The 55,947-nt window shown below is 63.6% G+C and carries 53 protein-coding genes, 1 tRNA gene and 2 pseudogenes (2 of these 56 cut by a window edge); 20 read left to right on the top strand and 36 right to left on the bottom strand.

The genetic code is table 11. From position 1 onward, the window contains the following. Nucleotides 1-145 carry the 5' end (the start) of a hypothetical protein gene (locus Q0C42_RS11895; protein WP_295075784.1) on the bottom strand. It extends 305 nt beyond the left edge of the window, so the window shows 145 of its 450 coding nt (coding positions 1-145); it begins with the start codon at nt 143-145; its stop codon lies off the left edge, out of view. A gap of 80 nt (nt 146-225) precedes the next feature. Then, nucleotides 226-1,077, bottom strand: a complete 852-nt coding sequence (locus tag Q0C42_RS11890; protein WP_295075782.1) for an SH3 domain-containing protein — start codon at nt 1,075-1,077, stop codon at nt 226-228. 405 nt (nt 1,078-1,482) lie between these two features. Between Q0C42_RS11890 and Q0C42_RS11885 the strand changes: the two genes are divergently transcribed. Further along, nucleotides 1,483-2,268: a CPBP family intramembrane glutamic endopeptidase gene (locus Q0C42_RS11885; RefSeq protein WP_295075780.1), complete on the top strand. Its 786-nt coding sequence runs from the start codon at nt 1,483-1,485 to the stop codon at nt 2,266-2,268. A 393-nt stretch (nt 2,269-2,661) separates the two neighbouring features. On the opposite strand, the gene aqpZ is transcribed toward Q0C42_RS11885, so the two are convergent. From aqpZ to Q0C42_RS11865, 4 genes are all read right to left on the bottom strand, one after another. After that, nucleotides 2,662-3,357, bottom strand: coding sequence for an aquaporin Z (gene aqpZ, locus Q0C42_RS11880; protein WP_295076306.1), 696 nt, complete (start codon nt 3,355-3,357; stop codon nt 2,662-2,664). A 77-nt stretch (nt 3,358-3,434) separates the two neighbouring features. Then, nucleotides 3,435-3,971: a hypothetical protein gene (locus Q0C42_RS11875; protein ID WP_295075777.1), complete on the bottom strand. Its 537-nt coding sequence runs from the start codon at nt 3,969-3,971 to the stop codon at nt 3,435-3,437. A 120-nt stretch (nt 3,972-4,091) separates the two neighbouring features. Beyond that, nucleotides 4,092-4,982, bottom strand: coding sequence for an SH3 domain-containing protein (locus Q0C42_RS11870; RefSeq protein ID WP_295075775.1), 891 nt, complete (start codon nt 4,980-4,982; stop codon nt 4,092-4,094). A gap of 106 nt (nt 4,983-5,088) precedes the next feature. Then, nucleotides 5,089-5,409: a hypothetical protein gene (locus tag Q0C42_RS11865; RefSeq protein WP_295075773.1), complete on the bottom strand. Its 321-nt coding sequence runs from the start codon at nt 5,407-5,409 to the stop codon at nt 5,089-5,091. A 465-nt stretch (nt 5,410-5,874) separates the two neighbouring features. On the opposite strand from Q0C42_RS11865, the gene Q0C42_RS11860 reads away from it, so the two are divergent. Then, nucleotides 5,875-6,852: a helix-turn-helix domain-containing protein gene (locus tag Q0C42_RS11860; protein ID WP_295075771.1), complete on the top strand. Its 978-nt coding sequence runs from the start codon at nt 5,875-5,877 to the stop codon at nt 6,850-6,852. Between the two features lie 6 nt (nt 6,853-6,858). On the opposite strand, the gene Q0C42_RS11855 is transcribed toward Q0C42_RS11860, so the two are convergent. Beyond that, the gene (locus Q0C42_RS11855) at nt 6,859-8,535 is read right to left on the bottom strand and encodes an alpha/beta fold hydrolase (RefSeq protein ID WP_295075768.1); all 1,677 of its coding nucleotides are present in this window, start codon (nt 8,533-8,535) and stop codon (nt 6,859-6,861) included. A gap of 406 nt (nt 8,536-8,941) precedes the next feature. Then, entirely contained in the window at nt 8,942-9,445 is a 504-nt protein-coding gene (locus Q0C42_RS11850; RefSeq protein WP_295075766.1) for a hypothetical protein, read from the bottom strand. 282 nt (nt 9,446-9,727) lie between these two features. Between Q0C42_RS11850 and Q0C42_RS11845 the strand changes: the two genes are divergently transcribed. The 5 genes and pseudogenes from Q0C42_RS11845 to Q0C42_RS11825 all read left to right on the top strand — a co-directional run bounded on the left by Q0C42_RS11845 (nt 9,728) and on the right by Q0C42_RS11825 (nt 14,967). Continuing rightward, entirely contained in the window at nt 9,728-10,399 is a 672-nt protein-coding gene (locus tag Q0C42_RS11845) for a hypothetical protein (protein ID WP_295075764.1), read from the top strand. 534 nt (nt 10,400-10,933) lie between these two features. Further along, a complete protein-coding gene (locus Q0C42_RS11840; protein ID WP_295075761.1) occupies nt 10,934-11,158 on the top strand; it encodes a hypothetical protein in 225 nt (74 codons plus the stop codon). Between the two features lie 437 nt (nt 11,159-11,595). Further along, nucleotides 11,596-12,021: pseudogene (locus tag Q0C42_RS11835) on the top strand (type ISP restriction/modification enzyme); the annotation flags it as partial. A 1,212-nt stretch (nt 12,022-13,233) separates the two neighbouring features. Beyond that, nucleotides 13,234-13,455 (top strand): annotated as a pseudogene (locus tag Q0C42_RS11830) (transposase); the annotation flags it as partial. A 1,383-nt stretch (nt 13,456-14,838) separates the two neighbouring features. Continuing rightward, a complete protein-coding gene (locus Q0C42_RS11825) occupies nt 14,839-14,967 on the top strand; it encodes a hypothetical protein (protein WP_295075758.1) in 129 nt (42 codons plus the stop codon). Between the two features lie 206 nt (nt 14,968-15,173). On the opposite strand, the gene Q0C42_RS11820 is transcribed toward Q0C42_RS11825, so the two are convergent. Together Q0C42_RS11820 and Q0C42_RS11815 are read right to left on the bottom strand one after the other, a co-directional pair. Further along, nucleotides 15,174-15,449, bottom strand: coding sequence for a hypothetical protein (locus Q0C42_RS11820; protein ID WP_295075755.1), 276 nt, complete (start codon nt 15,447-15,449; stop codon nt 15,174-15,176). Nucleotides 15,450-15,574: 125 nt separating this feature from the next. Further along, nucleotides 15,575-15,651, bottom strand: a tRNA-Arg gene (locus Q0C42_RS11815). A gap of 236 nt (nt 15,652-15,887) precedes the next feature. On the opposite strand from Q0C42_RS11815, the gene Q0C42_RS11810 reads away from it, so the two are divergent. Further along, nucleotides 15,888-17,987, top strand: coding sequence for a S8 family peptidase (locus Q0C42_RS11810; RefSeq protein WP_295075752.1), 2,100 nt, complete (start codon nt 15,888-15,890; stop codon nt 17,985-17,987). A gap of 36 nt (nt 17,988-18,023) precedes the next feature. Here Q0C42_RS11810 and Q0C42_RS11805 read toward each other — a convergent pair whose 3' ends face one another. The 9 genes from Q0C42_RS11805 to Q0C42_RS11765 are packed head-to-tail and all read right to left on the bottom strand — an operon-like array spanning nt 18,024 to nt 27,139. Further along, nucleotides 18,024-19,244: a cysteine desulfurase gene (locus Q0C42_RS11805; protein WP_295075749.1), complete on the bottom strand. Its 1,221-nt coding sequence runs from the start codon at nt 19,242-19,244 to the stop codon at nt 18,024-18,026. Beyond that, nucleotides 19,237-19,830 carry a YIP1 family protein gene (locus Q0C42_RS11800; protein WP_295075745.1) on the bottom strand — a complete coding sequence of 198 codons (594 nt, stop codon included), beginning with the start codon at nt 19,828-19,830 and terminating at the stop codon, nt 19,237-19,239. Before Q0C42_RS11800 ends, Q0C42_RS11805 begins: the two co-directional genes overlap by 8 nt. Continuing rightward, a complete protein-coding gene (locus Q0C42_RS11795; RefSeq protein ID WP_295075742.1) occupies nt 19,827-20,306 on the bottom strand; it encodes a YIP1 family protein in 480 nt (159 codons plus the stop codon). The genes Q0C42_RS11800 and Q0C42_RS11795 overlap by 4 nt, the downstream gene beginning before the upstream one ends. A 9-nt stretch (nt 20,307-20,315) precedes the next feature. Beyond that, nucleotides 20,316-21,611: a Fe-S cluster assembly protein SufD gene (gene sufD, locus Q0C42_RS11790; RefSeq protein WP_295075739.1), complete on the bottom strand. Its 1,296-nt coding sequence runs from the start codon at nt 21,609-21,611 to the stop codon at nt 20,316-20,318. After that, nucleotides 21,611-22,366 carry a Fe-S cluster assembly ATPase SufC gene (gene sufC, locus Q0C42_RS11785; protein WP_295075736.1) on the bottom strand — a complete coding sequence of 252 codons (756 nt, stop codon included), beginning with the start codon at nt 22,364-22,366 and terminating at the stop codon, nt 21,611-21,613. The genes sufD and sufC overlap by 1 nt, the downstream gene beginning before the upstream one ends. A gap of 18 nt (nt 22,367-22,384) precedes the next feature. Further along, a complete protein-coding gene (locus Q0C42_RS11780; RefSeq protein ID WP_295075733.1) occupies nt 22,385-24,085 on the bottom strand; it encodes a glycosyltransferase family 2 protein in 1,701 nt (566 codons plus the stop codon). Between the two features lie 7 nt (nt 24,086-24,092). Further along, on the bottom strand, nt 24,093-25,613 hold the full coding sequence (sufB, locus tag Q0C42_RS11775; RefSeq protein WP_295075730.1) for a Fe-S cluster assembly protein SufB: 1,521 nt from the start codon (nt 25,611-25,613) through the stop codon (nt 24,093-24,095). A gap of 12 nt (nt 25,614-25,625) precedes the next feature. After that, complete coding sequence (locus Q0C42_RS11770; RefSeq protein ID WP_295075728.1) at nt 25,626-26,669, bottom strand: aminotransferase class V-fold PLP-dependent enzyme; 1,044 nt, start codon at nt 26,667-26,669, stop codon at nt 25,626-25,628. After that, on the bottom strand, nt 26,666-27,139 hold the full coding sequence (locus Q0C42_RS11765) for an Rrf2 family transcriptional regulator (RefSeq protein ID WP_295075726.1): 474 nt from the start codon (nt 27,137-27,139) through the stop codon (nt 26,666-26,668). The genes Q0C42_RS11770 and Q0C42_RS11765 overlap by 4 nt, the downstream gene beginning before the upstream one ends. A 173-nt stretch (nt 27,140-27,312) precedes the next feature. Between Q0C42_RS11765 and Q0C42_RS11760 the strand changes: the two genes are divergently transcribed. From Q0C42_RS11760 to Q0C42_RS11745, 4 genes are all read left to right on the top strand, one after another. After that, nucleotides 27,313-27,972 (top strand): alpha/beta hydrolase, encoded by a 660-nt coding sequence (locus Q0C42_RS11760; protein WP_295075723.1) that lies wholly within the window; start codon nt 27,313-27,315, stop codon nt 27,970-27,972. After that, nucleotides 27,972-28,250, top strand: coding sequence for a hypothetical protein (locus Q0C42_RS11755; protein WP_295075720.1), 279 nt, complete (start codon nt 27,972-27,974; stop codon nt 28,248-28,250). Before Q0C42_RS11760 ends, Q0C42_RS11755 begins: the two co-directional genes overlap by 1 nt. Next, a complete protein-coding gene (locus tag Q0C42_RS11750) occupies nt 28,247-28,831 on the top strand; it encodes an HD family hydrolase (protein ID WP_295075717.1) in 585 nt (194 codons plus the stop codon). The genes Q0C42_RS11755 and Q0C42_RS11750 overlap by 4 nt, the downstream gene beginning before the upstream one ends. A 175-nt stretch (nt 28,832-29,006) precedes the next feature. After that, nucleotides 29,007-30,221, top strand: a complete 1,215-nt coding sequence (locus Q0C42_RS11745) for an NADP-dependent isocitrate dehydrogenase (RefSeq protein ID WP_295075714.1) — start codon at nt 29,007-29,009, stop codon at nt 30,219-30,221. 71 nt (nt 30,222-30,292) lie between these two features. On the opposite strand, the gene Q0C42_RS11740 is transcribed toward Q0C42_RS11745, so the two are convergent. Both Q0C42_RS11740 and Q0C42_RS11735 read right to left on the bottom strand, forming a co-directional pair. Beyond that, complete coding sequence (locus Q0C42_RS11740) at nt 30,293-30,499, bottom strand: dihydrofolate reductase family protein (RefSeq protein ID WP_295075711.1); 207 nt, start codon at nt 30,497-30,499, stop codon at nt 30,293-30,295. A 12-nt stretch (nt 30,500-30,511) separates the two neighbouring features. Next, nucleotides 30,512-30,838 carry a hypothetical protein gene (locus Q0C42_RS11735; protein WP_295075709.1) on the bottom strand — a complete coding sequence of 109 codons (327 nt, stop codon included), beginning with the start codon at nt 30,836-30,838 and terminating at the stop codon, nt 30,512-30,514. Between the two features lie 155 nt (nt 30,839-30,993). Between Q0C42_RS11735 and Q0C42_RS11730 the strand changes: the two genes are divergently transcribed. Both Q0C42_RS11730 and typA read left to right on the top strand, forming a co-directional pair. Next, nucleotides 30,994-31,617, top strand: coding sequence for a YitT family protein (locus Q0C42_RS11730; protein WP_295075706.1), 624 nt, complete (start codon nt 30,994-30,996; stop codon nt 31,615-31,617). Between the two features lie 154 nt (nt 31,618-31,771). Further along, nucleotides 31,772-33,589, top strand: a complete 1,818-nt coding sequence (gene typA, locus Q0C42_RS11725; RefSeq protein WP_295075704.1) for a translational GTPase TypA — start codon at nt 31,772-31,774, stop codon at nt 33,587-33,589. Nucleotides 33,590-33,637: 48 nt separating this feature from the next. On the opposite strand, the gene Q0C42_RS11720 is transcribed toward typA, so the two are convergent. From Q0C42_RS11720 to alaS, 3 genes are all read right to left on the bottom strand, one after another. Continuing rightward, the gene (locus Q0C42_RS11720) at nt 33,638-34,432 is read right to left on the bottom strand and encodes a class II glutamine amidotransferase (protein ID WP_295076303.1); all 795 of its coding nucleotides are present in this window, start codon (nt 34,430-34,432) and stop codon (nt 33,638-33,640) included. A 122-nt stretch (nt 34,433-34,554) separates the two neighbouring features. Then, the gene (locus Q0C42_RS11715) at nt 34,555-34,845 is read right to left on the bottom strand and encodes a DUF1330 domain-containing protein (protein ID WP_295075701.1); all 291 of its coding nucleotides are present in this window, start codon (nt 34,843-34,845) and stop codon (nt 34,555-34,557) included. Nucleotides 34,846-34,848: 3 nt separating this feature from the next. Continuing rightward, nucleotides 34,849-37,503: an alanine--tRNA ligase gene (gene alaS / locus Q0C42_RS11710; protein ID WP_295075698.1), complete on the bottom strand. Its 2,655-nt coding sequence runs from the start codon at nt 37,501-37,503 to the stop codon at nt 34,849-34,851. Between the two features lie 192 nt (nt 37,504-37,695). On the opposite strand from alaS, the gene Q0C42_RS11705 reads away from it, so the two are divergent. Continuing rightward, nucleotides 37,696-38,199: a sulfocyanin-like copper-binding protein gene (locus Q0C42_RS11705; protein WP_295075695.1), complete on the top strand. Its 504-nt coding sequence runs from the start codon at nt 37,696-37,698 to the stop codon at nt 38,197-38,199. A 14-nt stretch (nt 38,200-38,213) separates the two neighbouring features. Here the strand turns inward: Q0C42_RS11705 and Q0C42_RS11700 are convergent, their stop codons facing one another. Together Q0C42_RS11700 and recA are read right to left on the bottom strand one after the other, a co-directional pair. Then, nucleotides 38,214-38,732 (bottom strand): hypothetical protein, encoded by a 519-nt coding sequence (locus Q0C42_RS11700; RefSeq protein ID WP_295076300.1) that lies wholly within the window; start codon nt 38,730-38,732, stop codon nt 38,214-38,216. 26 nt (nt 38,733-38,758) lie between these two features. After that, nucleotides 38,759-39,829 carry a recombinase RecA gene (gene recA / locus Q0C42_RS11695; protein ID WP_295075692.1) on the bottom strand — a complete coding sequence of 357 codons (1,071 nt, stop codon included), beginning with the start codon at nt 39,827-39,829 and terminating at the stop codon, nt 38,759-38,761. Nucleotides 39,830-40,033: 204 nt separating this feature from the next. Here recA and Q0C42_RS11690 point away from each other — a divergent pair, with 204 nt between their 5' ends. Both Q0C42_RS11690 and Q0C42_RS11685 read left to right on the top strand, forming a co-directional pair. After that, entirely contained in the window at nt 40,034-40,624 is a 591-nt protein-coding gene (locus tag Q0C42_RS11690) for a sulfotransferase family 2 domain-containing protein (RefSeq protein WP_295075689.1), read from the top strand. A 131-nt stretch (nt 40,625-40,755) separates the two neighbouring features. After that, nucleotides 40,756-41,304 carry a YSC84-related protein gene (locus Q0C42_RS11685; RefSeq protein ID WP_295076297.1) on the top strand — a complete coding sequence of 183 codons (549 nt, stop codon included), beginning with the start codon at nt 40,756-40,758 and terminating at the stop codon, nt 41,302-41,304. 71 nt (nt 41,305-41,375) lie between these two features. On the opposite strand, the gene Q0C42_RS11680 is transcribed toward Q0C42_RS11685, so the two are convergent. Together Q0C42_RS11680 and Q0C42_RS11675 are read right to left on the bottom strand one after the other, a co-directional pair. Then, nucleotides 41,376-42,038: a TVP38/TMEM64 family protein gene (locus Q0C42_RS11680; protein WP_295075686.1), complete on the bottom strand. Its 663-nt coding sequence runs from the start codon at nt 42,036-42,038 to the stop codon at nt 41,376-41,378. A 3-nt stretch (nt 42,039-42,041) separates the two neighbouring features. Then, nucleotides 42,042-42,773 carry an SDR family NAD(P)-dependent oxidoreductase gene (locus Q0C42_RS11675; RefSeq protein ID WP_295075682.1) on the bottom strand — a complete coding sequence of 244 codons (732 nt, stop codon included), beginning with the start codon at nt 42,771-42,773 and terminating at the stop codon, nt 42,042-42,044. A 54-nt stretch (nt 42,774-42,827) separates the two neighbouring features. On the opposite strand from Q0C42_RS11675, the gene Q0C42_RS11670 reads away from it, so the two are divergent. After that, nucleotides 42,828-43,424, top strand: coding sequence for a Crp/Fnr family transcriptional regulator (locus Q0C42_RS11670; protein ID WP_295075679.1), 597 nt, complete (start codon nt 42,828-42,830; stop codon nt 43,422-43,424). A gap of 17 nt (nt 43,425-43,441) precedes the next feature. Here Q0C42_RS11670 and Q0C42_RS11665 read toward each other — a convergent pair whose 3' ends face one another. Then, nucleotides 43,442-44,305, bottom strand: coding sequence for an NAD(P)-dependent oxidoreductase (locus Q0C42_RS11665; RefSeq protein ID WP_295075676.1), 864 nt, complete (start codon nt 44,303-44,305; stop codon nt 43,442-43,444). Between the two features lie 94 nt (nt 44,306-44,399). On the opposite strand from Q0C42_RS11665, the gene Q0C42_RS11660 reads away from it, so the two are divergent. Together Q0C42_RS11660 and Q0C42_RS11655 are read left to right on the top strand one after the other, a co-directional pair. After that, the gene (locus tag Q0C42_RS11660; RefSeq protein WP_295075672.1) at nt 44,400-46,865 is read left to right on the top strand and encodes a penicillin acylase family protein; all 2,466 of its coding nucleotides are present in this window, start codon (nt 44,400-44,402) and stop codon (nt 46,863-46,865) included. Then, entirely contained in the window at nt 46,862-47,353 is a 492-nt protein-coding gene (locus tag Q0C42_RS11655; protein ID WP_295075670.1) for a GNAT family N-acetyltransferase, read from the top strand. The genes Q0C42_RS11660 and Q0C42_RS11655 overlap by 4 nt, the downstream gene beginning before the upstream one ends. A gap of 37 nt (nt 47,354-47,390) precedes the next feature. Here the strand turns inward: Q0C42_RS11655 and hflX are convergent, their stop codons facing one another. The 7 genes from hflX to Q0C42_RS11620 all read right to left on the bottom strand — a co-directional run. Beyond that, complete coding sequence (gene hflX / locus Q0C42_RS11650) at nt 47,391-48,665, bottom strand: GTPase HflX (RefSeq protein WP_295076294.1); 1,275 nt, start codon at nt 48,663-48,665, stop codon at nt 47,391-47,393. Between the two features lie 56 nt (nt 48,666-48,721). Next, nucleotides 48,722-48,955, bottom strand: coding sequence for an RNA chaperone Hfq (gene hfq / locus Q0C42_RS11645; RefSeq protein ID WP_008028786.1), 234 nt, complete (start codon nt 48,953-48,955; stop codon nt 48,722-48,724). 150 nt (nt 48,956-49,105) lie between these two features. After that, a complete protein-coding gene (locus tag Q0C42_RS11640) occupies nt 49,106-50,617 on the bottom strand; it encodes a TrkH family potassium uptake protein (protein WP_295075666.1) in 1,512 nt (503 codons plus the stop codon). Beyond that, nucleotides 50,617-51,993: a Trk system potassium transporter TrkA gene (gene trkA / locus Q0C42_RS11635; RefSeq protein WP_295075663.1), complete on the bottom strand. Its 1,377-nt coding sequence runs from the start codon at nt 51,991-51,993 to the stop codon at nt 50,617-50,619. The genes Q0C42_RS11640 and trkA overlap by 1 nt, the downstream gene beginning before the upstream one ends. Before the next feature lie 98 nt (nt 51,994-52,091). After that, a complete protein-coding gene (locus Q0C42_RS11630; RefSeq protein ID WP_295075659.1) occupies nt 52,092-53,483 on the bottom strand; it encodes a sigma-54 dependent transcriptional regulator in 1,392 nt (463 codons plus the stop codon). Continuing rightward, on the bottom strand, nt 53,480-55,765 hold the full coding sequence (locus Q0C42_RS11625; protein WP_295076291.1) for a PAS domain-containing sensor histidine kinase: 2,286 nt from the start codon (nt 55,763-55,765) through the stop codon (nt 53,480-53,482). Before Q0C42_RS11625 ends, Q0C42_RS11630 begins: the two co-directional genes overlap by 4 nt. 98 nt (nt 55,766-55,863) lie before the next feature. Continuing rightward, nucleotides 55,864-55,947 carry the 3' end of a response regulator gene (locus tag Q0C42_RS11620; protein ID WP_295075656.1) on the bottom strand. 1,281 nt of this gene lie beyond the right edge of the window, so the window shows 84 of its 1,365 coding nt (coding positions 1,282-1,365); its start codon lies off the right edge, out of view; the stop codon is at nt 55,864-55,866.

Genomic DNA, 55,947 nt, shown 5'->3' with positions numbered 1-55,947 from the left:
CGTCGGTGAAGCGGAAGATCTCGATTTCACCGACAAGGCGGGTGATCGTGGTATCCACATCGGTCGCATAAACAGGCCAAGCCAGTGTTTCGGCTCGGGACGGCAGCCCCGTTGCGATCAGGGCCAGACCCAGACTGGCGGACACTAGCGATCTTGAGTAATTGCGCATGGAGCTGTTACGCCTTTGACTGGGTGGACACTGGTTTGTTCCGCGATACGCAACCCTTAGCCGCCGTTCACCAAAGCCTCGGGGAAAGTGTAGCGTTCTTCTCCGATGCTGATGGTGAACATGTCGCCCGATTTTTCAAAGTTCAGGGGTGCGGCGGCATTGGTCCCGACCGGCGCGCCGCCTTCGAAAAGGATCTGGCGCTCTGCACCATCCCCCAGGGCAATCCAGACGCCCGCATTGCCGGGGCCATCACGGACGACTCCAAATGGGCAACTGCGCATCGCCGTGTCAGCAATCATGGCGCAGTCGACGGTTCCAGTCGCATCGAAAGGCGTGCCGTTGCCGACCGGACCCTCTGCTGGCACCTCTGGCGCGGCAGGGGCGGCGGCTTCGGTAAGGTACTTCCCGGCAGCCCAGCCCTCCACGCCCGATCCGTCGATCCGGATGCTGCACCAGCGCGTTTGGCCAGTCATCCGGCAGCCCTTGTTCTGCATCACCTCGCCGTTGCGCGCCTTGCCGACGACGTCGTATCGCGTGTCGGGACCCAAGCGGATGTTCAGCGCATCCTCGGCCAAACCCGACACCTGCCACCAGTCTGGCCCGCCTGCCAGCCCGTCGGCAAAATCGGCACCAGCAAGGCCGATCCCCAGTGCATAGGTCGAACCTTCATCCCGACGCGCAGCGTTGCGCATCAGGTAGACTTGAACCACGTAGTTGCCTGCTGCAGGCAGCGGAATATCGGCGACAGTGCCGGAGGTAGCGCCGATGAAAAGCGCCTCGGCCGAGCCTTGCGGCAGGATGTTGAAGTAGAGGCTGGCGTTGGCGGCAGACAGATCGACCGAAAGGGTCTGCCCGGCGGCTCCGGCGATCACATACTCCGCTGTCTCGTCACCCTTCAGAGTGCCCATGAGGATTGTGCCAGCTACGGCTTCTGGCTCAGGCACGGTCCGTACTGTCTGGGCAGGGCTGGCCACCGCGAAAGCCACTAAGATTGCCGCAGTGGTGAGAAGCGGGAAAAGCGGGCGCGTAGGACGCATGGGCATCATCTCCTGCGGAATGGCTGGCCCGCTTGCAATGGGTCGGCCTGAACCATCAGTGATACGCCATCGACGGTATCGCGATATCCGAAAGACGAAGTGGGGGACCGAGAGGTCGCGATCCCACCGAGTTGCCTGCAGCGAAAGATGTCCGTTTCGCGTAAAGGATAGTGGGGTGCTGGGCCACGTATACGGTGGAGATATCCGAGAGATCGGACTGGGCCTTCGCAATTGCGGGCCTTGGTATGGCGTTGGCCCTGAACCCAGGATGCAGGAATGAACAAACGGCTTGGAATTGCACTTGTCGCCCTGGTGATCTGGTTGGGGATCACGGTCTTTGCCGGCAAGCTGTTCACTGATGGCGACATATCCTTGCAGGAGGCCGTGTCTCGGGGCATCGGTTGGGCCTGGGTGGCGGCAGCCGGGTTTATTCTAGCGGTCTGTCACTGGCAGGGCTGGAGCGATGTCGGGCTGAACCGGTGGGCCAGCTTTCGTGACTGGCGTCTGGCGTGGCTGCCGATGCTGTACATTCTTGTCGCTCTGGGCTTTGCCTTCGTCTTTGGACTGCCGCCTGCAACGGTGCTCATCTTCATCGCGATCAACTGTTTTTTCGTCGGGTTTTCCGAAGAATTGATGCTGCGCGGTGCCGTTTTTCAAGGGTTTCGCCATACAGTATCGATTTGGCCTGCCGTCTTGCTCACCTCGGTGGTTTTCGGTGCGATGCACAGTCTGAACGTCTTTGTCACGGGCGACCTGAAGCAGGCGCTGATCCAATCGTCGGCAGCGTTCCTGTCCGGGATCCTGTTCATTGCCTTACGCCTGCGCACCGGGTCGCTGTGGGTGCCGATCATCGTGCATGCTTTGTGGGACTTCGCGACCTTTACCGTGGGGGGCGCCACCGGCGGGATGCATCACGGCGACCTGCCGGCCGAAACGCTTACGATGGCTGAGCCAGGCACGCTGACTCAATTCGTACCGGTTCTTCTTGTCCTGCCCAACGCCATCTACGGGTTGTGGCTGATGCGAAACATAAGCGCGACGCACGCGAACCCCGAGACGTGACCTGACCTGAATTCTCTAACTCAAGCTAAGGGAACTTTCTGATCAAGAAGCTTCTTTCTGCGACGATCATGGCAGCAGTGCTGCCAACTGTCTGGATTTGAAGGGTCGTGTGGATATTCCACCGGGCCGGCACTTTGCTACGGAGTTCTCGGCTATAGCACCAACCGGATCTTTTCTGAAGGTTTGGGGCAAGATTCACGTCGACAGGCGGCGGGGTGTTCTATGGCGTTGGGCTTTATTACCGGGTCACTGAAACCGTGTTCGTAGGCGTCGAGTATCGCGGTGAAGTCTTCGGCCAGGGCGACGGATCGGACGAGCAGAATGGCAAGTACGGTCAGAAAACCTCGGGGCCCGATGGCCCGCATGGTTGTGCCTCCGCACATGGGTGTTTTTTCAGTCGTCCGACAACAATGTCCGCCAAATCAGCGCACCGATTGCCGCGCCTATCAGCGGGGCGGCCCAGAACAGCCACACCTGCGCCAGCGCCGGACCATCTGCAAAAAGGGCCACTCCAGTAGACCGCGCTGGGTTGACCGAGGTGTTGGTGACCGGGATCGAGACAAGGTGGATCAGCGTCAGGCAGAGCCCGATGGCGATGGGGGCAAAGCCTGCCGGCACGGTCTTTGACGTAGACCCGAGGATCACAATCAGGAAGAAGGCGGTCAGCACCACTTCGGTCACAAGGGCAGAGGTCAGGCTGAACCCGCCTGGCGACGCGATGCCGTAGCCGTTGGACGCGAACCCACCGCCACCGACAAAATCAGCCTTGCCCGCGACGATGAGGTAAAGCACGGCGGCGGCGGCCACTGCGCCCACCACCTGGGCGACCCAATAGGGGATCAGGCTGCGCATCTCGAACCGGCCGGCCAAAGCCAACCCAAGGCTGACCGCCGGGTTGAAATGCCCGCCAGATATGCCGCCGACCGCATAGGCCATAGTCAACACCGTCAGACCGAAAGCGAGCGAAACGCCCAGAAGGCCGATGCCGACCTCGGGGAACGCTGCGGCCAGGACCGCGCTGCCGCAGCCGCCAAGGACCAGCCAGAAGGTGCCAAACGCCTCAGCGGCAAGTGGACGGATCATTTCAATTTTCCTGAGGTTCTGAAGCTGCGGAGTTTCGAGGAGGTAGGGCGCCGCTGCGGACGCCCTTGGTGGGCATCCAAGGCTTACAGCCGACCGCCACGCGCCGAGATCACCTCGCCAGTATCGCGCATTGTGCAGACCATATGTTCATGCCCGACGGATGCCTCGATCTCCCATTCATGCTTGCTGGGCGACCGGGCCTTGATGATATGGACATGGTGGGAACTGACCGCGAAGTTCGTTGCGAGCAGGGCAGCACATCCCTTAACCGCCATGGGCGGGGCTTTCTGATCAGCGCCCGTGTTCTGGCGATGGGCGACGCTCTTTTCGCGCTCTGCGTTGCCCGCCTGCCAGCCTTCGGCACAGTCGCGAGAGCTTTCGGTGTAGGTGTAACCATGCAGGCCATCACGATAGCAACTTTCGAAATCGGCAGCGCCCTGACCGTTTATCGGCGCATATCCGCCCGTATAATGGTTCTTGTGGTGCAGGAGGGTGGCGATACCGAGAAGTGCAGCTGCAGCTGCCACTTTTTCATCATGGCTCATCTCGGCCATTGCCGGCGCCGCAGAAAGCTGGACACAAAGGGCGGCTGTCCCCAGCCCGACAAATCCAAGTTTCATCTTCGAACTCTCCCATGTTGATTGGTGTGCTCAGTCGCAGATCAGGGTTCGGCCACTTGGCCCAAAGCCTAAATTGGCGGTCGAAAGGTCACTATCCGCTAGGCGAAACGGGCTGCACTCTCAGTCGATCCCAAGCAGCTTGCCCTTTGGACCAAAACGGCAGTTGAATTCGCGGGTGGTGGCTGTGCTTTGGACAAAGACTTCGTACCCGCGTCCGGCGGGCTGCGGCGGATAGGCCGTCAGTGACCGGATGGGCAAGCCATTTGCGACCGCTACGGCGCTGCGGCAAAGCTCTGGCAGCAAAGCCAAAGCGGGCGTGGACCCCGAAGCCGGGGCGCCGGATTCCCGCAGGAACCCGCCCGAGGCCCAGCCTGTGAAGCTGCCGTCAGGCGCTGAAACTTTGCACCAGCGGGCGCGACCTTCACCGACACAGCCGCCATTGCGCAGGATTGTGCCGTTGCCGACACGCGCCATGATGCGGTCCCGCGTCGACGGCCCCTCGCGCACATTCAGCAGATCGCCTGCGCCCACGCCCGCCACGGCCCACCAATCGGGCCCGCTGGCATCGGCATCGCCGCCGCCCGCCGGTGGCTTGGAGGCCGTTGCCCGACCCTCGATGCTGATCGACAGACGGTAGTCCGCCACCTCTCCACGACGCGCGGCATTGCGGGTCAGATAGACCTGAACCACCCAGTCGCCACCTGACGGAAGGGTGACGGTTGTGCTGTTGCCGCTGACCGACCCGATGTAGACCGCCTCATCCGATCCGCTGCGGCGGATGTTGAAATAGGCGCTGGTATTGCTGGTCGCCATGTCCACCGACATGCGCTGACCCTTTGACGCGCCCAGAACGTATTTTACCCCACGTTCGCCCCGGATCGTACCGCTGACGATGGTCCCGGTGGCCCCGGCGGCAAAGGTAACACGCTCGGTCCGATCTTGGGCCGATGCAGCGGTAACGCCGCCCGCACCGACGGCAAGGACCACGGCAAGTATGCGCAAAGTCAGCATTCTGTTCCCCCCAAAGCAGACTAGGTTTCCGAAGGAAGACGCAATGGTCCCTGCCTGTCAGAAAGGTTGCGGGCGGCCTGCTGGGGCCGCCCAAAGCGCGCTGGGATCAGAGGTTGCCTTCGGACCCGCTGTACATGACCTGCAGCACCTTGCCGCTGCTGTTGGTCCGGCAGATCCAGGGCGCTTCCGCACCGGCGACGGTTGCCTGTGCCGTGTTGCCCGCCTCGGATTCGGCCACATCGAAGATTGCAACGTCACCCGCAGAAATGTTTGCCTGCCGAGCGATGGCGGCCTTGCAGTTGGTGGCCGTGGCTCCGGTCAGGTTCCCGCCGGTGTTGCCGACGTCCGTGGCGTCCATCGTGGGTTCAACACAAGCCGAAAGCGCAAGCGCTCCGAAAAGTGCGACAATGGCAAAGGGTGTCTTCATGTTCTGCAGCCTTTTCATGAGGTTTGAGGACAGGCGCTGAGCCCGGGGACAACAGTTAGTAGAACCGGCACTCGTCAATTAGATGTAACGAAAGGAGCGCTCTATTGCAGGGCGATCGCCCAAGATTGCAGCGTTAACTGGGCTGCGGCCACCATTCCCACATGATGAGCTATCCGATTTCCCGGTTGCCTTGACTTGCGGCGCTTTCGACGCAGTTACCATCATAGTTGTTGTAGAAGGTGGGCATCTGACCTCTCGTTTCGGTCTCGTGTAACTTGGGTGACATGGAAAATCGGGCCATGCTATCCGCTTTGCGAAACGCGATTTTGAGCAGCGGTCGATCTGCCGTAGTTCAGATTGCTGCGTTGGAGACTGGTTGGCTATGCAGTGCAGCCATAGTGTTTCGCAGTTGTCACGGTTGTCAGTTGGTGGACGGTTTTCACTACATAGTTGGGGCAATTTGTCGTGTTCGAACCTTCGACGACTTACCGGCGTCAACACTACAGCAATCTCGACGGCAGCAGTTTGCTGCCGTCAATCATGTTCAACGAATGCAAGCGGCTCACGATCAATGGCCAGAATGGCTCGGTCACCACGGAATTGCTGACGATTGGCTCGCAGGGCCCCACAATCGGGCGTGTGGTCTCGACCGGCCATGAGATTGAGTTGCGCGAAACCGATAGCATCACGTTTCTACTGCCTCGGGCCGGACGGCTGGATATTAGCATTGGCTCCCGAAGCTATTGTAATCATACTGGGCAATTGATGGCATTCCGCCCAACCGAACGCCGCACCAGATCCTTGGCTGACCCGATCGCCAGGTTCAGAGCCGCCACCCTTCAAATGCCGATGGCCCAGATGCAGAAGGTGGCTGACGCTGCCGGAGTGACCGTTGACCGAGCGTTTCGGCAAGATGGCGTCACGCTTCAGGGCGATGGTGGACTGTTCCTGACGCGTAGCCTACCGCAGCTGGCCGACGATCTGTTTCTGCGCCCATCACTCGGCTTGCCGCAAAGCGCGGCGCAAGCAATCCGTCAACTGATAAATGACCAGCTATGCGAAATGACTGAAATCGAGGTGGCTCAGGCTTCGTCTCGGCGCATACTCCCGGCCCTCCATCGGGTGCGGCAGGCAGAAGACTTCATGCATCAGCACAGCGATGACCCGGTTTCGATCCTGGAAATTGCACAGGCGTTGGGGGTCAGTGTCCGCAGCCTGCAACTCGCCTTCAACGAGGTTTACGGCGGCCTTAGTCCCCGCGGTTATCTGAACCGGATCCGGCTGGAAAAAGCACGCCATCGGTTGTTGGCGGCCAATGGCGACAGTCAGGTCACCACCGTCGCGCTGGACAGCGGATTTTTCCACCTCAGCCGGTTTGCCCAGGCCTATGCACGCGCCTTTGGAGAACGTCCCAGCGAAACGCTTGCCCGCCGCAGGGCGTGATCGGACTTATCCGGGGGGCAGGACCCACTGTGGTTTCAACGTTTCAATACACCCGGTCGCAAGCTCGACCGTCGGCTGTTCGATGAACGCCAGCCCGATGTCCTTGGCGCATTGCGAAAAGATCAGCGCGCCGTGCCCGGCCTCGGGAAAGCCAAGCACCCGCGCATTGCCCAGGTTGGCCGCCGTATCCTTGGCATCGGCGGAGGAGGTCTGCGTGTCGTTCAACCCATAAAGCACCAGCGCGGGGATATCGCTTTTGACCGGATCATGGTGCCCGTCGCGCGGTACCGGCGTGAAAAGCTTGCAGATATCGAACATCTGCGCCTGTTCTTTGACATCAAGGTTCAGGAACTGAAACTTCAAGGTCGCGCTGAAGGCTTCGAAGCCCTCACGCGAGTTGAACGGGACAGATTCCTGACAGGCGACGACGAAAAGATCGATCGCGCCGACCATGTCGGAAAAGGATGCGCGCGCTTGCCCCGAAACATCGGCATAGAAGGCGGCAACATCGGCGTCGGACATCAGGTCCAGCACCTGCATGATCGCGGGCTGATCTGCCGGGGGCGTATGGGCCGCAACCAGCGTGCGCAGCGCCTCTTTCGACGGCTTTTCGGGCACCAACGCCGCCACGTCGCGCAAAAAGGCAAGCATATCGTCCTTAGACCGTGTGCCGACAACAGATGCCTGCAACATGTCACCAAAGCGGCCCACCAGATCGGTAGCCCCTGTCGCCTTTGTCTTGAGCGATTCTGTCAGTGCCTGAACGGCTGCGTACTGTGACTGATCTTGCGTCGCCTCTGCCGTGGCCATTTCGAACAGCAGTCCGGCAAGCGTGTTCTGGTCCGGCGTCAGCCGCCCCGCATAGGGCTGCAGCCGCTTGGCAGTGCTGGGGTGAGCATTGGTTGCCCCCGAAGATACGAGGTCCCAAGTGGTGGTATCGCCCTTGTCCCATTCGGTCAGAATTTGCGGAATGAAGCGCGTGGCGTTGGGCAAGGCGCCATAGCGGTTGCGCTGTGCAAACAGGTTGATCAGCGTCATGATGTTCACTTCTGGCTTGCCGCGCGCTGCGGGGATCGGCGCCTTCTGCAACTGTTCGGCCACGCGCATCAGGACTGCTTCCAGGTCGGGATAGGCCTTGGCGCAACCGGCGTCGGCGGCACACTGGTCCAGCACCGCCTGGATACTTTCCTCTTCGGGCTTTGCGTTCTCGACATAGACCTTTGCCTGCGGCGGGCTGACACTGTCCAGCACCACCGAGCGCACGCCTTCGGGTGCAGACCGCATGACTTCAAGCCCCAGCGTCGTGCCATATGAAACGCCGTAGATGTTGTATTCGGCATATCCCAGGGCCAGCATCAGCGCCTGCACGTCCAAAGCATTTTGATACGTGTTGTACGCGGACAAATCATTGCCCTTGGCCGTAAGTTCTTCTGAGCAGGTTTTGAAGAACTCAGTCTGCTTTTCGTCGGTGAAGCGGCTTGGAACCAGCAGTTCAAAGATGTCGCCGCCCAGCGTATTGAAGCAGGTCACCATGTCCGATGAGATGCCCGCGGCCCGCTGATCGAAAGTCACCACGTCACGGCGGCTGCGGTACCCGTCGAACAGGGGATGAACGATGCCGGCAAGTGCGTTCACCGCCCCGCCGCCTGGGCCGCCATGCAGATAGATCACCGGGTCCGGCACCGGGCTGAGCGTGTGGGCCTTGAGCACCGCAAAGGCCAGGTCGATCCGCTTGCCATCGGGTTTGCCGTGGTCCTCGGGCACGCTCACCCGCCCGCAGATCGCCGTGCTACCCTCGACTTCGGTCGGCGGCACCGCATTGACGGGGCAAGCCTCTACCGTGACCGGATAGCGCGTATCGGCACCGCCTGAACGGATTGTAGGAAACGCGGCCGGGTCAGGCTCACCGGTCAAGAGCGCGGTCACAACTGCTATGATCTGTTCGGGGGTCATGCGGATGCTTTCTGGTTTGGTGTGGTATCCGGCACAGTGGAGGACAGGGAATAGACCCTGCCCCTGCCAAAGAGGGTAAGGCAGGAACAGGGCCGATCACTCGTCACACAGGCAAAAAGTTCACGCTTCGCAGGTATCAGTTCATCTCAACCCAATCCTCGATCGAGCCCCTGTCAGATACCGTGCAGGCGACGCGACGGTTGTTGTTGGTGTCTTTCATGATGATCTCATGAAATCCTGCCCGTAGCGGGGAGACCTTCTCGATATTTACCGATCCTCCCATCATGTCGGTGCAAGCTCGCTGCGCCGCGCGCGGCGCCGTGGATGCAGCCTCGGTGTGGTGGCCATGATGCCCCTTGACGCTGAGGCCAAGGAAGTTGCGCTTGCCGTCATATTGGCACTCGAACAGCGTCGGGCTGTTGCCCGAGGCCGGATATTGACCATAGACGTGGAACTTACCGCTGGTCCGCTCGGCCGGCAGGGTCAGGACGTCATTCATCATCACCCCAAGCTCGGTCGCGGCGGCTTCGGCACAATGCGAGACCATGGCAGCCTCGGAGACGATCTTGGCAGAAGCTGGAGTGGTGGCAGCGAAAAAAATCGATGCGGGAAGGATCGCGATCAGGCGGATAGGGGTCATTCTGGGCTCCTTGCTTCGGCGTTTCTTCGGGTGCCGGGTCCGGCTCGGCGGCCACCTCACGAAACCGAGGATGGGGGATTCTCGTCGCAGGGACTATCCACTAGGCGCAATGGGTGCATGACTGGCGGAAGCGGCAGGGGGTCGGCCTGAGGTGGCTGAGAACGAAAACTTATCTGTCACAACAAATTTCAACTGCCGACATTTGTCGATACTGGCGCGAAGCATGATGATTGATGCATGGTGCTTGGTCAGTGAGGACAGTGCCCGAGGAGGGTTCACCCGTTGGATTTCATTGCGATCATCCGCTCGCTTGAAGAACTTCTGTATGAAGTCATGTCGTGGCTGATCTTTTACCCGCGCACGCTTTGGCGCACGTTTTGCAATCCCGCCGCTGTGACCGCCTATTCTGACAAAGAGCAGAATGATCTGCCGGACGAACGATACACTGATACGCTCAGCCCACCGCTGCTGCTGATGATCACGATGGTCCTCACCTACGTCCTGTCACACTGGATCGGCAGCGCCGAGCCTATGGCAACGACTGAAGTGGGCAAGGCCGTTACTGACTCTGCCAAGAACCTCTTGTTGATGCGGGCGCTCATCTTCGCAATCGTCCCGCTGGTCATTGCTGCAATAGGCTTGCGTGGCAGCGGCATCCTCATTGATCGAAAGACGCTTCGCCAACCCTTTTACAGCCAGTGCTTCCTCGTCACCCCGTTCGCCTTGTTGCTGCAATCCGCGTTCGCAGTGTACCAGCTGCCCGGATACGGAGGTCTTGCCGGGCTGAACCTAGGCCTTGGTGCATTCCTGTGGTTCGGCTGGGCTCAGACCGGCTGGTTTGCCAGTCGCTTGAAGATATCGCTTAGGGTCGCTGCCATTTGGGCGGTCGCGGCCATCACATCGGCGGTACTTACGGGCGGCGGGATCACCTACCTGGTCGCGAAGTCGCTTTAGTAGGGTTCATCGGTTCGGGCCGACAATTGGCTCAAGGTGATCGTCTTCCTCAGCATGACTATGGATTTAAGTGAAAATTTTCTCATCGGCACGTGCTCAGGGAAGGTTGAACCCCAGTCCCATACCCTCCAGCACGTGCCCCCGCTGGGACGAGGCTGCACTGAGAAATAACAGTTTCCTCAGAAACCCGCCCTTGGCGGCCCCCGTGAGAACGAAATAGTGCAGTTGCTCCGGAGGGAGAACGTCGATCCGGGGTCGACCATGCGGGACCGAGTTTTCACACAGCCTCGGCCGAGAACGGCCGTAGATAGCGGGAGCGGAGGAATCATCCCTCCCCGATCGGCTGGGGCAAATAGCATCCCCATCGAGGTAAGCACGTTCCTTGGCGTCGCTGCTGACCCAGTAGAACGCGCACAGAACGCGGGTGCCAAGGTCGGCGAGTGGGTGCGAAAGGTCTTCAAGATCACCGACACAGAGCTGCAGCCAAACCACGCATGGCGGCTTCGCTTTAAGACGGTGGCGCGAGAGGTTGGCATGGACGGCGAAATCCGCGATGCAATCCAAGGCCATGGGGATGGCAGGGCTGCAAGCGACTACGGCGAAGTGACCATCAAGGCGATGTGGAACGCCTTGCAGGCCCTCCCCGATACGATGTCACCACACACCCCTGAAAAAGCCCATAGAAGGTCACAGAGAGGCAGTAGAAGCGTAGCAGGGGATGGGCATCGCCTCGCCCAGCGCCGCTCTGAAAGCTTTTGATCGCGTCCACAGCGGCCCTGTGCGATCAGCTTGCGAAGCTTGCCAGAAGGAGGTCGCATTAGGTGCCACCATTACAGAGACACGATCTCTGCGGGGCCTCTCTGCGGCGACTGCAAGACCAAGACTTGGACTGCGTCAGCCGGTGCCACCTTTGCTTGACCCATGTGCTTTGGTGGGTAAGGGGGCATCTGCGGATACAGACAAAGATAGATGTTCAGGGTGATAGCTTACGCTACAGTCTGTGCTTGGTGATGTGGGGAAGGTGATAGGTGGGAGTAGCTTAAGTTACTTCGTCCAGCTTCTCCTTCCACCTTGCCCCTCCAATCCAGTCAGCCTAGTGGTCCAAGTCTCACCTCCTGCGTGGGGTAGCGCGAGTTTCACCGTGAGAACAACATCGCCAAGGAGCTGTTCAACCTGGAGGGGGCGACTTCCGCCAGTGGGCCGGGTGGGGCAAGCGGCTGATGGACCTGCACATCGGGTATGAAAGCGTAGACCCCTGGCCCGTCACCCGCACCGACACGCCCGACACTAAGGCCAGCACCGCAGGCGTCTCGCCCAAGGTCATCCTGAAGTCTGACCCTGAGGGTGGCACGATCACCTTGGACAGCGAGACGATCATCACTGGCATCCCGAAGGAAGCGTGGGACTACCGTCTTGGCAACCGCTCCGGTCTTGACTGGATACTGGACCAGCACAAGGAAAAGACCCCGCAAGACCCTACCATTCGCGAGAGGTTCAACACCTACCGCTTCGCTGATCACCGGGAGAAGGTGGCCGACCTCATCGCCCGAGTGACCCGCGTTTTGGTGGAGATGGTGGAGATCGTGGAGGCGATGAAGGGGGCGAAGCGGGACATAACCTGACGTCAGTTGCCATTAGCACAGGTGTCGCGGCATCTTTCGCGGTTGGAGTGAGGGACGCCTTAACGGCCATATATCCCGCCCAATCCTACGGGACGTCGTTGACGCTTAGAACAGGCAGTCCCCACCTGAATGCGCAAGCGGCCCTACTCTTGTATCCGCTCTTCCTCAACCCATCGTGGGGAAGTTGCACTGTTGGATGGCTACGGTGACACGGGTTTGGAACTAGGCCGCCGCTCAACCGCGACGGGACTAGGCTTGGGCGGAACGAAGAAATTCACCGTGGCATTGTGTGGGTCCGGTTTGCCATTGGGAAGCAACCTTTCAAGTTTCCCTTTTAGTTGGTCAGCGTAATCACGAAGCTTTTCGTACTTGGTTCCTCGCGTAATATCCCATAGAATTCTGAGTGCTGAGCAGATGAACATATCGGCAACATCGCCTCTGAACGCTGTCAGTCGCCAGTCAGTGACAATCGGCAGTTCAGGGTGTGGATGTGGTGGTTGCGGGGTACTAGACGGATGCACCGAAGCATCACGCAAGGTGTACATCGCACGAAGAAGGTGTCGTACGTTCTTCATGTCTTGCGCATTGATCCGAAAAGCCGCTCTCAGAGTCTCGGCGATCTGCGTATGCCTAGCGGTCCTTTTCCTCCTCCAACTTTCTTTGGTCGCGTCACCTATCGGAGCATGTGGAGCTACCTGATCGTAAAGCGCATCGATGCAGGTTACGGCCGCAACGACCGCCTGCATAGTAGCGGCAAACTCCTTTTCAAGCGACTTGGCCTTGTCGTCTTCTGACGGCTGGTCCCTCCATATCTTTCTCCTTTCCTCCATGCTGCTGAGTGCAGGTTCTCGGAGGGACAATGCGATCCGCGCCCAAGCAATGCAGGCATCATACGAAACGAATACATCAGGTCCTGTGATCTTAACCTCTCCGTCCTCATCCATACTGATGCTTAGGTTCCGGAGACTGATAGTCATTCCTTCGATGATGAAAACGCCAAGCAATTTCTTTCCCACACTTCAGGACGACGCAGAGAAGCATTGCACTACCCAAGTGCGGAGAAAAGCCCTGTAGGGCCCAAGAACTTGACCCAGTCCCAACGAAGCGCCCGCCCTAGGCACACCGAAGGCTTGATCTGCTCCCCGCAAACTGGACCGTTTAAGGCTGGAGTTTTCGGCTACGCTTTCCTGGCTGGGAGAGGAGCGGAAACGGATGAAGGCGAGCAATTTCTCGGACGCACAGAAGGCGTTCATCATCAAGCAGGGCGAAGACGGAACCCCGGTTGCGGAGATCTGCCGTAAGGCGGGGATCCGCCAGGCGACCTAATTCAACTGGAAGAAGAAGTATGCCGGTCTGCTGCCGACCGAGATGAAGCGGCTCAAGCAGCTCGAAGACGAGAACGCGCGGTTGAAGAAGATCGTGGCAGACCTGACGTTCCTGCGGCTCGACAGCTTCCTTTCACAGATCTTCGACTACGGCAACACGGCCATCTGGGCGCGCAACATCTTCTACCGCCGCCTCATCCTGCTATTGGAGTTCGGGCAGGAGCGGACGGCGCTTAACGTCTGCAAGATTGTCCTGACTCACCAAAAGCTGAAGTCGCAGGGGCAGCAGCGGCTTCAGTTCGGCGGCCATGCCGAGACCCTCAAGCCGCTGACGGCGCCTTGCTAGGCACCCTTCAGGACAAGGAGAAGGAGAAAGCCCTTCTGGCCGAGATTCTGGCGAAGCTGAACTACCTGTTTCAGGGCGACGTGACGGACAGCGACCAACCGAGGTTTGTAGCGACCGTCATCGGTAAGGTGCAGGGGAGCGAGACGCTGGCTCGGCAGCCGACCATATGCACCCAGCGGCAAGGTCGCTGGTCCTACCAAGTGCGTTCGCCCAGTACGCCTCTGACGACCTAGCCGCCGCTCTCTTGTCTTGCTCAGTATTGGCTCATGGACGCGCACCGCCGACGGGCAGAAGGAAAAGCTGCTGATCACCGCGCTGTCCAGCAGAATAGGGTTTGGGGGTCTACTTCCTGTCAGCTTGTCGGAGCGACCATCGAATAGATGTGCCTGTCAAATTCGTACTAGAGCATCCCGAGTTTGAAGCGCGCCATGTGGGGCCGTTTCCTAAAGTGGGCAGCCGAAACATTAACGCGAACCGGCGAAACATGGGGGCTATCGGGCATTGGTTAGAAGGTCAAACCTTACGAAAAATTCCCGAGGTCCCGTCGCAACCTGGAACTCAGGCTGGAGTATCAATGGCACGGGGACAAAAATTCGGTCCTTCGTTATCAGGGTTGTGGTAGGAAACATCCCACCTCCGGTCTTATTGCTATCAATGGGGTTCTTGAGTTCGATGTCGTAGTAAAGACTTAGCCGTTCTGTGGCCTCAGTGAAGATGTAACAGCAAGATCGCGCTCGATGGAATCGATCAACCACTCGTTGGGAATCTCGTCTGTGAGATCGCGATGCAGGTCGGACAAGTGAAGTATTGAATAGCGCATTTTCTGCCCATTTTGAGAGATCGAAGAGACCATGGGAGGTTGAATTCTGCAAGTAGTTCAGCAGGATTGGTCTGCCCGCCCTCCTACCCCACCGATGTTCTACACCGGCCTTGCATTGAGTCCGAAAAAATGTAATATAATCAATGATAAGCCCGACGCGGCGCCGAATTCAATCCTCTCTTGCAGCACTATAATTCCAAGACCTTAGAGCGAATGCTCTGGCTCCGGGATCCCGGCTGGATCCTGCTACCCTTCGGTTAGTCGGTTTCGATGTAGTTGAAGTAGATCGCCGCCGGCACCTTCCTTCATGTGAATGGCGTGGACCGATGGTGGTAGTTAAAGGTAATCCGGCGCCCTATACCGACCCTGACCTGCAAGTCGGCAACAACCCGATGCGCCGCGACAGCTACCTGACGATGTACGACATCTGCAAATCCCCCGCGCGAATTATATGACCTTACCGTGGTCGTTCGAGACCACCGACACGTGAGCCGACGGACCTAGAAGGCAACACGGTTTGCGAATTTGTAGAGGTGTCGTAGCATCAGGCCATCCAAACCATTGGGCGAGCTCCGTCGGATGGCCTTGGTTAACGCCACGGACCACATCCGGGGAAGCAACCTCAAGAAGTATTTCCTGACTGATCTCGGAAAGTCCAAACTCAAGGAATTATTATGAGCATCCAGCTGACGATCGATGAGATGCTGGATATCCTCGAACAAGAGGGATCCCCCAAGTTTCCCCTCTTGAAGCTGCAGGTGGAGTCTCTCGCATAGACTGTGCTCATGTTGTCGAGGAAGTCGAGCCAAGGCTCGTCTAGACCGGCAAAGCCAATCGGGAACCACTGGCCTTTGCAGGCACCTGTGCCCAGTTCTCCCCCCGTGAACCTGGGCCGGTTCCTGCCGTTCTTCTCAACATGGACGTCGAAGTCCAGCAATGGAAGGACATGTGTCTGGAGATGGCGGAGACAGTCCAGCTGTAGGATTCGACAGCGTATCCGCACCATAGCGGAACCGGAAACGGTTCCGCTCTTGCCCACCACCAGCTAAGTTATTGATTTTGTGGTGCACCCAGCACGATTCGAACGTGCGACCTTTGCCTTCGGAGGGCAACGCTCTATCCAGCTGAGCTATGGGTGCCTGACGACGTCCTTACCGGATGGTGGCCGGGGTTTCAATGGCAAACGGCAACGCCACGCGGGCTCCGGCAACACCAGATCGGCGCACAAAAGAGAATCTTTGCTATCCGAGCGGCATCTGCTTGACCGAATCGGGACGTATGCCGGCAGTTATAACAGTCACGATCAAGGAAGGATTAACCCGTGCGCCAATTTCCGCCAAAGCAGCTTAGCCGCAGGTCTTCCCTTTTGCTTTCGATGTCCAGCCTGGCCCTGCTTGCGGCCTGTGGTGGCGAGGATGGCGACGGCTCCTTCACCATTTTTCCCGATCCCGGCGGTCTGGGCGTGTTCGGCAGCTACTACATGCAATCGATTACCGACGAATGGCGCGAGGCTGCTGCAAGCTTCCGCACCAATTCGCCCCGCTTCGAATTGCAGGACGGCACGTTCACGATCAACGGTAACGTCGTCTTCGCCAACCCACTGCATTCGTCGCGCGTGGACTATGCCCATGCCGTCGGCCTCAGCGGCGCAGGTCAGGTCATCGCGGTGGTCGATGACGGCTTCCTGCAGGGCCACGAGGCCTTCGCCGGCAAGAACGTCACAGAGACTGGGAGCCCGATCGTCGAATTCCACGGCACGATGGTGGCATCGGTCGCCGCCGGCAATTCGTCCACCATGGTCGGGGTCGCTCCGGGCGCTGACCTGATCTTCAGCGACTGGGGCAACGTCGTCTTCGACAACCTGCGTCTGGCGGCAATCGAGGCGCGTCGGCGCGGTGCTGTGGCGCAGAACAACTCCTGGGGTTTCACCAGCGCCTTTGCCAATTCCGCGGGCTACACGGCCATCTTCGGCGACTCGGCCGGCCAAGCCTGGCTTTCGGCCCTGACCAACTATGCGCTGCCGAGCGGGTCCTACGAAGGCGGTGTCGTGGTCTTTGCGATATCAAATAATCGCTTTGCCACCCAGTCCGGGATCATGGACGCCTTGCCGGTGCTGAATCCAACACTGGAAACCTCGTGGATCGCGGTTGGCAACGCGATTCCGATCTTCGACGACAACGGCGTTTCGGCCGTGGCTAGCCGCGAATCCTCCGCCTGCCTACAGGCGGCGCGCTGGTGCATGGTGGCCGACGGCACTTGGGTCGGCGCCGCAGAGGACGGCGGCTATGTCCAGGCCAGCGGGTCGTCCTTTGCGGCGCCTCAAGTTTCAGGGGCGCTGGCGCTGCTGGCGCAGGCCTTCCCGAACCTGACACCGTCCGAACTGCGGGCCCGGCTCCTCGCCTCGGCGGACAATGCATTTACGGGCTTCGTTTCAGCCGGGCAGGTCGACCTCGGTGGAGGGTTCCTCCACTCCTACTCGACCGAGTTTGGTCACGGGTTCCTGGACATCAGGGCGGCGCTGCTGCCCATCGGGCCGACGACCCTTGCCATGGGCGACGGGGCAACGGTCAAGACGCAGGACTATGCCTTTGCGACCGGTGGCGCGATGGGGGATGCGGTCACCCGCAGCCTGGAGGGCGTCGACCTTGCGGTCAGTGATGCCCTTGGCGGTGAATTCGACGTGGCCGCGAAAAGTTTCGCCACGGCCGCCACGCCCGGTGATCTTGCACAGACGATGGCTGCGCGGTCCTTTGGCAAGGACTTCCGCCGCGCGCGGACGGCACCGGTCAACCCGCTTGCCGACACCTTCGCGGCCCATCCTGGCCAGTCAATGGACCTGAACGGCCCCGAAGGCACGCGTGCCACGGTGTTGATGGGCGGGGCCGAGGATTATGGCATCGCCCTGTCGCAACGGGTGGCTGAGGGCGGGCTCTCGATCGACCTGGGCCTGAAGCTTGCGCGGGACGGTGGCAGCCTGATGGGCTTTTCCGGCAGCGGCAATTCGGGCGGAGCCTCGATGGCGGCGGTCACGCTGGCCTTGTCCACCGATACGGGCGCGGCAGGCGGCTTCTTCGCGCTGTCGGGGGAAATGGGCGTCGCTGACCTGGGCAGCACGACCGCGATCACCAGCACGGGTCAGGCCCAGTTCAACAGCCTGCGGCTGGACCTTGGCGGACGCGGCGTTCTGGCATCGAACGACCGGCTGACCATCGGCCTGTCGATGCCGATTGCCGTGACCTCCGGTGCCGCCGACATGCGGGTTCCGGTGTCGATGGCCGACGGCGGGGCCGAAGTGCGGTCGGTCGGGATCGAACTGTCGCCGCAGGAGCGGCAGATGGAACTGTCGATCGGCTACCAGGTCCCGATGAGCGATGCCTCGGAGTTCATGATGGAGCTGGTCCGGGCCGAGAACTACGGCAACATCGCCGGCGCGTCGGACAGCGCCGCGGTGTTCGGAGTGAAATGGTCGTTCTAAGCGACGATCCGGCGGCGGGGCCTTCGGGCCCCGCCGTCAGGCGAACAGCTCGTGCGCAAGGTCCAGTGCGCTGACCAGCGCGTCGACTTCCTCGACCGTGTTGTAAAGCCCGAACGAGGCGCGGCACGAGGCGGTGATGCCAAGGTGCTCCATCAGCGGCATGGCGCAATGGGTGCCGGCGCGGACGGCGATGCCGCGTTTGTCGAGTATGGTCGAGATGTCATGCGCATGCGCCGCGCCTTCCAGCGTGAAGGAGAAGATCGCCCCCTTCTCCGCCGAGTTTCCTTGCACATTCAGCCAGTTCAGGCCCGCAAGCCTGTCGCGGGCATAGTCGCGCAGGCTGCGTTCATGGGCGGCCACCTCGGCCATTCCCAGGGACATCATGTAGTCCAGTGCCACGCCAAGGCCGATCTGCTGGACGATGCCGGGGGTCCCGGCCTCGAACTTCATCGGGGGATCGTTCCAGGTGACTGTGTCACGGGTAACCTCGCGGATCATGTCGCCACCGCCGAGGAAGGGGCGCATCTCGGCCTGGCGATCGGCCCGGATGTAGATCCCGCCCGAGCCTGATGGGCCGTAAAGCTTGTGGCCGGTGATGGCGTAGAAGTCGCAGCCAAGCGCTTGGACGTCCACGGCCATATGGACGGCGGCCTGCGAGCCGTCGACCAGCACCGGCACGCCCTTTTCCCGCGCGCCCCGGCAGATCGCGGCCACATCGACCACGGTGCCAAGGACGTTGGACATATGGGTGACGGCGACCAGTTTGGTCTTCGGCCCGATCGCGTCGATCACCGCCTGCGGGTCAAGGTCGCCGTTCGCGTCGATGTCCACCCATTTCAGCACCACGCCCTGCCGTTCGCGCAGGAAGTGCCAGGGGACGATGTTGGCGTGATGCTCCATGATCGACAGGACGATCTCGTCGCCCGGTTGCAGGCGCGGGGCGGCCCAGGCGTAGGAGACAAGGTTGATCGCCTCGGTCGTGCCGGTGGTGAAGACGATCTCGTTTTCCGAGCCTGCGTTCAGGAAGCGGGCGATGATGCCCCGGGTGGATTCGTACTTCTCGGTCGCAAGGTTCGACAGGTAGTGCAGGCCACGGTGGACGTTGGAGTATTCCTCTTCGTAAGCGCGGGTCATCGCGTCGATCACCACCCGCGGTTTCTGCGCCGAGGCACCGTTGTCAAGATAGACCAGCGGCTTGCCGTTCACCTGCCGCGACAGGATCGGGAAGTCGGCGCGGGCTTTTTGGACGTCATACATTTGGCATCAGGGCCTCCGGCCCGAGGAGAAGGATCAGCAGCACCACCAGAAGGAAGCCCGCCGCCACGCCGGTGATCACCATGGCCAGAAAGACCAACCCGCGCGCGACGAAACCGTGCAGCTCTGCAATGAATACGGTCAGAAGCCAGAGATAGATCATGAAACTGACAAGGCCGATCAGTCCGGAAAACGCAGGCGCCAGCGGCATGACGGCCAGCTGCAGCACCTGGAACCCCAGCATGATCACCTGAAGCCAGACGACGATGAGGAGCGCATCGGCAAAACTGCCGGTGCCACCGAACGCCCGGCCGACCCGGTGGATCAGGACGACCGACACCGACAGAAACAGCCACTGGAAGATGGTGGCCCGGATCGGGCTGGCCAGCATGAAGGCACTGAGCGGGTCCAGCGCCTCGCGGCCGGTGATCTGGATGCTGGCCGTGATCGCCGACAGGATCGCGACCAGAAGAAGCCCGGCCGACCTTGCGCGCAGCGGCACGCCCTCGGCCAGCAGGACCCGCGCCGCCTGTTTGGGATCCTGCAGGGTCAGTTGTGCCAGTCCGGCAAGGCGCGCACCCAGGGTCATCCGCGTTCCGCCTCGTGCAGAAGGGTGGCCCAGAGGCCAAGGAACGCCAGCCCGACCAGAAGCGTCACCGCCGAAAGCGCGGGACCCGGACCGATCATCCCGGCCACCAGACCTTGCAGCAGCATCAGGGGACCGATGCAGGCCAATGCCCAGAAGAGCGCGATCCGCGCGCCATACCAGGTCCCTTGCCCCCCGAACGACCGGGCGACAAGCCGGCTTAACGCGGCCAGAAGGTACCAAAGCGGGATGGTCGCCAGAACCGCAAGCGCCCGCGCCAGGATGCGCGGGGCGGCGGACGGCTCTTGCGCCACAAAGGCGTCCCGCGCGGCGATGGGCCACTGGCCGATGAAAGCCAGCGCCAGGAACACCAGAAGCAGCGTGAAGGCGAACGGCTCCGACTGCCCGCGCGCAAGGTGGCGCCGCAGGATTTCGCGTGGGCGACGCCAGGTCGCGACGAGGTCGGTCGAGACGGTCATCCCCTGCCCCTATCCCTTCGATCCGTGCCGGGCCAACCAGCGTTCCAGACGGGCGTGGATGTTCTCGGCGATGTCCTCGTCGGCGACCTCCTGGATCGCTTCCGCAAGGAAGGCCAACACCAACAGCGCCTGCGCCGTCCGCCGGGGCACGCCCCGTGACTGCAGGTAGAACAGCGCCACCTCGTCGATGGCCCCCGAGGTCGAGCCGTGGCTGCACTTCACGTCGTCGGCGTAGATCTCCAGCTCGGGTTTGGCCAGGAACTGGCTGTCCTCGTCCAGCAGGAGGCTCTGGCTGATCTGGTAGCCGTCGGTCTTCTGTGCGCCGGGCTTGACCAGGATCTTGCCCTGGAAGACACCGACAGCGCCATTCATCAGCACTTTCTTGTACACCTGCCGGCTTTCGCAAGCCTCGGCGGCGTGGGTGACGAAGACCGTGTCGTCGTGATGAAACTCACCGTCGCCCACGGTCGCCCCGGCCAGATGCGCGCGGCCTTCCGCCCCGGCCAGTTCAAGCACCGACTCGTTGCGGGTCAGGCGGCCGTTGGCCGTCAGCGTGAAGGATCGCAGTTCCGACCGGGCGCCCAGCCGGGCGAAAAGATGCGTGACCGCGCGCCGTTCGTGGTCGCGGCCCTGAAGGCGGATGTGATGGAAGCTTGCACCGTCGGCCACCTCCACTTCCATCACCTTGTTCAGGCGCGCCGCGGCGGGACCGTTCTCCAGCAAGGTCAGGCTCGCACCCGGATCAAGCTTCACACAATGATGCAGGATCGCGTCGGAAACCTCTGATTCATGGACATAAACCAGGGAAACCGGCTTTGTGGCCTTGCCCGTCACATGGATCAGCACGCCATCGGTGGCAAAGGCTGAGTTCAACGCGGCGAAGGGCCGGGCGACCGGGTCCTGACCGCGGGTTTCCAGCACACCATAAAGCCCCTGCGCCCAGTGGATATCCTTCGACCCGGCCTCGGCCAGACGTTCGATGGTGACGCCGGAAAGGGTCAGGTCGTCCGAGGCGGCAGGATCGAAAACCCCGTCGACGAAGACGATCTTCAGCCGGTCCATGCCGTCGAAGGGCTCGGACTCGTCACTGGCGTCGAAACTGTGCGCGACCGGCGCTTCGGGCGCGTTCAGGCTGGCCGGGTCGGTATAGCGCCAGTATTCGTCGCGCCGCGCCGGCAGTCCCATCGCCGTCAGGCGCGCCAGAGCTTCGGCCCGGACGGCGGCAAGCCAGCCCTTCCCCGCCGCAACCGGCAGCGCCTGAAGCCGCGCCGCAAGGGCGTCTTCCCTAGCCTTCGGCAGTGCCATCAGCCCACCTCGTTCAGGATGTCGGCATAGCCGTTCGCCTCGACTTCCAGCGCCAGCTCGGGGCCGCCGGTCTTGATGATCCGGCCCGCCGCCATGATGTGCACCACGTCCGGCTTGATGTGGTCCAAAAGCCGCTGGTAGTGCGTGATGACCAGGAAGGACCGGCCAGCACTGCGCAGCGCGTTCACGCCCTCCGCCACCAGCTTCATCGCGTCGACATCCAGACCCGAGTCGGTCTCGTCCAGGATGCACATCCGGGGCTCCAGCATCGCCATCTGCAGGATTTCGTTGCGTTTCTTCTCGCCGCCCGAGAAGCCGACGTTGACCGGACGTTTCAGCATCTCGGCGTCGATCTTCAGGGCCTTCGCCTTCTCGCGCACGACCTTCAGGAAGTCGCCGGCGCTGAGTTCATCTTCGCCGCGCGCCTTCCGCTGGGCATTCACCGCCGTGCGCAGGAAGGTCATGTTGCCCACGCCGGGGATCTCGACCGGATACTGGAAGGCCAGGAAAAGACCGGCCGCAGCGCGTTCTTCCGGTTCCATCTCAAGAAGTTCCCGGCCTTCCAGCGTGGCCGAACCCTCGGTGACTTCATAGCCGTCACGGCCGGACAGCACATAGGACAGCGTCGACTTGCCCGACCCGTTCGGCCCCATGATCGCATGGACCTCGCCCGCGCCGATCTTGAGGTCGACGCCGCGGAGGATCACCTTGTCCTCTTCTTCAAGTTTGACGTGCAGATTCTTGATTTCCAGCATTTTTTCTTTCCTTTGACGTCAGCGCGGATCGCTGAACCAGCCGACGGCCATGGTGACCATCTGGGGCGGGATCGCGCCGGGGGTAACGGTAAATCGGGCCATCCGGCCGACTGTTTCTTCCTTACGGGCCAGGCGCTCGACCCCGTGGTAGTAGCGCCGCCTCTCGTAGTCGTCGAACAGCACGGTGACCGGCTTGGCCGTCCGCATCATCACGGCGACAAGGCAGGCCGCGCGGAACCGGCCGTCGATCAGCACCAGGTCGGGCTGCACGAAGTCCGGGCGGTCCCAGACCGACAGCGCGTATTCGTGGAACTTGCGGAACTCTCGCGGTTTCATCGGCACGCCCCAAGGGCCGGTGGGCCCGACATCGGCCCAATGCACATGCGCCCGGTCCGAGATCGTGGCGACATGGGCGGCCATGCGGTCGGCCCAATCCTGATCGCTTTCGACGCTGAACACCCTGCGACCAAGCTCAGCCGCAAGCACGGTCGAGCCGCCGCTGCCATATTCCAGGATTGTTTCCGACGATTGGTATAGTTTGGTCAGGAAACGTCGCACCTTGGGATCGAAGGTCAGCACAAAGCTGGGGGCCTCGGTTTCCGGATCCATCTCCGCCTCCATGCCACGCAGGACCACCTGGACCTGCTGCGCCTCGTCACCGTCCGCATCGTCATCCGCGTCTTCGTCCGTCTCGTCGATCTCGCCCTGATGCTCGGCCAAAGCCAGGGCCACGCGGGTGTCCACCTCAGCCTGTGCCGCCCTGACGCCGGGATGTGCAAGGAGCCTGTCGATGGCTTCGGTCACCGCCCGTTCCCAGACCAGGATCGAGCGGTCCTCGGCCTCGTTGCGGTCAAAGCGGTCGAAATAACTGGGCGTGTGCCGGATGTTGGGCCGTTTTGGTCCGGTCGACACCATCCCCCGACCCCGCGCGGCTTTCAGGCGGAAAAGATCGGGGGTCCGCACCGAATAGTGGTTCACCTGGGCCAGGTCCCAGCCGAACTCTCGCCGCGAGGCAAGGTTGTTGCGACCCACAATCGGTCGGCGCTCGAACCAGGCCAGCGTGCGGGGCGCGGCCAGATCCAGCGGCTTGCCGTTGCCGCCTAGGCAATCCTCCGCCGCGACCTCCGCTCCCGGCACAAGCCGGGGCAGACCGGCGGCATTGACCGAAAACCCGGCCATCTTCGGCCCGTGCCGGAATAGGGGCTTCGTTTCCAGATTGGCAACAAAGCCCAACTTGGACGCGCCCACAAAAGCAGACGAGAGATGCCGGCCGGGGAAGCTGTCGTTCCCGCTCGAGCCGAAGAGACGCCAGTTCAGCATCAGCGCGTCGGCGCTGCCCACGGCCGCCACCAAGGCCTGCACCGTGCGGTCGCCGACGTGGACGTTCAGAAACTCGTCGGCATCAAGCCAAAGGTACCAGGTCCCGGGCCGATAGCCGATTTCGGCCTCAAACGCCTGAACCGCCGCCGCCTGCGGAGCCACGCCCCAGCCCGGACTGGTCCGCAGGAAAGTGATTTCCCCAGCCGCCGCCAGAGCCTCGCACAGTTCGTCCGACCCATCGGTCGACCCGTTGGACAGGATGACGACCCGGTCGACGCCGATCACCTGGTGATACGAGATCCACTCCAGCAAGAACGGCCCTTCGTTGCGCATGGCCGAAACCAGCACGACCTCGGGCCGTTCCGCATCCGGTTCCGCATATGCGCGCGCTTCAGCCATCAAAGGGTCAGCCGACCGAGCCTTCCAGGCTGATCGCGACCAGGCTTTGGGCCTCCATCGCGAATTCCATCGGCAGGGCCTGCAGGACCTCCTTGCAGAAACCGTTCACCACCAGGGCAACGGCTTCCTCCTCGTCCATCCCGCGCGAGCGGCAGTAGAACAGCTGGTCGTCGTCCACCTTCGAGGTGGTCGCTTCATGCTCTACGCGCGACGAATTGTTGCGCACTTCGATGTAAGGCACGGTGTGGGCCCCGCATTTGTCGCCAATCAGCAAACTATCGCACTGCGTGTAGTTGCGGCTGTCCTTGGCCTTCGGGTGCATGGAGACAAGCCCCCGATAGGTGTTCTGCGCCCTACCCGCCGAAATCCCCTTCGACACGATGCGCGACTTGGTGCGCTTGCCAAGGTGGATCATCTTGGTACCGGTATCGGCCTGCTGGGCGTTGTTGGCGATGGCGATGGAGTAGAACTCGCCCTGGCTGTCGTCGCCGCGCAGGATGCAGGACGGGTATTTCCAGGTGATCGCCGAGCCGGTTTCAACTTGAGTCCACATCACCTTGGCCCGGTCGCCCCGGCAATCGGCGCGCTTGGTGACGAAGTTGTAGATCCCGCCCACGCCGTTCTCGTCGCCCGGATACCAGTTCTGCACCGTGGAATACTTCACCTCGGCGTCCTTCAGGATCACGATCTCCACCACGGCCGCATGCAGCTGGTTGGTGTCGCGCTTGGGCGCGGTGCAGCCTTCCAGGTAGCTGACATAGGCGCCCTCGTCGCAGACGATCAGCGTGCGTTCGAACTGGCCGGTGTTTTCCGCGTTGATGCGGAAATAGGTCGACAGCTCCATCGGGCAGCGGGTGCCCTTGGGGATGTAGACGAAGGAGCCATCCGAGAAGACCGCCGAATTCAGCGTGGCGAAGAAGTTGTCGGTCGGCGGGACGACGCTGCCCAGATACTGCTTCACCAGGTCCGGATGTTCGCGCACGGCTTCCGAGATCGAGCAGAAGATCACGCCCGCCTTCGCCAGTTCCGCCTTGAAGGTCGTGCCCACCGACACGCTGTCGAACACAGCGTCCACCGCCACGCGGCGCGGCTCGGCTTCACCTTCGACACCGGCCAGAAGCATCTGTTCCTTCAGGGGAATCCCCAGCTTGGCATAGGTCGCCAACAGCTTCGGATCAACCTCGTCCAGCGACTTCGGCTTTTTCGCCATGCTTTTCGGCGTCGCGTAATAGAACTGGTCCTGATAGTCGATGTCGGGATAGTTCACCATCGCCCACCGCGGCTCTTCCATCTTGAGCCAGCGCCGGTAGGCCGCCAGCCGCCAGTCCAGAAGCCACTCCGGCTCGCCGTTTTTCTGGCTGATGAGACGGACGATATCTTCGTTCAACCCCTTCGGGGCATAGTCCATCTCGATGTCGGTTTCCCAGCCGTACTTGTACTTGCCGGCCATCGCCTGGACGGTTTCGATCGTCTCGCGGTCCACGCCTTCGCGCACCTCGGTTCCGTCGACAGTTTCCAGCATGGTCATCGGCGTATCCTTTCAGGCAGCCCGCGCGCGGGCCTTGGCATAAGCGGCGGTCCAGGTATCAGCGAACCGCAGCACGTCGTCTTTCGTCACGCCGGGTCCCAGAGAGACCCGGATCGCCTGGCCCGCAAGCGCCTCGTTGAAGCCCATCGCGGTCAGAACTCGGCTGGCACGGACCTTGCCCGAAGAGCAGGCAGAGCCAGCCGATACGGCAAACCCGGCAAGGTCCATCGCCATCACCTGCGTCTCGCCCTTCCAGCCCGGCGCGATCAGGCAAAGGGTGTTCGGCAGCCGTGGCAAACCATTCCCGACTGAAATAGTTTCATTTGCTCCAGCCGACAACTCTGATTCTAGAATATTTCTAAGTTCGGCAACTTCATCCCAGACGCCGGCGGCCAGATCGCGCGCAGCGGCCTCGGCGGCGGCGGCGAATCCGGCGATCCCGATCAGGTTTTCGGTCCCGGCGCGGCGGCCCATCTCTTGCCCCCCGCCCTTCAGCTGCGACGGCACGTCAAGTCCCCGGCGCACCACCAGCGCGCCGATGCCCTTCGGACCGCCCAGCTTGTGCGCACTGACAAGGCCCATGTCGCAGCCCAGCCAGTTGAACGCCATGGGCACCTTGCCAAAGGCCTGCGTCAGATCGCTGACCGCAAGACCTTGCGGCAGGTCCTGCATCACCCCGGTTTCAGAATTGGCCAGTTGCAACGCGGTGCGGGCCGGGTCGCTGACCGTCACCCTGCCCTGCCCGTCCACCGGCAACGTCGCCTGGCACCAGGCCGCAACGGCGTCATGCTCGATGCCCGCGCAGACCAACCCGCGCCCTGCGCAGGCCAGGGAGGCAGCCTCGGTCGCGCCGGAGGTGAAGATGATGTCCGCCCCATCAGCCCCCAAGGCCGCGGCGATCTTCGCGCGGCTCTTTTCCAGCAAGGACTTCGCGGCCCGCCCCTCGGCATGGACCGACGAGGGGTTTCCCACCAGCTCCATCGCCGCAACCATCGCCGCCTTCGCCTCGGGGCGGAGCGGGGCAGTCGCGTTCCAGTCGAGGAACAGCCTCGTCATTCCTCGTCCACCACGCGGAAGAGGTGCGGCACGGCGGGGCACGGGGTCAGGTCGTTCTTCACGACGTCCGACAGCCGGACCTGATGCAGGAACACATAGACGTTGGCCGACAGGCTTTCCCACAGCCGGTTGGTCAATGACTGCGCACGGCTGCCGGACGACCCGCCCGAGGCGCCTGCGCCGGTGTGCATGGCGTCGACCGTCTCTTCCACCGCCTCCATCACTTCGCTGATGCGGATGTCGTTGGGGCTGCGTGCCAGCTTGTAGCCGCCGCCCGGGCCGCGCACCGCCTCGACCAGGCCTGCACGGCGTAGCTTGACGAAAAGCTGCTCCAGATAAGGCAGCGAGATATCCTGACGCCGGGAAATTGCTGCCAGCGATACAAGGTCATCGCCCCCCGTCCTCGCCTCGGCCAGCGCGAGATCGGCGAGTGCCACCATGGCATAACGCCCCTTGGTCGAAAGCTTCATAGCGTCTCCTGCCCCGCTTCGGGGGAATCGCAACCGCATTGACGCCGCGCTTGTGCGGCATTACCTCAGTCAAGCCCCGCAAAGGCGGTCCCGGCGCTGCCGGCCGCTTTAGAACGGTTCTAGTTTAGTCGAGCGAAAGCGTCAAGAAATCGCTCCCGCATGAGAAGAGTGCAATGCCCGAGGTAATCTTTGCCGGCCCCGACGGACGCCTTGAGGGCCGCTATCATCCGCAAAAGGACCGCGACGCGCCGATCGCCATCGTGCTGCATCCGCACCCCGCTTACGGCGGGACGATGAACAACAAGGTCGTCTACAACCTGCACTACGCCTTCTACAACCTTGGCTTCACCGTGCTGCGCTTCAATTTCCGCGGCGTCGGGCGCAGCCAGGGCGAGTACGACCAGGGCATCGGCGAGTTGTCCGACGCGGCAAGCGCGCTGGATTACCTGCAGGCGATGAACCAGAACTCCAAGCAGTGCTGGGTGGCCGGGTTCTCGTTCGGCGCGTGGATCGGCATGCAGCTTCTGATGCGGCGGCCCGAGATCACCGGCTTCGTCTCGGTGGCCCCACCGGCGAACCTCTACGACTTCTCCTTCCTCGCCCCCTGCCCCTCCTCGGGTCTGATCATCAACGGCTCTGCCGACAAGGTCGCCCCGCCGAAGGACACCAAGACCCTGGTCGGCAAGCTGCACGAGCAGAAGGGCATCACCATCACCCACACCGAGATCGAAGGTGCGGACCACTTCTTCAAGGACGAAGAGGCGCATATGAAACCGATGATCCAGACGGTCTCGGACTATGTCCGCCGGAGGATGACGGAGGCCACCCGCTAATGTCCGCGCTGCAACTTCTGGCCGACAAGCTGGCCGATGACGTCCTGGCCGCCGAAGCCGAACTTGGCGACGACCGGTTTTACGAGAAGATCGCCCAGGTGCTGATGGCCGCCTCGCCCACCTTCCAGGAGGCCTACATCACCTCGATCCGCGTCCGTCTGGCCGAACGCCGGGGCCGCGAATACCTGGAGCGTGCGCTGGCCGCCAAGCGCGGGCTGATCGCCGAGGCAGAGGCCGAGGAGGAAACCCCGGTCGACGTCGCAGGCTCGGGCCATTGACCGACCGGCTGGAAGCGCAGTTCGCGTTTCTGAATGAGGCCGACCGGCTGAAACACGTGATGCGCGCCACGACCACGGTGGATGGCGCGCGTCCCGAGAATTCCGGCGAACATTCCTGGCACCTGGCGCTTTACGCCGTCGTGCTGGCCGATCAGGCCGAACCCGGCGTCGACATCAACCGGGTCATCCGCATGCTCCTGATCCACGATCTGGTCGAGATCGACGTCGGCGACGTGCCGATCCATTCGGCCAATGGCCTTGCCCATGCCAGCGTCGAGACGACGACCGCCGAAGCGAAAGCCGCCGACCGCATCTTCGGCCTTCTGCCCCCAGACCTTGGCGCCAGCCTCCGCGCGCTGTGGGAGGAGTTCGAGGGGGCCCAGTCCCCCGACGCCCGCTTCGCCAAATCGCTCGACCGCGTGCAGCCGGTGATGGCGAACCTGATGAGCGGGGGCGGGACTTGGAAGACCTACGACGTGACCTTTCAGCAACTTGAGGACCGGGTGGGCGTGAAGATCGCCAAAGGCGCACCGACGTTGTGGGACTGGGTGAAAACGAAGGCCCGGCCCTGGTTCGGTTGACCTCCTCCCGCTCCTTCCGCTTCTTGTCGAAGCGCTGCCCCAGCGAGAAGTGACGAAGTCCTCGACGAGCGGCCCGGCAAGCGCTGCAGCATTTCGGTATACAATCGCATACCGCACTTCCCAAGCCGCCGGTTTTCCGCTATGACCCCGCCAACCGAATCCACAGGAGGCGCGTATGTCGAAGATCAAGGTAGCCAACCCCGTCGTCGAGCTCGACGGCGACGAGATGACCCGGATCATCTGGGACTTCATCAAGCAGAAGCTGATCCTGCCCTACCTCGACATCGACCTGAAGTATTACGACCTCGGGATCGAAGAGCGGGATCGCACCAACGACCAGATCACCATCGACAGCGCCGAGGCGATCAAGAAATACGGCGTCGGCGTGAAATGCGCGACGATCACCCCCGATGAGCAGCGGGTCGAGGAGTTCGGCCTGAAGCAGATGTGGAAATCGCCCAACGGCACGATCCGCAACATCCTCGGCGGCGTGATCTTCCGCGAACCGATCATCTGCAAGAACGTGCCCCGCCTTGTGCCGCACTGGACCAAGCCCATCGTCGTCGGCCGCCACGCCTTTGGCGACCAGTACCGCGCGACAGACTTCAAGTTCCCCGGCAAGGGCAAGCTCACGATGAAGTTCGTCGGCGACGACGGCACGGTGATCGAAAAGGACGTGTATTCGGCCCCCTCGGCTGGCGTCTACATGGGCATGTACAACCTTGACGACAGCATCACCGACTTCGCTCGCGCCTCTCTGAACTACGGGCTGCAGCGCGGCGTCCCGGTCTATCTCTCGACCAAGAACACCATCCTCAAGGCCTATGACGGGCGCTTCAAGGACATCTTCCAGCAGGTCTTCGAGGCCGAATTCGTCGACGCGTTCAAGGCCAAGGGCATCACCTACGAACACCGCCTGATCGACGACATGGTCGCCTCGGCGCTGAAATGGTCGGGCGGCTATGTCTGGGCCTGCAAGAACTATGACGGCGACGTGCAGTCCGACATCGTGGCGCAGGGCTTCGGCTCCTTGGGCCTGATGACATCCGTCCTGATGACCCCCGATGGCAAGATCGTCGAAGCCGAGGCCGCGCACGGCACCGTCACCCGCCACTACCGCGAGCATCAGAAGGGCAAGGCGACCTCGACCAACTCCATCGCCTCGATCTACGCTTGGACCGGCGGCCTCAAGCACCGCGCGACGCTGGACAACAACGAGGCGCTGATGCGCTTTGCCACGACGCTGGAGAAGGTGACCGTGGATGCCGTGGAAGACGGCCACATGACCAAGGACCTGGCGCTGCTGGTGGGACCGGACCAGAAGTGGCTGACCACGATGGGCTACCTGGAGAAGGTGGACGAATACCTGAATAAGGCGCTGGTGGGGTAACCTGCGTAGGGTGCGCTACAGCGCACCGCGCCTGCAGACATGGGGGCCGAAGGTTATCCTTCGGCCCTTTTCTATGCCCTGTATTCCACCTGCACGAAACCGTTGTCCCAGTGCCGCGCCGCGACCAGGGTCAGGTCGACATCCCCCGCCCCGTGACCCCAAAGCGGACGGCCGTGCCCCAGCAGCACCGGGATCAGCGTCACGATCACGCGCCGCACCAGACCGGCCGCGACGAAGCTGCGGATCGTCTGGCCCCCGTCGATGTAGACCCGCGTCACACCCTCGGCGCCCTAATCCTCCAGCACAGCGCGCGGGGCCTTGCCGCTGACCCGGACCTTGGTCATCAGCGCCTCGGGCACTACCACCCGGTCCGGCCTGCGGCTCAAGACCACGACCGGCACCTTGTAGGGCCAGTCAGGGAAGGTCAGCACCTTTTCAAAGCTTTCACGGCCCATCACCATCGCACCGATCCCGTCCTGGAAGGCGGCATAGCCAAAATCCACGCCCTCGGGCACCGGGCGGCTGGTCAGCCAGTCGATGTCGCCGTCCGGGCGCGCGATGAAACCGTCCATACTCGTTGCAATGAACACTTCGGCCGATGGCAGCTGCCCGGTCATGTCGTCCTCCAATGTCTGGTTGCAGAAAGATGCGGGGTGTAGCCCAGGGGGGAATTTGCGTCAAGAACCTAACGGGAACACTTGGGCAGATGCGACAGGATCATTGACTTTAATTGCGTCAGCATATATGACCTATAAACCAACCGGAGCCGCCCATGCCCGACCGTCCCGACCAGCTTGCGGACCGACCGCGCCACAGCGCCGTGGACGATGCGCAGGGCATCGCCTTCGGGGTCACGATGGCAGCCCTCGGGATGCACATCCTGACCCATATGGGCTTTGTGACCGGCCAGACCACGGGCCTGGCTGTGCTGATCGCCCATCTTACCGACCTGCCCTTTCCTGCCGTCTACTTCGGCGTCACCCTGCCCTTCCTGGGCCTGGCCTGGCGCCGGATGGGGGCACGGTTCGCGCTGAAAACCTTGGTGACGACGGCGGCGCTGTCAGCCCTGGTCGCAGTCCTGCCGCGGTGGATCGAGCTTGGGCGGATCGAACCCGCGGTGGCCGCCGTGCTCTTTGGTCTTCTCTTCGGCATCGCAGCGCTGGCGGCGATCCGGCATGGCGGCAGTTTCGGCGGGCTCTCGGTCCTCTGGATCGAGTTGCAGGACCGCACCGGCTTTCCGGCGGGCCATGCGCAGCTTCTGTCCGACGTGGTGATCTTCGGGCTTGCGGCGCTGGTGATGCCGGTCGACACTCTGGCCTACAGCTTCCTTGGCGCTGCAGTCTTTTCGCTGTTTCTCGCCGTGAACCACCGCCGCGACCGCTATATTGCAGCCTGATCGGGGCGGGCAAAGGTTAACGCTTCCTGAATCTCCGCAGCGAAGTCCTTGATTTTGTTGAAACGGAAAACAGCGCCACGCGTGGCGACCGCTGCCCTCTGGCCAGCGCTGGGAAAACCCTGTAAGGCCGCGCCAACCCTATAGGACGGACCCCATGGAACTGCGCAACATCGCGATCATCGCCCACGTCGACCACGGCAAGACCACCCTCGTGGACGAGCTTCTGAAACAGTCGGGGGCGTTCCGCGACAACCAGGCCGTTTCCGAACGCGCGATGGACAGCAACGACATCGAACGCGAACGCGGGATCACGATCCTTGCCAAGTGCACCTCGGTGGAATGGGAGGGCGCGCGGATCAACATCGTCGACACCCCCGGCCACGCCGACTTTGGCGGCGAGGTGGAGCGGATCCTGTCGATGGTAGACGGCGTCTGCCTCCTCGTCGACGCTGCCGAAGGCCCGATGCCGCAGACCAAGTTCGTGCTGGCCAAAGCCCTGGCCCTCGGCCTGCGCCCGATCGTCGTCCTGAACAAGGTCGACAAGCCCGACGCCGAACCCGACCGCGCGCTGAACGAGGTCTTCGACCTCTTCGCCAACCTTGGCGCCGATGACGACCAGCTCGATTTCCCCCATGTCTACGCCTCCGGCCGTTCCGGCTGGGCCGACATGGAGTTGGACGGGCCGCGGAAGGACCTCTCCGCCCTCTTCTCCTTGATCGTCCGCCACGTCCCCGCCCCGAAGGTCCTCGCCCGCGTCGACGAGCCCTTCTCGATGCTGGCCACCACGCTGTCCGCCGATCCCTACCTCGGCCGTATCCTGACCGGTCGTGTCGAGTCGGGCCGCATCGGCACCGGCACAACGCTGAAGGCCCTGTCGCGCACCGGCGACCGGCTGGAGCAGTTCCGCGTGACGAAGATCCTCGCCTTCCGCGGCCTCAACCAGACCGCCATCGACGAGGCCGTCGCCGGCGACATCGTCACCCTGGCCGGCATGACCAAGGCCACCGTCGCCGATACCCTCTGCGCGCCCGAAGTCGACACGGCCCTGCCCGCCCAGCCCATCGACCCGCCGACGATCACGGTCACCTTCGGCATCAACGACTCGCCACTGGCGGGCCGTGATGGCTCCAAAGTCCAGTCCCGCGTCATCCGTGAACGACTGATGAAGGAATCCGAGGTCAACGTCGCGATCAAGGTCGCCGACACCCCCGGCGGCGACGCCTTCGAGGTTTCGGGCCGCGGCGAACTTCAGATGGGCGTCCTGATCGAAAACATGCGCCGCGAGGGGTTCGAGCTGTCGATCTCGCGCCCCCGGGTGATCTTCCAGGACGTCGACGGTGTCCGGAATGAACCCATCGAAGAAGTCACCATCGACGTCGATGACGAATACTCCGGCGCGGTGATCGACAAGCTAACCGGCGAGCGCAAGGGCGACCTGGTCGAGATGAAGCCCGCCGGTGTCGGCAAGACCCGGATCATCGCCCATGTCCCGTCGCGCGGGCTGATCGGCTATCAGGGCCAGTTCCTGACCGACACGCGCGGCACGGGTGTGCTGAACCGCATCTTCCACGGCTGGACCCCGCACAAGGGCCCGATCCAGGGCCGCCGGCAGGGCGTGCTGATCTCGACCGAATCCGGTGTCTCGGTGGCTTACGCCCTTTGGAACCTGGAAGAGCGCGGCCGCATGTTCATCGGCCCGCAGGAACAGGTCTATGTCGGCATGCTGATCGGCGAGCACAGCCGCGAGAACGACCTTGAGGTGAACCCGCTGAAGGGCAAGAAGCTGACCAACGTCCGCGCTTCCGGCACGGACGAGGCGGTCCGCCTGACGCCACATATCAAGATGAGCCTGGAAGAGGCGATTGCCTACATTGACGACGACGAACTCGTCGAGGTGACGCCGAAGATCATCCGCCTGCGCAAGCGCCTGCTCGACCCGAACGAGCGCAAGCGGCAGTCGCGGAAGGACTGACCAGAACGTAGGGTGGGCGATCTCGCCCACCTTGGTCTTGCACGGACTTCAGGCGGCGGCGGCCAGGCGGCAGGGAAGGAATTCCTCCAAGAGGACCGTCTCTCCATCGAAGGTGCAGAAGCTGGCGGTCGGCACCTCGATCCAACCCTCCTCCTCGGCCTCCAGCGGCTCGGACACCACGGCCATGCCGCCCCGGCTGTCCGACCAGCGGTGATAGAGCGATGGGGCCGCCGCGTCGGTGGCGTAGCGGACCGCATATAGATTGCGACCGTCGCTCAGTGCCGCCGTCAGACGCAGATGCGGTGCTGCCCCCTTCTGACGCGCCAGACGGATGAATTTGGCCGCGGCACGCTCCAACGCACCGCGCGGATCGTCGTCCAACCCCTCGGCCAAGGCAACCAGAAACAGCGCCTCGCTGTCGGTGGCACCCTTGCGGTGCGGGTAAAGGCTTTCGGGGATCATCATGTCGGCGTCGCGGCGGAAGGCATCGTAGCCGCCGACCTGGCCGTTGTGCATGAAGCTCCACCGGCCATGGGTGAAGGGATGGCAGTTGTTGCGGCTGGTGGCGGTGCCGGTCGACGCGCGGACATGGGCGAGGAACAGGTGCGACTGGACCTGCGCGGTCAGGCTTTTCAGGTTCGGGTCCGACCAGGCGGGCAGCACGTCGCGGAACAGGCCCGGTTCGGGCTTCGCGCCATACCAGGCGATCCCGAAGCCGTCGGCATTGATCGCCGTGTGGCACTGCGTGGCGCAGTGGCTTTGGTGGATCAGGGAGTGACCAGGGCGGCTGACGATCTCCTCCAGGAAGATCGGCGCCCCGGTGTAGGCAGCCCAGCGGCACATCAGCGCGCTGTGGTCTTGCATAGGATCATCTGCCCGTACCTTCTTTTTTCCCCAACCTAGCAGAAATCCGCAGAAGTCAGGAAGATAGTGCAATCAATTCAAGGGAACTTGGCAGGGAAACCTTACTCGATCTCCTCGACCACCATCAGGTCGCGGGTGCTCGCGCCCTTCGCATGGGCAAGTGCGGCCTGGTAGGCGGGGGAGTTGTAGCACTCCACCGCCTTTTCCAGACTTGGGAAGCGCGCGACCACGTTGCGCGGACGGTCGTTGCCCTCCAGCTGCACATAGCGGCCGCCACGGGCGAGGAAAACGCCGCCGTGGGCCGCGATGGCCTCGGTCGCGCCTTTGGCGTAGCGGGCGTAGGCCTCGGTGTCGGTGACGTGGACGTGGGCAACCCAGAGTGCGGTCGGCATGGCTCAGGCCCCCATCGCGGCTTCGGCCGCCTTGATCGCTGCTTCGGCCTGGGCGATGTCGGCGCCCCCGGCTTGGGCCATGTCCGGACGACCACCGCCCCCCTTGCCGCCCATCGCCTCGGCCGCAGCCTTCACCAGCGTGACGGCGGAGAGTTTGGCGGTCAGATCGGCGGTCACGCCAGCGGCGACGGCGGGTTTGTTGCCGGTGTCGGCAATCAGCAACACCGCGCCGGAACCAAGCCGGGCCTTCATCTCGTCGATCAACGCGGGAAGGTCCTTGCCCGACACGCCGGAAAGCACCTGAGCAATGAACTTCACCCCATTGATTTCCTTGGCTTCCGGGCCAGCGGCCTTGCCGCCCATCGCGACTTCGCGGCGCAATTGCGCGACCTCGTTTGCGAGAGCCTTCCGTTCATCGAAAAGCGCGCGGATGCGGTCGGCAAGCTCGGAGGCCGGGGCCTTGATGATCGCCGCGATATCGTTCAGCCGCGCGTCCTGCTGGCGCAAATGGTCGAGTGCCGCCTGCCCGGTCAGCGCCTCGATCCGACGCACACCGGCGCTGGAAGCGCTTTCCGACAAGAGCACCATCGCGCCGATATCGCCGGTGCGCTGGACATGGGTGCCGCCGCAAAGTTCAAGGCTGTAGGTCTTGCCATCAGCGCCTTTGCCCGAGCCTTCCAGCGCGCCCATTGACACGACGCGGACCTCATCGCCGTACTTTTCGCCGAAGAGCGCCTGCGCCCCGATGGCGCGGGCGTCGTCGGGGGTCATGATCCGGGTCTCGACCGGGGAGTTCTGGCGGATGAAGGTATTGACCTCGGTCTCGATGGTTTGCAGGTCCGGGGATGAGATCGCGGCCGAATGGCTGAAGTCAAAGCGCAGACGGTCGGCAGCGTTGAGGCTACCGCGTTGAGCTACGTGGTCGCCGAGGGTGCGGCGCAGCGCCTCGTGCAGAAGGTGCGTCGCGGAGTGATTGGCGCGGATGGCTGAGCGGCGGACATGGGAGACCTCCAGCTTCGCGGGTTGTCCTTTGATCACAGTGCCTTCCGTGACCTTCGCAATGTGAATGAAGACACCTGCGGCCTTTTTCACATCGGTCACCTCGGCGGTGCCGGTGTCGGTGCGGATCAGACCGCAGTCGCCCACCTGCCCGCCGGATTCGGCGTAATACGGCGTCTGGTTGACCACGATCTGCACGGTTTCGCCGGTAGCGGCCTGCCCGATCGGGGCACCGTCTTGCAGGAGCGCGGTGATCACCCCTTCGGCGGTTTCGGTGTCGTAGCCGAGGAATTCTGTGACGCCATGTTCTTCGGCGATCTCGAACCAGATCTTCGCATCGCCCGCCGCCCCGGTGCCGGACCATGCGGCGCGGGCCTTGGCCTTCTGTTCGGCCATCGCGGCGTCGAAGCCCTGGACGTCGACTTCGCGGCCCTTCTCGCGGAGTGCGTCCTGCGTAAGGTCAAGCGGGAAGCCATAGGTGTCGTAAAGCTTGAACGCCGCGGCACCCGGAAGCGCGCCGCCGTCGGGCAGGCCGGACAGTTCGTCGTCCAGGAGTTTGAGGCCCCGGTCGAGGGTCTGCTTGAACTTGGTTTCCTCGGTGCGGAGGGTCTCTTCGATCAGCGACTGGGCGCGGCTGAGTTCGGGATAGGCGCCGCCCATCTGCCGCACCAGCGCGGGCACCAGACGGTGCATCACCGGGTCCTGCGCGCCCAGCATATGCGCATGGCGCATCGCGCGGCGCATGATGCGGCGGAGAACGTAGCCGCGCCCCTCGTTGGAGGGCATGACGCCATCCGCGATCAGGAAGGAGGTAGACCGCAGGTGGTCCGCGATCACCCGGTGGTGGATCTTGCCCGGCCCGTCGGGATCGGCGCTGGTGGCATGGGCTGAAGCCTCGATCAGCGACCGCATCAGGTCGGTGTCGTAGTTGTCGTGCTTGCCTTGCAGAAGCGCCCCGATCCGCTCCAGCCCCATGCCGGTGTCGATCGACTGCATCTCCAAGGGGACCAGCCGCCCGTCGGCAAACTGTTCGTTCTGCATGAAGACGTTGTTCCAGATCTCGATGAACCGGTCGCCGTCTTCCTGAGCGCTGCCCGGCGGGCCGCCCCAGATATGGTCGCCGTGGTCAAAGAATATCTCGGTGCAGGGGCCGCAGGGTCCGGTAGGTCCCATGCGCCAGAAGTTGTCGTCACTGGCGATGCGGATGATCCGGCTCTCGGGCAGGCCCGCGACCTTCTTCCAGATGTCGGCCGCCTCGTCGTCGGTGTGATAGACCGTGACCAGAAGCTTGTCCTTGGCCAGGCCGAAGTCCTTGGTCAGAAGTTCCCAGGCAAACGCAATCGCCTGGTCCTTGAAATAGTCGCCGAAACTGAAGTTCCCCAGCATCTCGAAGAAGGTGTGGTGCCGGGCGGTATATCCCACGTTGTCGAGGTCATTGTGCTTGCCGCCTGCCCGCACGCATTTCTGGGCGGTCGTCGCGCGCTTGTAGTCCCGCGTTTCGACCCCGGTAAACAGGTTCTTGAACTGCACCATCCCGGAGTTGGTGAACATCAGCGTCGGATCGTTCCGCGGCACGAGGGGCGAGCTGTCCACGACCCGGTGATCGTTGCGGCGGAAGAAGTCCAGGTAGGTGGAGCGGATGTCGTTCAGCGAAGCCATGATCGGGCCTTTCCGGGGAATTCCACAGGTTCGAAACCCCTTTAGCCCCGCTTCCCGCGCCTGTCCACGGGGCGGTAAGTCCACGCCGAAAATTGCTGGGACCGAACCGCAGCAACCTGGGGCTGCCAGTACGAAAAGCGAAGCGGTCAGCCCTGCGTGCCGGTGTTAAACTGACGCCGGGAGGACCAGACCATGATGACACAGCGCGCTACGCTTTTCGCCCTGCTTGCAATTGCCACTGCCGGCACATCGGACGGCGCTTCTGCCGAAACGATGGTGAAGATCACGCTTTGGGACAAGGGTGACGCCGCCATGGACCATGTGGGACAGCATCCGCCCATCGGGATGGCTGTCGACGGTGCCGACCCGGGCCTGGCCACGATGGGCGTCACGCTTGACCCGCAAGAGGTTCCCGCGGGGGAGATCAGCTTCCGGATCACCAACGACTCGGGCGCGTTTTACCATGCGGTCCTGGTCTCGGCGGTGGCGGACCAGACGGTTCCACTGCCCTATCTGACCGAGGAAGAGCGGGTTGATGAAGCTGCCGCGGGTATCACGGCAAACCTGGGGGAACTCCGGCCGCATGATGCGAAGACAAAGGCGGCAGCGCTGACGCCGGGTACCTATATCCTGTACTGCAACATCGCAGGTCACTACGCGATGGGGATGTGGGCGCTGTTGACCGTCACGGAATAGCCAGCGGGTTCGACCTACCGCAGCACTTCGACCGTGTCGCCCAGGCGGATGATGCCGTCCTTCACGATGCTGCAGAGGACACCGCGCAAGCGCAACTCCTTGTGAGAGCGGACCCAAGTGTAAGCCGGTTCGCCGTAACGGACCTTCCACTTGGCGCAGGAGTCGTTCCAAACCTCGGACACCTTGAGGACGGTAGGACCCACGGCGAGAAGTTGTCCCTCGGGCAGGTTTGCTTCAGTCATGTCGAGGTCGCAGACGAAAGTATCGCCGGGGTGTACCGTGGTTTCACGGTCACGCCAGACCAGGTCCAGCACTCGGCTCGGCAAAATGGAAATCTGGATGCCAGGATGGCCACTGCCATCGGGCAGCTTCAGCCAGGGCGCGATGCCCCAGCGTTCGCCGGGAATGCCGTGTGCCTGGGTTACCGTCAGCTCATCGACGAAGCGCCGCTCGCCGTAGCCGGGACGGAAGCATAGAAGCTCGACCGCGCTGCCGGACTTCGGTGCGGAAAGCACCTCCGGCAGCGCGGCCATCAACTCATCGTGGGTGACGTGAAGGCTCACTCGTCCAGGACGTCCGCGCTGTCTTCGCCGGCCATCGTGAAGTCCAGACCGTTGGCGGCCCGGATCTTGTCCTCGATCGCCAGGGCAATGGAGGGATTCTGCTTCAGGAAGGACTTCGCATTTTCGCGGCCCTGCCCGATGCGTTCGTCGCCGTAGGAGTACCAGGCGCCCGACTTTTCGACCACGCCGGCCTTCACGCCGATATCCACCAACTCGCCCATCTTTGAGATGCCTTCGCCATACATGATGTCGAATTCCACCTGCTTGAAGGGCGGGGCCACCTTGTTCTTCACCACCTTGACGCGGGTGGTGTTGCCGACAACCTCTTCCCGGTCCTTGATTGCGCCGATGCGGCGGATGTCCAGACGGACCGAGGCATAGAACTTCAGCGCGTTGCCGCCGGTGGTGGTTTCGGGCGAGCCGAACATCACGCCGATCTTCATGCGGATCTGGTTGATGAAGATCACCATGCAGTTCGACCGGCCGATGCTGGCCGTAAGCTTCCGCATCGCCTGGCTCATCAGGCGGGCCTGGCTGCCCATCTGCATGTCGCCCATGTCGCCTTCGATTTCTGCTTTGGGAACCAGTGCGGCGACGGAGTCGATCACGACCATGCTGACCGCGCCCGAGCGGACCAGCGTATCGACGATCTCAAGCGCCTGTTCGCCGGTGTCGGGCTGGCTGATCAGAAGTTCATCCAGATTCACGCCCAACTTCTTCGCGTACTGCGGATCCAGCGCGTGTTCGGCGTCGACAAAGGCGCAGACGCCGCCTTTTTTCTGTTCCTCAGCCACCGCATGCAGGGTCAGCGTCGTCTTGCCCGAGCTTTCCGGTCCATAGATCTCGATGATCCGGCCCTTGGGCAGGCCGCCGATTCCAAGCGCGATGTCCAGACCCAACGAACCGGTCGAGGTCGCCTCGATATCCATCGCCGGGCTGTCTGCGCCAAGGCGCATGATCGAACCCTTGCCGAACTGCCGTTCGATCTGTGCGAGCGCGCTTTCCAGCGCCTTCGACTTGTCCATATCCCGCTTGCTCCCGAGGTCGAGAAGGTTTGCCGTCGCCATGTCACGCTCCTTATTTCATAGCCACCCGCAGGCGGCAATCCTTGCCCGTGTTCCCCAAGTGTTCTTGCACTTATGTGCACAAAAGGAGAACAATTCAACCTAAATCTCGTGGTGGCAGTTTTTCACAGCTTTGGTTAAGGGAGTGTTGACGGAAGTCCGGGACAACCGGGCAGTGTAGGGATTTTTCGGGGAAAAGAGGCCAAGATGCTGGTGTTCTGGGAGCAGAGGCTTGCGTTTCTGGCCACGCCGAAGACCGGTTCGACGGCTATTGCGGCGGCGCTCGAATCGCTTGCGGCGGTGTCGATCCAGCGGCCTCCGCTTCTGAAGCACACCACCGTTCATCGTTACCGCCGGTTCATCGGGCCGTTTCTGGAGGCTGCGTCGAAGGGTGACTTCACGCTGGTCGCTCTGATGCGCGAGCCGACGGACTGGCTGGGGTCCTGGTACCGCTTCCGCCAGCGCGAGGAGACGGACGCGGGGAAGTCGACGAAGGGAATGTCATTCGATGAGTTCGTCCGGGCCTGGTGCCAGGACCCGCGACCGGACTTCGCGGATGTGGGGAGCCAGGGCAAGTTCCTGCGGCCGCGGCAGGGCGTGGGGGTGGATCGGCTGTTCCGCTACGAGGAGATCGGCAGTTTCGTGCAGTTCCTGGAAGAGCGGCTGGACTGCGCGATCACCCTGCCCCGCCTGAACGTCTCGCCCCCCGGAGCGACAGAAGTCACTGCCGGGACTGCGGCGCTCTTGCGCGAGGTCGCGGCAGAGGACTTTGCCCTTTATGCGACCTTGACGGGTTAGGCGCCGGCTTGCTGGTTGCGGCATCGGGACATGACAGAGGGGCCGAAAGCGGCTAGTTTGCAAGGCAAGGGGCGCCCGGAAGAGGGCGGAAGAGACCCCGTGAGGCATGAAAGGGCGGCGAAATGACCGACATGATGACGACGCGGCGCGGGCTGTTGCTGGGCGCGGGGGCTTTTGGGCTGGCGGCCTGCAACAACGGGATCGGGTCCAACGGGGCGAGCCAGATCGAGGCGCGGGTTGCCGCGACCGAGCAGTTCCTGTTCGCACAGTATCCCGGTACGCAGGACCTGGCTAGCCGGTCCTCCGGAGTGCTTTACATGCCCCTGATGACCGAGGTCGGTGCGGGATTTGGCGGGGCGTTCGGGCGGGGCGCGCTGCGGATCCAGGGGGTGACGGTCGACTACTACTCGGCCGCCAAGGGTTCGTTCGGGTTGCAGATCGGGGCGCAGCAGTACGCCCATGCTCTGTTCTTCATGTCGCCCGAGGCGCTGGAAAGTTTCCGGCGGTCGTCGGGTTGGGCGGCGGGGGCGGACATCCGCTATGCAAGCCCCGAGGAGGGCGCCTCGATCGGGAAGCAGACGACCGAGCTGGACGAGGTGATCGCGATAGTCTTCGGGCAGCAGGGGCTGATCGCGGGGGCCTCGCTGGCGGGGATCAAGTATACCCGGATCATTCCCTGAGGCGCGCCGCGCGCGGGCGCTTTCTCCAGTCCTTTGATTTCAAGGACTTGAGTGTGGACGTTAAGACTTTATCAAGTCTTTCGTCCGGCCCTGGACTGCCGGCGCAAGACGAGGCGCCAGAAGATCAGGAGCGTGGCCGAAGTGCCGATGGCCGTGAGGATCGCCGGGCGCAGGTCGCCCGGTGAGCTGGCGGCACCGCCTGACGCCACGATGAAAGCGAAGGGCACGACGCCAAGCGCGTAGCCTGCGACGAAGCGCAGCGGGCGCATCCTTGCGATGCCGGCGAGGCTGGCGGAAAGCTCCGGCAGGATCGGCAGCGCTTGGGCGACCGCCAATGTGAGAAGGTCGTTGCGGGCGAAGGCGGCCTCGATCCCGGCAAGGCGGGCATCGTCCTTGAAGAGCCGCAGAAGCGCGCCTCGCCCGAAGGTGCGTCCGATGGTGTAGGCCGTACCGCCCATCAGCAGAAGCCCGAGCGAAGCGACGAAGCCGCCGAGCCATGGCCCGAGAATCCAGCCCGCCAAGAGGATCGTCGTCATGGTCGGGACGGCGATGAAGAGGTCGAGGACCAGCATCCCGATCACGGCGAGCGCCAGCCAGAGCGGATCAACTTCGCGCAGGGTTTCCAGCCAAGCCACAAGGTCGCCTTCGGGGAGGACTCCGGTTGCTTGCGCGATGACGAAGGTGCTGGCGAAGGCAAGCGCCAGGATGACGGCGATGCGGATGAGGTCGCGCATGGCTCAGGTCCCCCGCAGGATGCGGCGGCCCAGCCACGGGGCGAGGGCCGCGATCAGCGGCAGGGCGCGCGCCGCGCCGACGCGGATCATCGTGCGGCGGGCGTCGATGCCTGAGAGAATGGCCACTGCCGCCACTTCGGCGCTGATCTTTCCCCTGCCCCGCCCTGCCGTCATCGGGGTGTCGACGAGGGGGAGGACAACCTCGGACACCAGAAGCGGTGTTGTCGAGAGTTGCCAGCGCAGGCTGGTCGTGAAGCTGGAGAGACCCGCCTTGCTGGCCGAATAGAGCCCGCCTGCAGCTTTCGGGAAGGTTGCGAGGCCGGAGGAGAGGTTGACGATTGCGCCATCCGGCTGGGCCAAGAGCGTGGGAAGAAGGGCCTGTATCAGCAAAGCAGGGGCCGCAAGGTTGAGGGATGCCTCCTCGATCAGATGCGCGGGGCTGGAGGCGGGATCGGTCAGGGGCCGGGCGTGCTGGACGGCGGCGGCGTTGATCAGGACGGAAAGGCCCGGATGGTCGGCGGCGAGGCGGGCAGCAAGCGCGGGAAGACCGGGCAGGTCGGAGAGGTCACAGGTCACCGGCACGAGCCCCGCCCGTGCTGGAAGATGGGCCGCGCGGCGTGCGAGGGCGACGACGGTGTGACCGCGATCAAGGAGGCGCGGCAAGAGGGCGGCCCCGATGCCGGACGACGCTCCGGTCAGAAGGACGGTCGTGGGGCGGGCAAGCGGGCTTGACATGAGGGGCTCCGGTCCAGATTTCGGGCCGTGATAGATCGGAGGCGGAGGGCTGTCGTGAACCTGGGTTTAGAAACCGGCACCGCCGCCCCGACGCTTATCGCAGCACTGCGCGGCCCGGCCGAGGCGGCGCGGCTTTGGGCGGTGCGTGACCTTGCCAAGGGCGGCACGGCCTTTGCGCCGGGCGACGAAAGCGGGGACGTCTATCTCCTGCTGTCGGGTCTGGTGCGGCTGGTCTATGCGACCGAGACGGGCGAGGCCTGGATCAAGAGCTTCATCATCGATTGCGGGGTGTTTTCCGGGCGCGGGGCGGACGATGCGGGTGCAGGGGAGAGTTACGGTGCGGAGGCGGTGGAGCGCTGCCGCTTCGTGCGCCTGCCGCGCGTGTTCGTGTCGGATCTGGTGGCTTCGGATGCGGGGGTGCGCGCCGCCTATGCGGCGTTCTCGACCTGGGTGCTGGCCCGCAAGCAGGCGCGGGAGGCCGCACTTTTGACGATGACGGCAGAGGCGCGGTTGCGCGCCGTTCTGGCTGCCGCGCCGGAGGTTGCGTCGCGGCTGCCGCAAGGCGACATGGCGCGCTTCATCGGGGTGACGCCGGTGGCGTTCAGCCGGATCAAGCGGCGGATCGGCCCGCAGGCGGCGCGGCCAGAGTGACCTTTGCCGGGGATGCCCTACTTCAGCCGCCGGATCAGGCTGGAGGTGTCGCCCCTGCCCCCGCCCATCAGCTGCACGTCCTTGTAGAACTGGTCCACCAGGGCGGTGACAGGCAGGCGCGCGCCGATCTCGTCGGCGGTGTCGAGGCAGATGCCAAGGTCCTTGCGCATCCAGTCCACGGCAAAGCCGTAGTCGAACTTGTCCTGCAGCATTGTCTTGTGGCGGTTGACCATCTGCCAGGAACCTGCGGCCCCTTGGCTGATCACCTCGACCACCTTCTCGCCGTCGAGGCCCGCTTTCTGACCGAAGGCCAGCGCCTCGGACAGGCCCTGCATCAGGCCGGCGATGCAGATCTGGTTCATCATCTTGGCCAGCTGCCCTGCCCCGCTGTCCCCGATCAGGCGGCAGATGCGAGCGTAGGCGGCCATCACCGGCTCGGCCCGGGCGTAGTCCTCGGGCGTGCCGCCGCACATGATGGAGAGCTGGCCGTTCTCGGCCCCCGCCTGCCCACCGGACACGGGCGCGTCGACGAAGTGGAGGTCGAGAGCTGCCGCTTCGGTGGCAAGCTTGCGGGTGATCTGCGCGGAAACGGTGGTGTGATCGACGAAAACGGCCCCTTTCGCCATGCCGGAGAACGCGCCGTCGGGGCCGCTGGCTACCTGTGCAAGGTCGTCGTCGTTGCCGACGCAGGCCATCACGAACTCGGCCCCCGTCGCGGCGTCGCGCGGGGTCGCGGCGGCGCGGCCCTTGTGGCGGGCGACCCAGGCCTCGGCCTTGGCGGCCGTGCGGTTGTAGACCGTCACCTCGTGCCCCTTGGCGGCCAAATGTCCCGCCATCGGGAACCCCATGACTCCCAAGCCAAGAAATGCCACTTTCGCCATCTGCGCCCCCTGCTTGTTGCCCTTCATCGGCGCATCGACTAGGAACCGATCCGCCTCCTGCCGTCAAGGACAGGCCCAAAGGAACTGGCCCCCAATGCTGACCGCCTTTCGCTGGCTGATCCGGATCGTCTCGGGGTTGATCGCCCTGGGAGTCGTCGCGGCGCTGCTGGCCTATTACATCCTGTCGCGATCGCTGGTGGATTACGACGAGGATTTCACCGTCCGGGGCATCACCGCCCCGGTGGAGATCGTCCGCAACAACGACAACGTGCCGCATATCTTCGGGCAGACCGACGAGGATGTGTACTACGCCCTGGGCTTCGCCCATGCGCAGGATCGGCTGTGGCAGATGATGATGCTGCGGCGCACGGCGCAGGGGCGGCTGTCAGAAATCTTCGGCCCGGCGACGGTCAAGGTCGACGAGCTGATGCGGCGCTTTGACCTCTACGGCCTCGCGCTGCAGTCGGCCCAGGTGCAGGACGAGGCGACCACGCGGGCGCTGGAGGCCTATGCGGCCGGGGTGAATGCCTGGATCGAAGAGGTCAACAATGGCGCGCGGGGCCGGGGCGCGCCGGAGTTCTTCCTGTTTCAGCCGGAGATTTCGGCCTGGGCGCCGGCGGATTCGATCGCGATCCTGAAGCTGATGGCCTTGCAGCTGTCCAGTGCTCTTCAGACCGAAGTGCTGCGGGCGCGGGTGTCGCTGCTGTTGCCGAACGACCGGCTGGCCGATCTGTTGCCGGACGACCCGAGCCAGGGCGTGGCCGCGCTGCCGGACTATGCCAGCCTGGTGCCGGGGGTCGCGCCCTTGAGGACGCCGGTCAGGTTCGCCGGGGGGCCGTTCACGCCCGTGGCGGGGCCGGGGATGGCGGGGGCCTCGAACTCCTGGGCGGCGATGCCCGAGCGGTCGGCGGCGGGAGGCAGCCTGCTGGCCAACGACCCGCACCTGGGCCTGACCGCGCCGACGATCTGGTATCTGGCGCGGCTGGAGCTGTCGACCGGCGGGGTGATCGGCGGGACGATCCCCGGCGTGCCGCTGGTGCTGGTCGGGCGGTCGGACAAGCTGGGCTGGGGGCTGACGACGGCCTATGTCGACGATCAGGACGTGGTGATCGAGGCGCTGAACCCGGAGAACACGGAGGAATACCAGACTCCGGATGGCTGGGCGAAATTCGAGAGCCGGCAGTCGATCATCACGGTCAAGGATGCGCCGCCCGTGACGCTGACGCTACGCTGGTCCCGCAACGGGCCGATCCTGCCGGGGGGGCATTACGAGCTGGGCTCGATCACTCCGGGCGGCCATGTGGCGGCGATCAGCTGGACGGCGCTGTCGGGCGAGGACCGGTCGATCAGCGGCGCGATGGCGCTGATGCGGGCGCAAGGGATCCCGCAGGCGCTGGAGGCGGGCCGCATGGTGGTGGCCCCGGCGCAGAACGTGATGCTGGCCGACGGGACGGGGATCGCGCTGCAGGTGATGGGGGCGCTGCCGGCGCGGGATGCGGGGCATCCGTCGCAGGGCCGCCTTCCGGCGCTGGGGGCGGACGCGCGGGTCGGCTTCAAGGGGCTCATGCCCTACGAGGACAATCCGCGGGTGGTCAGCCCCGCCTCGGGCCTTCTGGGCAATACCAACAACAAGACGGTGGACCGGCCCTTCCCGAACCATGTGAGCTTTGACTGGGGCGATACGCAGCGCATCCAGCGCTGGCTGACGCTGATGAAGGCGCGCGAGGTGCATACACGGGAAAGCTTCATCGAAGCGCAGCTGGATACGGTGAACCCCACCGCACGGTCGCTGCTTCCCCTGATCGGAGCGGACCTTTGGTTCACCGGGGAAGCGGCGCCGGAGGGGACACCGGAACGTCTGCGGCAGCGGGCGCTGGTGCTTTTGGCCGAATGGAACGGCGAGATGAACGAGCATCTGCCGGAGCCGCTGATCGCCGAGGCCTGGATGCGGGCGCTGATGAAGCGGCTGATCCAGGATGACCTGGGGGCGATGGCGGAAAGCTTCACCCATATCTCCCCCGTCTTCATCGAGCGGGTGTACCGGAACGTCGGCGGCGCGAGCGTGTGGTGCGACGTGATCCAGTCGGCGGCGGTGGAAAGCTGCACTGACGTCGCGCGGATCGCGCTGGACGAGGCACTTCTGCAGCTGACGGAACGCTATGGCGACAACATCGAAAGCTGGCGCTGGGGCGATGCGCATCTGGCGACGCATGACCACCCGGTCCTGGGCGAAGTGCCCTTCGTGCGCTACTTCGTGAACATCCGGCAGTCGACCAGCGGCGGCGACGATACCCTGATGCGGGGCGTCTCCCGGGGCGAGGGTCCGGAGCCGTTCCAGAACGTGCACTCGGCGGGGTTTCGGGGGGTCTATGACTTTGCCGACCCGGATTCGTCGGTCTTCATCAGCGCGACGGGCCAGTCGGGGCATCCCTTGTCGCGGCACTACGACGATCTGGGCGAGCTGTGGCGGCGGGGGGAATACATCCCGATGTCGCTGGATCCGGAGTTGGCGCGGGCGGCGGCGGCGGGGGTGATGATGCTGACGCCGGAGGGTCCATGATCCGGACAGACCGGCTGGTTTTGCGTCAGGCGGTCTGGGAGGATCTGGAGGCAGTCCACCGGCTGATGTCCGACCCCCGCGTCATGCGCTACTGGTCCCGGCCAGAGCATGAGACGCTGGAGGAGACGCGCCACTGGCTGGGGTTCCTGGTGGAACAGTCAGCGGACAGTCGGGACTGGCTGATCGTGAAGGACGGCGCGGTGATCGGGAAAGCGGGGGCCTGGCAACTGCCGGAGGTCGGCTTTCTTCTGCATCCCGATCACTGGGGCCAGGGTCTGGCCTTTGAGGCGATGGTGGCGGTGATCGCAGCACTGGAGGCGGAGTTTGCCGGAATCGTGCTGACGGCAGAGGTGGACCCGCGCAATGCGGCCTCGCTGCGGCTTCTGGACCGGTTGGGCTTCCGGGAGACGCACCGGGCGGAACGGACGCTGTTGTGGCGCGACGAGTGGTGCGACAGCGTCTATCTGGCGCGGCCGCACGGCGGGTGAGGCAGGGCGGCGGGCGCGAGCCGTTGCCGGCACCGCGTCAGAGCGTGCGGAAACGGTTCTGCTGGCGGGCGGTCCAGCGGACGGTGAGGTGCCAGCCGTCCTCGGCCTCGGTTTCGTGCTGGACGATGTTCTGGTCGTGGAGCCAGGCGCGCTTGCGACCGTCAGAGAACGCGACCGTCACTTGCGCCTCGGTCCGGTCGGCGTCGAGGGTGGCGGTGATCAAGGTCAGAAGCTTGTCCACGCCCTCGCCGGTCAGGGCCGAGACCGGCAGCACGCGGGGACGCTGTGCGGCCTGCGCGCTGAGCGCCTCGCGCTGGGAGGCGTCGACAAGGTCGAGCTTGTTCCAGACCTCGATCTGCGGGGTATCCTCGCCCACACCGAGGCTGTTCATGATATCGGCCACGTCGGCGGCCTGTTCCACCGTTTCGGGGTGCGAAATGTCGCGGACGTGGAGGATGAGGTCGGCGGAGAGGACTTCTTCCAGCGTCGCGCGGAAGGCGGCGACAAGCTGGGTCGGCAGGTCCGAGATGAAGCCCACGGTGTCCGACAGGATGATCTTTGCGCCCGAGGGCAGCGCCACACCGCGCATGGTGGGGTCGAGGGTGGCGAAGAGCATGTCCTTGGCCAGCACCTCGGCCCCGGTGATCCGGTTGAAGAGCGTGGACTTGCCGGCGTTGGTGTAGCCCACCAGGGCCACGATCGGGAATGGCACCTTGGCACGGGCGGCGCGGTGCAGTTCGCGCGTCTTGACCACCTGTTCCAGCTGGCGCTTGAGGCGGATCACCTGGTCGTCGATGGCGCGGCGGTCGCTTTCGATCTGGGTTTCACCGGGGCCGCCGACGAAGCCGAAGCCGCCGCGTTGGCGTTCGAGGTGGGTCCAGGCGCGGACGAGGCGGGTGCGCTGGTAGGACAGCGCGGCAAGTTCGACCTGCAGGACGCCTTCGCGGGTCCGGGCGCGGTCGGCGAAGATCTCCAGGATCAGCGAGGTCCGGTCGAGAAGCTTGACCCCCCATTCCTTTTCCAGGTTGCGCTGCTGGACCGGCGACACGGTGCCATCGACGATGACAAGCTCGATGTGGTCGTCGTGGAAGCGGTCCTTCAGCTCGGCCACCTTGCCGGAGCCGAGGAGCGTGCCGGGGGCGACGCGGGCCAAGCGGACGACTTCGGCGCCCCGCACCTCAAGCTCTGGCAGAGCGGCGGCAAGCGAGACGGCCTCGGCCAGCCCGTGTTCGGGCAGGCGGCGGGCGTTGGACGACTTCAGCGCGGGATGCAGGACAAAGGTGCGCGTTGCGGCTGCGGCGGTGTCGCGCAGGCGCTGCCCCTCGCGCTTGGCGAGCAGGTCGTCGTCATCCTGGGGCGGTCTGGAGATCAGTCTTCCCCTTCATAGAGGCTGATCGGCGCACCCGGCATGATGGTGGAGATCGCATGCTTGTAGACAAGCTGCGACTGGCCATCGCGGCGCAGCAGCACGCAGAAATTGTCGAACCAGGTGATCACGCCCTGCAGCTTGACGCCGTTGATCAGGAAGATCGTCACCGGGACCTTGGCTTTGCGGACATGATTGAGAAAGGCGTCTTGCAGGTTTTGCTTGTCAGCGGCCATCGTTTTTGTGCCTTGTTTTTCTATCGCTTCACTGTCGCGTCGTGGTCGTTCTTCGTTGCCCTGTTCTTGCCGCTTGGCACGGCTGGGCCAAGTATGAAGCGGGCGGGCGGGAGTTTCCAGCGCAAAAATCAGGCTGTTAGGCAGGCGGGTTCAGCTGCGGCCGCGGCCTTGCAGAACGAGGGCGAGAAGGGCCAGCGTCTCCAGCCGGCCGACGACCATCGCCAGCCCCAGGATGATCTTCACCGGATCGGAGAGGTCCTGGTAGGCGATGGGCTGGGCCGCGCCGAGCTCGGCCAGTTGACCGGTGGTGGTCAGGGCGGCGATGGCCAGGACCATCGTCTGTTCGAAATCGACCCCGGCCAGGAGGAGGAGTGCGGAGACGACCGCGATCGAGGTGGCAAAGAGCATGAAGAAGACCCAGGCGAACTGCGCGCCTTCGCGGCGGAGGCGGCGGGCCTCGGTGCCGCCGCGGCCGATGGAGTTGGGGTGGATGATCTTTTCAAGCTCGCGCTCTCCGTGGCGCAGAAGCGCATAGACGCGAAGAAGCTTGACGCCGCCCGCCGCCGTGGCTGTTCCACCGCCGATGATCGCAAGGCCAAGAAGGACGAGGCCCGGGGTGCCGATGCCGGACCACTCGGTCGCGGTCTGCCAGTCGGCGGAGATATAGCCGGTGGTGGTGAGGAATGAGGTCGCGGTGAAGATGATGCCCCAGAACGAGGGCAGCATCTCGGCGGCGTCGCCTTCGGTTTCGGTGGCGACAAACCAGTGGCGCAGGAACAGGATGGCGGTCACGGTCAGGACGAGAAGTGCCGCCAGTCGCAATTCGGGGTCCTGCAGCAGGGGGCGGCGGTTTTCGGCCAGACGGACGCCGGGCAGCGCGCGGCGGGTGATCGCGAAGGCGAAACAGAGGAAGATCAGAAGCTCACCGGGCATCCCCGACCCTGCCTCCTGAAAGGCGGTGCTGCCGGTGATGCCGGAGGTCGACAGCGTGCCCATCGCGTGGATCAGGGCAGAGATCCCGCTTTCGCCCAGGACGAGAAGGCCGCACCAGAGGAGAAAGGTGAGTGAGCCGTAGACCGGGAACAGGAGGAGCGCAAAGCGGGTCAGGCGGACGGCGGGATCGGCGGTGCGGGTGACCTGGGCGGTGCCGACCGCGCCCCTGCCCGGCACGCGGCCGGAGGAGACTTCGGTACCGCCAAGGTTCAGCGGAGCCAGGATCGCGTAGGCTGCGAGCAGGATCAGGAAGCCGCCGAACCAGCCCACCGTGGCGCGCCAGAGATGCACCGCTTCGGCCAACCGGTCCGCGCCGTAGACCGAGGCGCCGGTGGTGGTGAAGGCCGAGATCATCTCGAACCAGGCGTTGACCATCGAGGTATCGGGCAGCGCCTCACTTAGAGGCAACGCCAGGGCAAAGGGCAGGATGGCATAGGCCAGGACCAGCGCGGCCAGGTGACTGCGCGAGGGGTCGCGGGGCAGATAGGCGGCGGTGGCGATGCCCAGCATCACCGTGAGGACCAGCAGGATCAGTGCGGAATAAAGGAAGTCGCGGGCATGTTCATGGTCGTTCACCCCGAAGGCGTAGATGGCCGGTACCAGCGCCATCGCCCCGGAAAGCCCGAGGAGGACGACCAGAAGCGGCAGTTCGGCCAGCCGCGCCAGCATCAGAAAAAGTCGATCGAGACTTGCAGAAGCCGCTCGACCTCGGGGACGTCCTTGGCCATCGCGAACAGCGCGATGACGTCGCCGGCTTCGATCCGCAGGTCTCCGGTCGGCTTGAGGACCTTGTCGCCCTTCATGACCGCGCCGACGAGGACGCCTTCAGGGAACTCGATGTCGCGGATGAGGCGCCCGGCCAGCGGCGAGGTGGACAGGACCTGCGCCTCGATCATCTCGGCCTCGGCATCGCCGATGGAGTAGACCGCACGGACCCGGCCGTGGCGGATGTGGCGCAGGATGGACGAGACGGTGGTGGCGCGCGGGTTGATGTAGGCGTCGATGTCGAGCGGCGCCATCAGCGGGGCCAAGGTCGGGTCGTTGACCAGGGCGATGGTCATCGGACAGCCGGCCTGCTTGGCGCGGACGGCGACAAGGAGGTTGGTCTTGTCGTCATCCGTCACCGCAAGAATCGCATCGGCGCGGTCGATCGAGGCTTCCATCAGGAGGTCGATGTCCATCCCGTCGCCGTTCAGCACGATGGTCCGTTCCAGCGCGTCGGCAGCATGTTCGGCAGTCTGGCGGTTCTTCTCGATGATCTTGGCGCGGACCCGGTCGGTCCGGGTTTCCAGCGCGCGGGCCACCGCGAGGCCGACGTTTCCGCCGCCGACGATCACCACGCGTTCCTGCTTTTTCGTTTTCTTGCCAAAGATTTCCAGAGCACGGTTCACGTCCTCGAAATGGGTGAAGACGTAGATCTGGTCATCGGGATAAAGCTGGTCGCCGGGGTCCGGGGCAAAGAGCCGGTCCTCGCGCCTTATGCCGACGACGATGGCGCGGAGGGTGGAGAAAAGCTCGTTCAATTGGCGCAGGGGGGTGTTCAGGACCGGGCAATCCTGGGTCAGCTGGATGCCCAGAAGCTGGGCGCGGCCGTTCATGAAGCTTTCGGTGTCGAAAGTCGCGGGTGCAGCAAGGCGTTGCAGCGCGGCCTCGGCCACCTCGCGTTCGGGAGAGATCACCACGTCGATGGCAAAGCCTTCCTGGTTCGTCAGGCTGCCGTAGAGCGGATCAAGGTAGTTCTGCGCCCGGATGCGAGCGATCTTGCGGGTGACATTGAACAAGGTGTGGGCCACCTGGCAGGTGACCATGTTCACTTCATCGGAATGGGTGGCGGCGATCAGCATGTCGGCGTCCCGCGCACCGGCCTTGGCCAGCGTGTCCGGGTGGCTGGCGAAACCGACGACGCCCTGGACGTCCAGCGTGTCGGTGGCGCGGCGCACAAGATCGGCGTTCATGTCGACAAGCGTGACGTCGTTCTTCTCGCCCGAGAGATGGCGGGCAATCTGCCAGCCGACCTGACCCGCGCCGCAGATGATCACCTTCATCAGATTCCCCGCGATCCGTCGTCTGCGCCTGAATGTCAGATCGGGGCGGAGGGGTCAATGTTCAGGGACTTGCGCCGCATCGGGGGCTGGAGCGGGATCTATTGCTCGAAGTCCGAAAACCCCCTGCCCCCGCGCGTCGATCCGACCACGCCCAGCGACTTCAGCTTGCGGTGCAGTGCCGAGCGTTCCATGCCGACGAAGCTGGCCGTCCGGCTGATGTTGCCCCCGAAACGGTTGATCTGGGTCAGCAGGTACTCCCGTTCGAAGAGCTCGCGCGCTTCGCGCAGCGGCAACGTGGCAACGGTGCCTGACAGCGACAGCGCGCTTTCCGTCTCGGCCTTGGGTTCGTTGCCGGGGATTTCGGATGGCTCGATCGGGCCGGTGCCGTCGCCAAGGATCAGGACGCGCTCGATCACGTTCCTCAGCTGACGGATGTTGCCCGGCCAGGGCAGGGTCTGGAGGACCGTGTTTGCTTCTTCCGACAGGCCGCGGTTCGGCAAGCCCTGGGTCTTGTGGAACCAGTCGATGAAATGGCGGGTCAGCTCTGGCACGTCCTCGCGCCGCGCGGACAGTGAGGGGACCGTGATCGGGACGACGTTCAGCCGGTCGTAGAGCTCTTGCCGGAAGCGGCCCGCGCCGATTTCGGTGCGCAGGTCGCGGCAGGTCGAGGAGATGACGCGCAGGTCAACACGGACCTTGTCGGCACCGCCCACGCGGGTGAACTGCTGTTCGGTCAGGACCCGGAGGATCTTGGACTGGGTGCCCACCGGCATGTCCGCGACCTCGTCGAAGTAGACGATGCCGCCGTGGGCCTGTTCCAGAAGACCCGGCTCGACGCCCCGTTCCGGGGTTTCACGACCGAACAGGACCTCTTCCATCCGCTCGGGTTCGATCGAAGCGGAAGAGACGGTGATGAAGGGGGCCGCTGCACGGCTGGACTGCATGTGGATGTAGCGGGCGGCCATTTCCTTGCCGGTGCCCGGCTCGCCCGACAGCATGACGCGGGCGTTGGATTTGGTGACCTTGTCGAGGTTGCCCTTCAGCGTCTTGAAGGCGAGCGAGGAGCCGACCATCTCGGCCGAGGTGACGTCGCGGCGGCGAAGCTCCTGGTTCTCGCGGCGCAGGCGGCTGGTCTCCATCGCGCGGGCGACGACGACCATCAATTGGTCGATGTTGAAGGGCTTTTCGATGAAGTCGTAGGCGCCCTGCTTGATGGCGGCCACGGCGATTTCAATGTTTCCGTGACCCGAGATAATCACCACCGGAATGTCGGGATTGTCGCGCTTTACCGTCTTCAGGATGTCGATGCCGTCCATCCGGCTGTCCTTGAGCCAGATGTCCAGGATCATCAGCGCGGGCGGATCGACGTTGATCTCGGCCATGCAGTCATCGGAGTTGGCGGCGAGGCGGGTGGTATAGCCCTCGTCCCGCAGGATGTCGCCGATCAGTTCGCGGATGTCCTGTTCGTCGTCGACGATGAGAATGCTCATGCTTGGGCCTCTTTTTCGGGGGGCGTCTCGGCGGCTTTCAACGGAATGTGGGTGCGCGACCGCTTGCGCAGCGTGCGTGGCAGGTGGATCACGGCCATCGCGCCGGCGTGGTCGTTGCCGTCAAACCGGGGCGCATCGGCCAGAGCAAGTGTTCCGCCATGCTCTTCGATGATCTTCTTGACGATGGGCAGGCCAAGGCCGGTGCCCTTTTCGCGGGTCGTGACATAAGGTTCGAAGAGGCGGGCGCGGTCGGGTGGCAGGCCGGTGCCGTTGTCCATGATGCGGACCACGGCTTCGGTGTCGTCGGCGGTCAGGCTGATGCGAATTTCGGGGACGAAGCCCTGGGGATTTGTCTTTTCCTGATGCGATTCAATCGCTTCTCCGGCGTTCTTGATGAGGTTGGTGAAGGCTTGGCCAATCATCGTGGCGTCGATTTCCAGGTGCAGCTCATCCGGGGGGATGTCCTTGACGAAATGGACGCCGGGCTGGCCGTTTTCCTGCAAGAGGACCGCGCCCTTCAGAAGTGCGGCAAGGTCGCAGTCGCGGCGGTCGGGTTCGGGCATCCGGGCGAACTTGGAGAACTCGTCGACGATCCGGCGCAGGTCATTGGTCTGGCGGACGATCACGTCAGTCAACTGCTCCAAATCCTCATGGTCGCGGACCTGGGTGCGGAACTTGCGCTTGATACGTTCGGCCGAGAGCTGGATCGGGGTGAGCGGGTTCTTGATCTCGTGCGCGATGCGGCGGGCGACGTCGCCCCAGGCGGCCATTCGCTGGGCGCTGACAAGATCGGTCACGTCGTCGAAGGCGACCACATAGCCTTCCGGGGTGCCGTCTTCGCCGAGGCGGGTCGACATCCGGACGAGAAGGCTTTCCAGCTTGCCCTTCCGGTTCAGGCGCACCTCTTCCTGTACCGCGTTGCCGGCGCCGTCGCGGAGGCGGTCAAAGAGCGGCGCGAATTCCGGCACGGCGGCGGCAAGGGGCACGTCGGACTGGCCATCGGCGAAGTCGAGAAGCTTTTCGGCGGCGCGGTTCACGAAGTCGATGTCACCGTCGCTGTCGAGGCCGATCACCCCCGCAGTCACGTTCGACAGGACGGAATCGAAAAGCCGGCGCCGGGTTTCGGTCTGGGCGTGGCTTTCCACAAGGGCCTCGCGCTGGCCTTTCAGCTGGCGGGTCATCTGGTTGAAGAGACGGCCCAAAGAGGCGATTTCGTCGTCGCCATCCTCTTCGGTGACCTGCACGTCCAGATCGCCGCCCCCTACCCGTTCGGCGGCCCCCGCCAGACGGCCCACGGGACGCGAGAGGCGTTCTGCGAACCACAGTCCCAGCCAGATCGCGGCAAGGATCAGGATCAGCGCGAAGCCAAGATAGATCAGGCCGAAGTTGAACAGAAGGCGCCCGCGTTCGGATTCCAGCTGGTTGTAGAGCTGGACGGTTTCCTGGGTCTCGTCCAGCAGCGTCAGGATCGAACCGTCGACCGTGCGGGTCACGTAGAGGTAGCGGTCGGTATAGGATTCAAGCTGGATCAGGGCGCGAAACTCGTTGTTCGACCAGTCGGGGATGAGGACGGTGTTGCCTTCGCGCGCGAGTTTGAGGTGTTCCTCGGTCAGCGCCTCGAAGTCGAAGAGGTAGGAGCGTTCGCCACGGGTCATCAGCGCGCCGGTGCCGTCGACAAGGTAGGCTTCCTTCAGCCCGCGCTGGATGACCTGCTGGGCCTGGGACAGCAGCGGGCGCAACTGGTCGTCGCGCAGAAAGGCGGTGCGGCGCTTGGCGTCGTTCAGATAGCCCGCAAGGGTCACCACGTCGGCGGCGAGGTCATCACGCTGCACCGCCTCGTAGGCCTGGGCGGCCGAGAGGGACGAGCCGACGACCGAGCGCACACGGTCGGAGAACCAGCCTTCGAGGCCGATATTGATCGAAAGGACCGCGAACACCGCGACCAGCACCGTCGGGATCAGCGCGATCAGCATGAAGACGCCCGAAAGGCGCATGTGCAGACGCGAACCGGCGGACTTCGATCTGCGGTCGGTGATCAGCCGGGCGACACGGGCAAGGACGAGGGCGGCGATGACCAGGACATAGATCAGGTCGGCCAGGAGGATCAGCCGCAGGACGGGTGAGGCCGCATCGCGGTTGAACGGCCCGAGCGCAAGGAAGGTGGCAACGGCCAGGACCGGCCCGAGGAACACCAGGCTTAGCGTGACGGCGGTTTGCACCCGACGCTGCCGTCGCAGCCGGGAAAAACGTAGCCAGACATCCCTATGAACTGCCCGATCCACCCGAATCCGCACGTTAGCCGGGGGTTTCAATACCCCCGACCACTATATCTTGATGCGCCGCCGGGTGAAACCGAAAAGACACATTCAATGTGGCTGATCTACATCAGCTTTCGCCGACGCGTCACCCGGATATCAAGATCGGTGATCTTCTTGCGCAGCGTATTGCGGTTGATCCCCAGAAG

The sequence above is a fragment of the Tabrizicola sp. genome (genome assembly GCF_022842145.1).
Classification (GTDB): Bacteria; Pseudomonadota; Alphaproteobacteria; order Rhodobacterales; family Rhodobacteraceae; genus Tabrizicola.
The sequence above is the reverse complement of the archived record's forward strand: the minus strand, read 5'-3'. Positions and strand labels throughout refer to the sequence as shown.

Excerpts from the sequence above, each read along its gene's own strand:
- Q0C42_RS11810 (WP_295075752.1), top strand. The coding sequence starts at position 15,888 with ATGTCCAGCCTGGCCCTGCTTGCGGCCTGTGGTGGCGAGGATGGCGAC.
- Q0C42_RS11640 (WP_295075666.1), bottom strand. The coding sequence starts at position 50,617 with ATGCTGGCGCGGCTGGCCGAACTGCCGCTTCTGGTCGTCCTCCTCGGG.
- Q0C42_RS11715 (WP_295075701.1), bottom strand. The coding sequence starts at position 34,845 with ATGCCGACCGCACTCTGGGTTGCCCACGTCCACGTCACCGACACCGAG.
- Q0C42_RS11875 (WP_295075777.1), bottom strand. The coding sequence starts at position 3,971 with ATGAAACTTGGATTTGTCGGGCTGGGGACAGCCGCCCTTTGTGTCCAG.
- Q0C42_RS11720 (WP_295076303.1), bottom strand. The coding sequence starts at position 34,432 with ATGTGCCGCTGGGCTGCCTACACCGGGGCGCCGATCTTCCTGGAGGAG.
- sufB (WP_295075730.1), bottom strand. The coding sequence starts at position 25,613 with ATGACCATGCTGGAAACTGTCGACGGAACCGAGGTGCGCGAAGGCGTG.
- Q0C42_RS11885 (WP_295075780.1), top strand. The coding sequence starts at position 1,483 with ATGAACAAACGGCTTGGAATTGCACTTGTCGCCCTGGTGATCTGGTTG.
- Q0C42_RS11890 (WP_295075782.1), bottom strand. The coding sequence starts at position 1,077 with ATGGGCACTCTGAAGGGTGACGAGACAGCGGAGTATGTGATCGCCGGA.
- Q0C42_RS11760 (WP_295075723.1), top strand. The coding sequence starts at position 27,313 with ATGCCCGAGGTAATCTTTGCCGGCCCCGACGGACGCCTTGAGGGCCGC.
- Q0C42_RS11825 (WP_295075758.1), top strand. The coding sequence starts at position 14,839 with ATGGTGGTAGTTAAAGGTAATCCGGCGCCCTATACCGACCCTGACCTG.
- Q0C42_RS11850 (WP_295075766.1), bottom strand. The coding sequence starts at position 9,445 with ATGACCCCTATCCGCCTGATCGCGATCCTTCCCGCATCGATTTTTTTC.
- Q0C42_RS11805 (WP_295075749.1), bottom strand. The coding sequence starts at position 19,244 with ATGTATGACGTCCAAAAAGCCCGCGCCGACTTCCCGATCCTGTCGCGG.
- Q0C42_RS11780 (WP_295075733.1), bottom strand. The coding sequence starts at position 24,085 with ATGGCTGAAGCGCGCGCATATGCGGAACCGGATGCGGAACGGCCCGAG.
- hfq (WP_008028786.1), bottom strand. The coding sequence starts at position 48,955 with ATGGCCGCTGACAAGCAAAACCTGCAAGACGCCTTTCTCAATCATGTC.
- Q0C42_RS11680 (WP_295075686.1), bottom strand. The coding sequence starts at position 42,038 with ATGCGCGACCTCATCCGCATCGCCGTCATCCTGGCGCTTGCCTTCGCC.
- Q0C42_RS11655 (WP_295075670.1), top strand. The coding sequence starts at position 46,862 with ATGATCCGGACAGACCGGCTGGTTTTGCGTCAGGCGGTCTGGGAGGAT.
- Q0C42_RS11765 (WP_295075726.1), bottom strand. The coding sequence starts at position 27,139 with ATGAAGCTTTCGACCAAGGGGCGTTATGCCATGGTGGCACTCGCCGAT.
- Q0C42_RS11745 (WP_295075714.1), top strand. The coding sequence starts at position 29,007 with ATGTCGAAGATCAAGGTAGCCAACCCCGTCGTCGAGCTCGACGGCGAC.
- Q0C42_RS11660 (WP_295075672.1), top strand. The coding sequence starts at position 44,400 with ATGCTGACCGCCTTTCGCTGGCTGATCCGGATCGTCTCGGGGTTGATC.
- Q0C42_RS11865 (WP_295075773.1), bottom strand. The coding sequence starts at position 5,409 with ATGAAGACACCCTTTGCCATTGTCGCACTTTTCGGAGCGCTTGCGCTT.
- Q0C42_RS11770 (WP_295075728.1), bottom strand. The coding sequence starts at position 26,669 with ATGACGAGGCTGTTCCTCGACTGGAACGCGACTGCCCCGCTCCGCCCC.
- alaS (WP_295075698.1), bottom strand. The coding sequence starts at position 37,503 with ATGGCTTCGCTGAACGACATCCGCTCCACCTACCTGGACTTCTTCCGC.
- Q0C42_RS11730 (WP_295075706.1), top strand. The coding sequence starts at position 30,994 with ATGCCCGACCGTCCCGACCAGCTTGCGGACCGACCGCGCCACAGCGCC.
- Q0C42_RS11630 (WP_295075659.1), bottom strand. The coding sequence starts at position 53,483 with ATGAGCATTCTCATCGTCGACGACGAACAGGACATCCGCGAACTGATC.
- Q0C42_RS11795 (WP_295075742.1), bottom strand. The coding sequence starts at position 20,306 with ATGACCGTCTCGACCGACCTCGTCGCGACCTGGCGTCGCCCACGCGAA.
- trkA (WP_295075663.1), bottom strand. The coding sequence starts at position 51,993 with ATGAAGGTGATCATCTGCGGCGCGGGTCAGGTCGGCTGGCAGATTGCC.
- sufC (WP_295075736.1), bottom strand. The coding sequence starts at position 22,366 with ATGCTGGAAATCAAGAATCTGCACGTCAAACTTGAAGAAGAGGACAAG.
- recA (WP_295075692.1), bottom strand. The coding sequence starts at position 39,829 with ATGGCGACGGCAAACCTTCTCGACCTCGGGAGCAAGCGGGATATGGAC.
- typA (WP_295075704.1), top strand. The coding sequence starts at position 31,772 with ATGGAACTGCGCAACATCGCGATCATCGCCCACGTCGACCACGGCAAG.
- Q0C42_RS11840 (WP_295075761.1), top strand. The coding sequence starts at position 10,934 with ATGGACGGCGAAATCCGCGATGCAATCCAAGGCCATGGGGATGGCAGG.
- sufD (WP_295075739.1), bottom strand. The coding sequence starts at position 21,611 with ATGGCACTGCCGAAGGCTAGGGAAGACGCCCTTGCGGCGCGGCTTCAG.
- Q0C42_RS11735 (WP_295075709.1), bottom strand. The coding sequence starts at position 30,838 with ATGACCGGGCAGCTGCCATCGGCCGAAGTGTTCATTGCAACGAGTATG.
- Q0C42_RS11675 (WP_295075682.1), bottom strand. The coding sequence starts at position 42,773 with ATGTCAAGCCCGCTTGCCCGCCCCACGACCGTCCTTCTGACCGGAGCG.
- Q0C42_RS11690 (WP_295075689.1), top strand. The coding sequence starts at position 40,034 with ATGCTGGTGTTCTGGGAGCAGAGGCTTGCGTTTCTGGCCACGCCGAAG.
- Q0C42_RS11755 (WP_295075720.1), top strand. The coding sequence starts at position 27,972 with ATGTCCGCGCTGCAACTTCTGGCCGACAAGCTGGCCGATGACGTCCTG.
- Q0C42_RS11665 (WP_295075676.1), bottom strand. The coding sequence starts at position 44,305 with ATGGCGAAAGTGGCATTTCTTGGCTTGGGAGTCATGGGGTTCCCGATG.
- Q0C42_RS11685 (WP_295076297.1), top strand. The coding sequence starts at position 40,756 with ATGATGACGACGCGGCGCGGGCTGTTGCTGGGCGCGGGGGCTTTTGGG.
- Q0C42_RS11705 (WP_295075695.1), top strand. The coding sequence starts at position 37,696 with ATGATGACACAGCGCGCTACGCTTTTCGCCCTGCTTGCAATTGCCACT.
- Q0C42_RS11870 (WP_295075775.1), bottom strand. The coding sequence starts at position 4,982 with ATGCTGACTTTGCGCATACTTGCCGTGGTCCTTGCCGTCGGTGCGGGC.
- Q0C42_RS11700 (WP_295076300.1), bottom strand. The coding sequence starts at position 38,732 with ATGGCCGCGCTGCCGGAGGTGCTTTCCGCACCGAAGTCCGGCAGCGCG.
- Q0C42_RS11800 (WP_295075745.1), bottom strand. The coding sequence starts at position 19,830 with ATGACCCTGGGTGCGCGCCTTGCCGGACTGGCACAACTGACCCTGCAG.